This window comes from Amycolatopsis sp. NPDC051045, from assembly GCF_040682955.1.
Classification (GTDB): domain Bacteria; phylum Actinomycetota; class Actinomycetes; order Mycobacteriales; family Pseudonocardiaceae; genus Amycolatopsis.
The window spans coordinates 622,566-676,957 of the sequence record NZ_JBFBCC010000001.1 but is presented as its reverse complement, the minus strand read 5'-3'; the positions used below and the strand labels follow the sequence as shown (position 1 = coordinate 676,957).

Sequence of the window (54,392 nt, the reverse complement as noted above, 5' to 3'; positions counted from 1 at the left end):
GGCCATATGCGGGCCTCGGCGGCTGTTCGCCCCACATGCGCCCCACGCTTTCCGGAGGGGCTACTGCCCGATGAGGGCTCGCTCGACCCGGTCGCGCGCGGCCTGCTCCCCGCCGTCCAGGCACTTCGCGTACACCCGCAGAAGGACGGAGAGGCTGTGTCCTGCCCACTTCGCTACTCGCGTCGGCTCCACTCCGCCGCTGAGCCACGTGGACACAGCCGCGTGCCGCAGGTCATACGGCCGCTTCGCGAGCGGGCCAGCGGCGACCTCGGCCGTGAAGACGATGCCTCGCGCGGCCGCCCACGTCCGGCCGTAGACCGTGCTGCGAACGCGGCCACCGTTGCGGGCACCCCGGAACAGCCGTCCGTCCGGCGCGGTACCGAACTGGCTCAAGTGCGCTTGTAACAACGCGGTCAGTTCCGGTGGGCACGGCACATTCCGCCCTTCTTTCTCGGCTCGATGCTTCAATGGTCCTTCCTCGGAGGCCTCTCCGCTGTTCGTCCACTCCGCTTCGACTTCGGGTCGTGCGCGTTCCAGGCGCAGGTCACCCCATCCCGACTCGGGGATGGACAGGTTTTCCTTCTTCAGGTTCAGAGCCTCTTCCGGGCGGAGTGCGGCGTAGTACATGAGCCCGAAGAACGCCACCAATGGCGGGCCGGGTTTACCACTTTCGGCCACTGCGCTGAGCAGCTTCCGAGCTTGAATCGGGTTGATTACCGATGTCGGGTCGACCTCGTGCAGTGTGAATTTGCGCTTCTTCACCTTGACCTCGTCGAGTGGGTTGCTGTCGAGAAGTTTCTTCTCGTCCACGGCGTACTCGATGGCGTTTCCCAGTGTGGTTCGGCGGTGTCGGATCGTGTTTGTCGACGCTCGGGTTCCGTCTAATTTCATGTCGAGCGCATGGAGAAGGCTTCGGAGAACTTCCGGGCTTGTCAGGTCGCCTACAGTTTTGCTCGACTTCTTCGCGAAGTTGATGGCGTGTTGTAATTCGGACGTGAGGCCGCCTTCGCGCGTGTTCTTGTTGAGTGCGACCTTCAGTGCCTTTCTAAAGGTGGCTGACTCGCCGTCGTACTCTTCGCGCATCATCGCTGTGGTGATTGCGACCAGTGACTCAACGAGGGACTTCCGGTACTTCGGCGACGAATCCGGCCACTTCATGTCCATGTACTCGCAGGCGAATTCGAACCACGTTTTGGTCTCCGCCTGCGTGCGACGTAGGGAAGCGGGATACCCGGTCTCGGTGTCGAACTCCTCACCCTTGCGAGCGGCGGTCATCAACTTGGATCGGAAGCTGTCCGCGAGCGCGAATTCGGTGAACATCTCACCGAACTTTTCCCCGGCGACGATCCAGCGAACGCGGTGCGTCGTCTTCCGTACGCGCTTGATGGTCTCAATGGACCAGATTCGGACGTCGTGACTCGTCGTCATCAGGCGGCCTCCTCGCGGGCGTCCAACCACTTATCAAGGTCAATGCGTCGGATGCGAATCTCGCCATTCGGCAACTTGATGCATCGGGGTGCACGCTTCTTGGCGCGCCACTCGTAGAAGGTGCGGCGGGAGACGTTCAGCTCTTCGCAGACTTCGAGGATCGTGAGCTGCAGGCGGTGCGTGGCCATCGGTGGTGAGCCCTTCGGGTCGCTGTGCGGGTGGCAGCGATGGGCATGGCGGTCTCCTCGGGGGTGCGTAGCGCTCGGAAGCGCTACGGGGATGGCTGGACTGGTCCGCTACGTCCGCTACAGCCGCTACATGCCTGGTCAGGGGCGTAGCGGATACGGCGGGTGTAGCGGCTCTATCCGCTACGGGCATCGGGCGACGTGGCGGCTGTAGCGGATGCGTCCGCTACGCCCCTCGTATCCGCTACGCCTGTGACCTGCGATGTAGCGGCTGTAGCGGACGTAGCGCGTGCAGACAGGTAGCGGCTCCACGCGTCGGCGAGTCCGCCCGGCCCGGACACGGCGTAGCCCTTCGGGATGGCGCCGCCGGGCTGGCGGATGTTCTTCGACGTGACGCCGTAGGGCTTGAGTTCTTTGGCCAGCCGGCGGGAGTCGAGCGGCTTGCCGTTCAAGTCAGCCCACGGGGCTTCGTCCAGCGCGCACAGTGCGTCGATGATCTCCGCGCTCCGCAGCTCGTCGACCCCCCGGGCGGCGAACAGGTCCCGCAGGTCCGAGAGCAGCCGGATGCGCAGCCCACCGCCGTTGCGGTCGGCCGCGGCGACGGCGACGAAGTGGGTGCAGGCCGCCCGCGCCGTGTCCGGCCAGTCTCCGCCGGCGGCGTCGGCGATGGCGATCAGCGGCCGCCAGATCTCCGCCGCCCGGTCCCGGACACCCTCGGGCATGGTCGGGCGGCCCTTGGCCACCTTGTCGGTGACGGTGGCTACCCACGCGGCGAGTTGTTCGCGCAGCGGGGCGGCTTCGGCTTCTACTTCCTCTTCCCAGAATTCGGCGACTTCTTCGTCTTCGCGGCGTCGTTGCATGTGGACGGTGATGGCGCGGGTGGTGATGGTGTCGGGCATGTTCCCGGCGATGCCGGCGAGCGCGGCCGGGGCGTAGACCGGGAACCGTTGGACCTTCATGGCCTTGGCGTCGCCGACGCAGCGGGCGATGGTGGCGGAGCGCTTGTAGCCGGCGTTGAGCAGTCCGCGCAGGTCTTCGGTGTTGCCGCCGTTCTTCGGGTTGAAGATCGTGTCCACTTCGTCGAACAGGATGGTGATCGGTCCCTCGTTGACCATCCGGAACAGCGCGGCTGTGGTGGCGGAGATGGTCATCTCCGGTGCCCGGACCAGGAACTGAGCGACTTCCAGCACGCGTGTCTTCCCGCTGCCTGGTTCCACGCTGGACAGGATCAGCCGCGGGGTGACGTAGAAGTGGTCCGCGGCGTGGGTGTGGGCGTACCAGAGCGCGAGCATGGGCGCGCAGTGCTTCGACGGGAACGCGTTGAACCGCGCGACGAACGCGGTCACCCGGTCCAGCACTTCGTGTCCGGGCAGGACGGTGGTGTGCTCGGCACGCCAAATCGCCTGGCAGTTCTCGGTGCAGAAGTCATCCGACGGCGAGTCGGCGAGCGAGCGTCCGCACTGGCAGCAGGCGCCGTCGTGTGCCGGTTCGCCGATGGCGGAGTCGATCGCCGACACGGTGCTGTCCACGGTGGTCATCGGTGGATCTCCCTACGTGTGGTCGGTCAGGCCGCGTCCGCGGGTGCGGTGGTGGCGTGGGCGGCGGCAGCGTTCGTCACGCGGCGTCCCTCCGGCGGGCAACCGGGTTGCGGATGCCGGCGGACAGTCCGGCGTCGACGACGCGGGCGACTTCGCGGTCGGTGCAGGCGCATCCGGCGGTGACCATGTGCCCGGCCGCCTCGATCAGCGCGGCGCGGGCGGTGGCGTGGTCGATCAGGTTGGCTCCGATCTTGCGGCCGATGGTGTAGGCCGCGGCCGACAGGACGGCGTTGTGGGTGTCTGGTCCGGCCGCACGGACCCGTTCGCACTCCCCGGCGAGTGCCGCCGACCCGTAGTGACTCGGTGTGGCAGAACGGATCTGGACGGGCGCCGAGTTGGCCGTAGACGCACGTTCCGCGCAGGCTTGGACCAACCACCCCGGCAACTCGACCGGGTCGGTGTCGTCGAGCAGTTCGTACGCGCCGGCGTCGGTCACCGACCCCGGTCCTACCGCGTATCCGCCGCCCGCTCGAACGTCCACGTGGGCCGCGATGGCGCTCTGCGAGTTGCGCAGGCTGGTTCCGGCCGGGGCGAGGTAGTACAGGTGCCGACCGCCGGACGGGGTGGCCACGGTGTAGGTCGCGGGCAGTGGCCCGCCCCGCTGCGTGGCGAGCGCGGTGAGGTTGTCCCACCCGTCCGGCGCGTCCGGGTCCAGGACCACCAGCCCGGCCGGGCCGGTCGCTACGGCGATGTTGAATCGCCCGGCCTCCCAACAGCGGCGGATACGGGGGGTGTCGCGGTGGGCGCGGTTCTCCCAGTCCTTGACCATCGGCCGGTTCTTGGTGCCGGGGGCGAGCGGGAAGATCGGCCACCCCATCCCGACGAGGTAGAGCGCCCATTCGAGCAAGTCGTTGCGTTCCATGTGGACAGTCCTCTCAGGTCGGTGTCAGCCGGGGCAGGGAATTCGGGACGTGTCGGGCTCGTCCACGTAGCGGTCGTATTGGGCTTCGGTGATGCGCACCTCCCGCGTCGCGGCGCGGTCGAGCGGTTCCGGGACACCGGGGTGGGTGCACACCGCGGTGAAGCGGTCGCCCTGGTAGTCGGCGGTCAGGGCGTAGACCACCCACCGCCCGGCCGGACGGGCCGGGGTCGCGTGTCGCGGCGGCGCGGTCGTGGTCGGCGGGTGCGTCGGGCTGGCCGGCGCGGTGCCGGCGGTGGTGGTGGTCGTGTGGTGCGGGGCGTGGCAGGCGGCCGGGGTGGCCGCCGCGAGGGCGATGGGCGCCGCGGTGAGCAGGGCGCGGAGGGTGGTGTGCGTGGTCAAGACAAGTCCTCACGTCGGTCACGCTGTGTGACAGTTTTAGGGCGTGTTCGGCCAGGGCTAGGGCCGTGCGGTGTCGGCCGAAGCCCGGGATTTCCAGGATTCCGCAGGTCGGTGCGGGGGAGGTCTAGATACCTAGAGTGCTGTTCACGGCCATTGTGTGGGTCTAGGGGAGGGGTCTAGGTCTAGGGGCGGCGGAGTCTAGGACGGCCACCGCCCCTAGCTCACGTTTTCGGTTACGCTCTGTTGTTCTTGGCAGTGGCGAGGACGTCGCGGGTGTAGCCGTTGCGGTTGGCTCCCTTACCCGTGGCCGGGTCGGTGCCCCACACCTGCTTGGGCTTGACGCCGGTCGGCTTGAGCGCGGTGGCGAGGTTCTGCGCGGTCCAGTCCCGGTACTGGCTGGGCCGCAGCTCGGCCAGCCGGGTCACGATGACCTCGGACCACAGCTTGTCCTCGCCGCGCTCGAACACCGCGATCGTGTCGGCCAGCGGGTCCAGGCGCGCGGCTTCCACATCGACCTCGACCCCGGCGGCGTAGCCGGTCAAGTTGCCGATGGCCTCGCGGCGGGCGCGGGCGCCGGCCACGATCTTCTTCGCGTCGGTGGCGTCCTTGTACACCGACTTCACGATCTTCGCGTCGTCGCCCTCGCCGGCGAGGTAGCCGATGCCGAGGTCTGAGCGGGCGAACATCGTGGCCCGGACACCGTTCTTGTGCTGCCCGGTGCCCAACACCATGTCGTTGGCGGTGTGACCCATGACCTTGAGGCAGAACCGCAGGACGGCGTTGTCGGAGATCGGCGTGGGCAGGCTTTTGGCGTCCGGCCGCTGCGTCGCCAGGATGATGATCATCCCGAGGGCGGGGCCGCGCTTGACCAGGTCGGTGCAGATGGCTTCCAGTTCTTCGCCGTACTTGGGGTGCTCGAACCAGATCTGGCACTCGTCGACCCCGACCACGATCGCGGCCAACCCGAGGTCCTTGCGGGCAGCCAACTCGGGGGTGACCTTGTTGTCCGGGCACACCGACTCGGGCAGGCCGCGGATCACCTTGATCCGCCGGCGCATCTCCTCCCGCAGCCCGCGCATCTCGACCACCATGCGTTCGATGTCGTCCAGGTCGTCGCCGACGCCGTAGGCGTGCGAGACCGGCGCGAGGGAGGCCAGGTCACCAGTGCCCTTGAGGTCGTAGCTGTAGAGCACCGCCCGCGGGTCCAGTGCGGCCATCAGCATGAGTTCCCGCAGTGTGACGGTCTTGCCCATCCGCGGGACCGCGCCGATGATCATGGATGCGAACATCAGGGTGATGTCGACCCACCGGCCGCGCTGGTCGGTGCCGAACGGCTGCGGCTTGAACAGGTCCACGGTCGCGCCCGGCTTGGCCAGCGGCCAGGGCTTCTGCCTGGTCTTGGACATGTCCCGGTCCCCGACCCACAGCACCAACCGTCCTTCGTGGACCTTCGCATCCCCTTCCGGCCACACACAGCCGATCTGGCGGCGCAGCGCGGAGGACAGCTCTTCGCGCTTGCCGATGACGTCCCCGGCGGTCGAGCCCGGTGGGAGGTCGACGTCGGCGCGCCAGCCGTCGCCGTCGCGGGCGATCGGGTTGGGAAACTCGATGCGCTTGCCCTTGGCGATGGCCTGATTCAGCCCGCCGATGCCCAGCGAGCACAGCGCGTCTTCCAGCATCGCGGAGGTGAGCTTGGGCGTCTTGACCGCGTCCACCGCGCGGCCGGCGACCGGCTTGTCGGCCGGGGCACCCCACCAGCCCACGACGGTGAGGGTGGCCAGCAGCAGCGTCCAGTTCCACACCGGCGCCACGAACGTCCAGCACAGGTACACCGTCGCCAGTAGCACCAGGATGGCGACCAGGACCGGGGCGGAGCGGCGGCGCACGGTCTCGTTGCGGGCCTCGCGCAGCTTCATGTACACGTCCGCGTCGTTGCGGTCGCGGGCGTTCATGCGCACCGGCTTGGATTCCGCGTCGTACACCCACCGCCCGACGCGGGCGGTCAGGCGGCACAGCGCGCCCGGGGCGCGCAGCAGCGCGGTCGGGACGTACACGGGCACCCGCAGCGCATGGAACGCGAAGGTGTGGGCGGCGTAGTGGACCAGGAACCGGGCGCGGGAGCGGAACTCTTCGGCGGAGGTGAGCCACTTGGCGACCAGCGGGCGGGCGGTGGCGTCGGAGACGGTCTCCCACCACGACGGCTTGGCCTCGGCCGGGTCGACCGGTGCCGGCGGGGTGGCCTGGTCGCCGACCTCGGTGGCGGTGTCGACGTCCGCGCCATCCAGCACGGTGCCGGCGTCGGCGAACCGGTCCTGCTCCGGGATCTCCTCGGCGGTGCGGGCGGTGTCCGGGCGGATCGGGACGACGTTCCCGGCTCGGGTGGTGGCGGTGTCGGTGGCGTTCGGGTCGGTGTTCACGGGGCCGTCGCCCGTGGCGTTCACGGGAGCGTCGGCCGGGGTGTTCGTGGACGGGTCGGGGGTGCTGTTCACGGAAGGGAGCCCTTCGGGGGTGTGGTCGTTCACGGGGTCGGGGGTGTGGTCGGCGGTGGTGGACATCAGGCGGCCTCCCTCTCCTGCGCGGTGGTCGTCTGGTCGGCGGGCTCCGGCGCGACGGCCGGGCGGGTGGTGGTTTCGGCGGTCAGGTCGTCGGCGACGTTCTTGCTGGTGCCGCGGGAGATGCTCGGGCACACCGAGCGGACCCAGGCTGGGGTGATCTCGATCCCGGGAGCCCAGGCGGCGCGAACTTCGGCCAGGTAGTCCGCCCGGAGCTTGCGGGCCGGCTTCGCCGCGGGCTTGCGGGCGGCTGGGCGTCGGCGGGGGCGGGTCGGGGTCGACGTCGGCGACTCGACCACCGGGGCGGCCGGGGCCCCGCCGGGCACCTCGGGTGCCGACTCGGCAGCGGGTACGGGGGCGGAGGTGACTGCGGTGTCCCCCGCCGTATCCGCCTGTCCCGTGAACGCGGTCCCGGCCGCCTTGAACACGGCCTCGGTGAGCTTGTCTCGCAGCACCGGCGCGGTCTCCGCCGCGAGGAACACCAGCACCGGAGGCACCGAGTGCAGCACCACCCCGGCCACGTCGAAATGCGTCCAGGACTTCCAGGTGTTCATGACGTAGGTGGCCAGGAACGCGAACCACTTCGTCCGGTGCGCCCACGCCCCGATCTCGACCTGGTACCGGGCGGTCACCTGCTCCGCCCGCAACACCGCCACGAGAACGAGCGACACCATCGGGTCCAGCAGCCATCCGGCCAGCCAGCCGAGCGACCAGGTGGCCGCGCCGGCGGCGGCGAAGGACTGGACGTTGACCATCGTGAACGCCAGGCCCAGGAAGATCCCGAGCCAGATCACCGCATCGATCTGCGTGCGGACCTTCTCCACCCGCAGCGCCACCACGTCCGGGTGGTTGGACAGCCGGCGGACCTTCGCGGCGGTGGCGGCGTCCTGGGCGAGCTTGTCAGCCTGGGTCAGCGGCTGGTGCCGGGCATCCGCCGGCGCGAGTTCCGTGCTGGTCATCGGCGACCACCCCCGTGGTGGGTGACGATCTCGGTGATGGCCATCAGCCGCACGATGGTGTTGGCGGCAAGCAGGGCCGGGACGATGAGCGCGATCCACGTGGCCGTGGTGTTCTGGATCTTGACGATCACGAGCCACTGGACGAACGCGATGACCGCGGTGCACAGCACCAGCCGGAGCAGGTTGGCGGTCATGCGGGTGACCTCCCGGACACCGCGCAGAGACCTGGTGGCGGACTTGCGACCGGCGCGCCACACGGAGAACGTGCCGATCAGGGCGAGTCCACCGAGGACGTAGAGGGTCGTCGTGGGCATCAGGCCACCACCTTCGGGTAGTCGACGCACGCGCGGCGCGCGGTCGGAAGTGGGATCACCGGCGCGAGCCCGGTGGCGGGAAGGTCGGTCGGCGACTCGGTGGGTTCGCCAGTCACGTACTCGTGCAGGTGGGAATCCGGGTCGAGCCCGGCGGAATACAGGCAGGCGTCGCAGGTGCGGTGCGGCTTGGGCAGCTCGGCCCACCCGAGTTCGCCGCACTGCCGGCAGGTCCGGCGGGCGGCCATCGCCTTGTCCAGCGCGGCGGCGCGGGCCGGGGTCATCGGCCGGACCGGCTTCGCCGTGGCGACGAGGTAAAGGTTGGCGTAGACGAGCTTCCCGGCGCGCCGGCAGCGGAAGTACAGCACCGCCACCGGGTCCGCTCCGCCCGGCCGCAACCCCAGCGCCCGGAGCTGGCGACGCGTGGCGAGCAAGGCGCGCGGGGCGATGCCGTAGGACAGCAGCGGCAGCCCGTCCACCCGACCGCGGGTGAACTCCAGATCCGGCGACCACGCCACGGGCGCGAGCACCCACGGGAACTTGCGGGCCATCACCGATCACCCGCCAGCAGCGACAGTTCCCGGTCCCAGTTGATCCGGGCGGCTTCGGTGCCGGCCGGGACCATCGCGTCGGCGTTGTCCAGGAACCGTTCGAGGTCGGCACGGCGGAACCGCAGCAGCGCCGGCCCGATCCGGTTCGAGGAGTCCCGCAGCTCGACCCACGTCACGGCGTCGGTGAGCACGTCCGGGTAGACCGTCACGTCGCCGATACCGCAGCAGGCGTCCAGTCCTCCGGCCAGCAGCTCCCGCGACAGCAGCCACGTCACCGGAGTCGGGGTAGTCGGGATCTCGACAGCCACCGCGAACGGGTCGGACACCCGGTAGGTCAGTGCCACCCGGACCACGTGCCAGCCGAGGGCCGGGACGTCGGTGGCGGGAATGAGTCGCGTGGTGATGTGGCGGCGGAGTGTCGTGCGGGCGGTCATCGGACACCTGCCACGACGTCGAGCAGCACGTCACGGACCCGGCGCAGCCGGGCGGCCAGGGACAGCTCCGGCGCATTCAGAACGAGTTCCGCCGCGCGGGCCGCGTCGGTCAGGCCGCCGTCGAACAGCGCACCCGCAACGCGGAACAGGGTTCGCATCTGCGCGACCGTCGCCGCGCCAGCCGCGGCGGCCATGATGTCCAGCTCCCCTGCCGCTTGGACCAGCCAGCGGGTTCGCTGCGGCGAGGTGACGGGCAGGCCATCGTTGAGCAGATCACGCAGGCGCCGGACCGGTGTGCGTTCCGGGCGCAGCAGCGCAAGGAGTGCGGTTACCATCGGGGTCCTTCCCGTGTTGCCATGTGAGTGGTGGGGAGTCCCGGCCTGGTCGGAGCGTTCTTGGCGGTTCGAGCCGCCCAGGCTGGGGTCAGAGACAGCGGATACGGCGGGGATGCCGTGCGGTGCGGTCATGTCAGCGCCGCCAGCAGCAGCGCGGCGGCCAGCAGCGCCAGCCCGACCACCAGCAGTCCCATGGCGGCGGAGATCTGCCGGTACTTGCGGACTGCGATCCCGCCCAACAGGGCGGTGTCGACGGCGAGGGTGGTGGAGACCGGGACGCTTCCGGCTTCCAGCAGCGCGGCCGGGCCGTTGTAGGCGGCGTCCAGCCAGGTGCCCGGGGTCGGGAACTGCGTGAGCCGGGGTCGGACTGCGGAGAGCAGCACCAGCACCGAGGCGAAGATCGGGGCGGCGGCCACCCACAGCGCGACCGTTGCCGGAACCGAGGTCTGCCGGGTGGTAAACGCGACCACGCCGGAGAAGGCCAGACCGACCAGCCCGAGCAGCGTGGTCACCTTCGTATCCGCCTTGGCCAGCTCGGCGCGGGCCTGTTCGTGAGCCATGTGGACGCGGGGCATGGCTTCTGGGTAGGTCATCGTTCACTCTCCTTCGGTCATCAGCCGATGCCGTCGTGGCGTTTGCTGTTGGCGTTCCAACAGGCGTCGTTGAAGCAGTTGCCATTGGCGTTGGTCGCCTGCCCGCAGCCCGGGCAGAGCGGGTTGCTGTTGCCGCCGCACGGGCGGGGCGTGGTGACAAGGGCGAGAACGGTGGTGCGGGACATGCTTTCCTCCGAAAGTGACGTGGGATTGGTGTGGCTTACGCCGCTTCCTCGCGGGCCGACGTGGTGATGTCCAGCCGAGCCGGCAGCACCCGCAGCGCCGCCCGATCGGTGCGCCGGCGGGTGCGGTGGGCGTGCTGCGGGTCGGTGAACGCGTGCCGGGTGCGGACCTCGGCAACGGCCGTCGCGGCGGTCAGTTCCTGGTCGACCTCGGCCAGCAACGCGTCGATGGCCGACTCGTCCAGGCCGTCCGGGCTATAACCGTGACCAGCGGGAACGCCATCAACGGCGGCCCAGGCGGTGCGGTTGGTGATTCGTGCGGAGTTCATCGGAAGCCCTTCTGATGGTCTGTCGTTGGCGACCATCAGAGACTCACATAGCTCTACTAGTAGAGTCAACCTAACTCAGCTAGTAGAGCTAGAGAAGTGCAGAGATTCACCTAGTTGGGCTAGTAGGGTGGCAGCTATGCTGGGCGCATGGATGCCCTCGACCCGGACGACGCTCGTCCCCCGTTTCAGCAGGTAGCGGCGGTTCTCAAAGCCGCGATCGTCACTGGCAAGTTGCGGCCGGGCGACCGGCTGCCCTCGTACACCGACCTGGCGTCGCAGTACGGCGTGGCGCCGATGACTGCCCAGAAGGCAGTTGGCCTCCTTCGGGATGAGGGGCTGGTCATCTCGCGGCAGGGGAAGGGCTCGTTCGTACGTCAGCGCACGGAGCGGTCCGTGGGTCTCAGGCCGCACGTAGAGGCCGTCTTCGAGAGCGGGGCAGTTGCGATCGACTTCGCCGGGTTCTCGGGGGAGACCTTGCAGGGTGTCATCAGTGAGCCGCTGGACAAGGTGCGCTCCGGCCGGCTCCAGCCAGAAAGCTTGCAGGTTCGCATCCTGCTGCCCGACCTGTCGAAGCCGCTCGGGCTACCGGCGCTCGCGCCCGACGGCGTGGACTCGCCGGACGTCCGTAAGCGTGCTGAGCGCATCGTGCAGCGATCTACGCAGGGGGTCGTGGACACGGTGCAAGAGCTCGCTGCGCTGGGCTTGGTCGAGTCGGCGTCGGCGCAGGTGCGGACCTACCACTCGCCGCCACTCTTCAAGCTGTTCCTGCTGAACCAGGCTGAAGCCTTCTTCGGGTTTTACCCCGTGCTTCAGCACTCGGTGGCCATCGGGGGAGAGCCTGTCGAGATCTTCGACCCTATGGGTAAGGACGCGGTGCTGTTCCACTACGCAAAGTCCGAGGACCCTGACGCGATTGAATCGCAGTACGTCGACCAGGCGCAGAAGTGGTTCGACAGTGTGTGGAATTCGGTAGCTAAGGATGTGGAGAATTAGTGGCCGATCTTCGTGAGACGCTTGCTAGCGCCAAGCTGATCCTGTTTGACTTCGACGGTCCCGTCTGCGACGTATTCGCGGGATTGCCCGCATCGACCATTGCGCGTCGGCTTGAGCAAATTCTAGGCGAGCGCGTTGACTCGGATGACCCGTTGCGAGTTCTTCAAGAGTCGACTCGATTCGGTCAGGATGTCGTTCAGGCGATTGAGTTCGAGTTGGTGCGTGCCGAGTTGGAAGCGGTCGACATTGCGACGCCGACTCCTGGCGGTCTTGAGTCGATGCGGGCCGCGTTGAATGCAGGGAAATCGGTTGGTGTGCTGAGTAACAACTCTCCGAAGGCTATAGCCAGATTCCTGCTCGCGGCCGGATTACTGGCCGATGTGACGCCGGTCGTTGGTCGCCCTTATGGAAGGCCGGAGCTGATGAAGCCGCACCAGTACACGCTTCAGCAGGCTCTGATGGGTGCTCAAGTGCAGCCGGGCGATGTGGTGTTCATTGGCGACTCGGCAACGGACATTGAAGTGGCGTTGGCTGGGGAAGTGGCACCTGTCGCGCTTGCAAATAAGCCGGGTAAGCGGGAGTTGTTCGAATCAAGTTCTCCGCTCGTTGTTGATGACATGTTTTCGATCATGACTTGCCTTCAGGCTATGCAATAATTCGCGCTCTCGGCGGTACCGATATTTCGCGATGAATGGTCCATTGGTCGCCGTCAGGTGCGATGCAAGTCAGTCGGATATGTAGCTTGGTTCCTCGTTCCTCGTCAAAATCGACTACCCAGTAGACCGCGTCCCCCGTTGTTAGCTGGTCTCGGTCGGGAGAGCTGTCGAAGGTGGGCAAGTAGAAGGCGATCAAGGGACGACCTTGAGGAGATGTGCCGTTCATGCCAGGCCGGAAGTAGAAGCCTCTGCTGTCGACAATCTCGGCTTCGATCCTCGCGAGAGGGGGAGACTCCTGAAGGCGAAAGTGCAGAACGCGCCAGGCTCCACCGTTATGGCTCTGCAGCTCGCCCGGGCTCACCTTAGGCGTGCGCTCCTCGTGTCGCCGGTCCTTGTCGAGTCGCGCTGTCTCTGCCGCTGCCTCTGCGGAGACAGCCGCGGAGTCCGCCGCTGCCTTCGCGGCCGCGGCCTGCTGGCGTCCGTAGTACGCGCTGGCTCCGGCGGCCAGTAGGGCGAAGATCGACACGATGAGCGCTGCGAGTGCCATCACGCAAGTATCGGCGTCCGGACGGGGTGACGATGGCGACGCGCCGCGGCGGAAGGGGACCAGGCGACGTCACCGCCCCACATGTGCCCCACGGGGACGCTCGTCAGCAGTGTTTCCGCTGGTCAGACAGCATCTAGATGTCAGTCTGTAAACCAGTTGGCTTACGCCTACGGGGGTTCGAATCCCTCACCCGCCACGCTCCGCGAACGGCCCCGTGATCACCTGATCACGGGGCCGTTCGCTGTGTCGCGATCCTCGAGCAACAACCGTGACGGCAATTGACCACACGGTTCGGCGGGCTTTGTGCCGCGCAACGGGCGAAGGTTCGTTCCGCCTTTCGCCCGCATTCCGGAAAACTCGCCTGAATCGGTAACGGCCTCCGCGATCCGCCCGACCCCGCAAGGGGCAGGGAATCGATCAGGGGAGGTGCCCATGCCGGTTTTCGGGACGCTCGACCGTCCGGTGCGCGAGCAGGCGGTGCGGGACGGGGGGACGGGGGCCGCGGCGAGGCACGACCATTCCCGGCTCCACGCCGTCGACGAGGCGCTGAAGGACTGTCCCGGCGGCGTGCTCCTCGACGTCGGGTGCGGGCCGGGGATGGTGGTGCGGCACCTGCTCGACGACCGGCCGGGGGATTTCGCCGTCACCGGGTGCGACCGGTCCGCCGCGATGGTCGGCGCGGCCCGGCGGCGCGCCGGAAAAGGGGCTAGCTTCTCCGTCGGGGACATCGAAGAACTGCCGTTCGCCGACGGTGCTTTCGACGTCGCACTCGCGGTGAACGTGCTCGAACACGTCGACGCCGGACCCGCTCTGCACGAAATCGCGCGCGTGGTCCGCCCCGGCGGGCTCGCCGTCGTCACCACCCTCAATCCGCGCAGCCCCTACCGGCTCGTCGAGCGGGCGCTGGGCCGCCGCAGCGGGAGCCGGGCGCTCGCCCCGCGGCGGCTGCGCCACGAGCTGTGGCGGGCCGGGCTGCAGCCGGTGGACACGCTGTTCTACGACGTCACCGCGCTGGTGCCGCCGCTGGACCGGCTGGTGCACCGCTGGGACCGCCGGTGGCGGGCGCACCCGGAGACGACCGTCGCCCGTGGGGTCGCGGGCCGGCTCGGCACCGGGTACCTGATCGCCGCTCGGCGGCTCTGAGCGCAGGGGAACGGCCGGTTTCCCTGGGGGAAGGGGAAACCGGCCGTCCGGGGGCGGCGGCGCTCGGGGTTACGCCGCCTGGGAAACCGGCGTCGAAGCCGGGGTCAGTGCGAGGTCGAGGACCTCGCGGACGTTGGCCACCGCGTGCACGTCCAGCTGGGCCAGCACCTCGGCCGGGACGTCGTCGAGGTCCGGCTCGTTGCGCTGCGGGATGATCACCGTCTTCATCCCCGCCCGGTGCGCGGCCAGCAGCTTCTGCTTCACGCCGCCGATCGGCAGGACGCGGCCGGTCAGGGACACCTCGCCCGTCATCGCGACGTCCGCGCGGACCACGCGGCCCGAGAGCAGCGACGCCAGCGCCGTCGTCATCGTGACGCCCGCCGACGGCCCGTCCTTCGGGACCGCGCCCGCCGGGACGTGGACGTGGATGCCGCGGTTGCGCAGGTCGCCCACCGGCAGTTCCAGCTCCGCGCCGTGCGACCGCAGGTAGGACAGCGCGATCTGCACCGACTCCTTCATCACGTCGCCGAGCTGGCCGGTCAGCTGCAGCCCGGACGCGCCGGACTCCTGGTCCGCCAGCGACGCCTCGATGTAGAGGACGTCACCGCCGGCGCCGGTCACCGCCAGGCCCGTCGCCACGCCCGGGGTCGCCGTGCGCTGGGTCGACGCGGGCAGCGACGACTCCGGCAGGTGCCGCGGGCGGCCCAGGTACGTCTCCAGATCGGCGGCGTCCACGGTCAGCGGCAGCGAAACCTCGTCCATCGCGACCTTGGTCGCGATCTTGCGCAGCACCTTGGCGATCGTGCGGTTCGCGTCGCGCACGCCCGCTTCGCGGGTGTACTCGGCGGCGATCCGGCTGAACGCCGCGTCGGTCAGCGTCACGTCGGACGTGCCCAGCCCGGCTCGCTCCAGCTCCCGCGGGAGCAGGTGGTCGCGGGCGATGGTGACCTTCTCGTGCTCGGTGTAGCCGTCCAGCGTGACGAGCTCCATGCGGTCCAGCAGCGGGCCGGGGATGGTCTCCAGCGCGTTGGCCGTGGCCAGGAACACGACGTCGGACAGGTCGAGCTCGACCTCGAGGTAGTGGTCGCGGAACGTGTGGTTCTGCTCCGGGTCCAGCACTTCGAGCAGCGCCGAGGTCGGGTCGCCGCGGTAGTCGGCGCCGACCTTGTCGATCTCGTCGAGCAGCACCACCGGGTTCATCGAGCCGGCTTCCTTGATGGCGCGGACGATCCGGCCGGGCAGCGCGCCGACGTACGTGCGGCGGTGACCGCGGATCTCCGCCTCGTCGCGGATGCCGCCGAGGGCGACGCGGACGAACTTGCGGCCCATGGCCTTCGCGACGGACTCACCCAGCGACGTCTTGCCGACCCCGGGAGGGCCCGCGAGGGCGAGCACCGCGCCGGAACGGCGTCCACCGACCGGGCCGAGCCCCGATTCGGCCCGCCGCTTGCGCACGGCCAGGTACTCGATGATGCGTTCCTTGACGTCGTCGAGGCCGGCGTGGTCGGCGTCCAAGATCGCCCGGGCCGCGGCGATGTCGTAGACGTCCTCGGTGCGCTCGGTCCAGGGCAGCTCCAGGACGGTGTCCAGCCAGGTGCGGATCCAGCCGCCCTCCGGGGACTGCTCGGACGTGCGGTCCAGCTTGTCCACTTCGGCCAGTGCGGCCTTCTTCACGGGGTCGGGCAGGTCGGCGGCCTCGACGCGGGCGCGGTAGTCGTCGTCCTGCGCGGTGCCGTCGAGCTCGCCGAGTTCCTTGCGGATGGCCTCGAGCTGGCGGCGCAGCAGGAACTCCTTCTGCTGCTTCTCCATGCCCTCGGCGACGTCCTTGCGGATCGTGTCGGTCACCTCGAGCTCGGCGAGGTGCTCCTTGCTCCACTCGAGCGCCTTCTCCAGGCGTGCGGTGACGTCGAGGGCCGAGAGCAGCTCGACCTTCTGCTCGGTGGACAGGTACGGCGCGTTGCCGGAGAGGTCGGCGACCGCGGAGGCGTCCTCGACCTGCTGGACCGCGTCGATCAGCTGCCAGCCGCCGCGCTGCTGGAGGATCGAGATGACGACGGCCTTGTACTCGGCCGCGAGCTTGGCGGTCTGGTCGTCGGTGGTCTCGGGGGCGTCCTCGGCGTGCACCCAGCGGGCGGCGCCGGGGCCGTCGGCGATCCGGCCGACGGCCGCGCGGACCGTGCCGCGCAGCAGGACGGCGGCCTTGCCGCCGGGCACGCGGCCGATGCGCTCGACCGTAGCGACGGTGCCGAATTCGGCGTACTCGCCGTGAACGCGCGGGACGATGAGGACTTCGGCCTTGGTGGCTGCGGCCGACCGGATGCCGGGGAAGGACGCCTGGCTCGGCGTCTTGGCCTGGGCGGACTCCACCGCGGCGCGGGTCTCGGTGTCGGTCAGGTCGAGCGGGACGACCATGCCCGGCAGCACGACGTCGTCATCGAGCGGGAGCACGGGCAGGAGGCGGGTGTCGGACATGTGCACTCCTCGTGTAGTTGAGTCTGCCTAGCTCAACTCTCCGATGGGCATGTTTGTTTCCCGGAGTGCGTTCGCCCACAGCGATCAAGGAAAGTGCAGGTCAGCGAAGTTTCATCGGCCCATCGAGGCGCTCAGGCGCCCGGCTTCTCCGCGACGGCGCACCACGCGTACGGGCGGGCCTCCGCCTCCAGGGCGTTCAGCTTCCGGTCGGGCCGCCAGTCCGGCAGGTGCACGATGCCCGGCTCCAGGAGCCGCCAGTCGCCGAACAGCGGCGCGATTTCTTCGCGGTTGCGCAGCCACACCGGGTTGCTCGTCTTCCGGTACTGCTCGACGAACCAGCGCAGCCCTTCGAGCGTCTCGCCGGTCCCGTCGCCTTCGCTCATCTGCGAGATCGCCAGCCAGCTGCCCGGCGCGAGGGCGTCCCGGTACGCCCGCAGCAGCCCTTCCGGGTCGTCGTCCGGCCCGACGAAGTGCAGCACCGCCGCCATGATCAGGCAGACGGGCTGCGAGAAGTCGATGAGGCGCTGCGTTTCCGAGGCACGCAGCACGGCTTTCGCGTCCCGCATGTCGGCCTGGACGATGCCGGCCCAGTCCGTCGCCGCCTCCTCTTCGAGGATCAGCGTCGCGTGGGCGACGGCGACCGGCTCGTAGTCGACGTAGACGACCTTCGCGTCGTGGTCCTCGGGCAGCTCCGCCTCGACGACCTCGTGCACGTTCCCGGCCGTCGGCACCCCCGAGCCGAGGTCGATGAACTGCCGGATCCCGGCCCGCAGCGCCGCCCGCACCGCGCGGTTCATGAACTCGCGGTTCTGCTTCGACCCCGGGCGCACCAGCGGCCACTGCTGCTCCATGCGCCGGCCGAACTCGCGGTCCACGGCCCAGTTCTGCGTACCGCCCAGGTACCAGTCGTAGATCCGGGCCGCGGACGGCTTCTCGGTGTCGACACCCTCGGGCGCTCTCGGCGCGGAATCCCGCTGGTCGGTCACTTCAGGCTCCCCTCGCTGGCGGCGAGGGCCAGCCTATAAGGCCTGTGCACCGGCGGTAATCCACCAGTAGTTCACCGAACAGCCGGTCGACGCTGCCAGTACGTCCACAGCGGGCGGTACCCCTGCGCGTACCAGAACGGCGTCGAAAGCGGGTTCGCCGCAGCGTGGTGCAGCAGAACGACGTCGGCGCCCTCCTCGTCGAGAACGTGGTGGGCGTGGGTCGCCAGCGCGGTGCCGACGCCGGACGACCGCGCCGCCTCCGCCACCGCCAGTGACGACAGGTAGCCGACGCGGGAAGCGGCGACGCGGCCGCTGATCCAGCCCGTCTCCCCGGGGTGCTGAACGCTCACCATGCCGAGCGGACGGCCGTACAGCTCGGCGATCCACAGCGGCGGCTCCGGCCGCTTCAGCTGCTCGGCGAGGTCCTTGGCCAGGATTTCCTCGACGCCGGTGCGCCAGTTCACCGTGCCGTACTGGGCGTCGTAGGAGTGCAGCTCCATGCCGAGCGCCACCGCGGTTTCGAGGTCGCCGGGCTCGGCGCGGCGGATCTTCACCCCGGGCGTCCCGCGCGGGCCCGCCGGGATCATCCGCTCGGCCGGCCGGACCGCGATCACCCGCAGCGGCGCGAAGCCGTGGTGCAGCATTTCCCGGCCACCGGCGGCGTCCCGGCTCGCGCGCGGGACGATCGCCGCGGTCTCGGTGTCACCCGGTTCGGCGACGGCGCGCAGATGTTCATCCCATCGGGTGAGGAGGGCGTCCAGGACGGCCGCCGGTTGCGGGCCGGCGAGCTGGAGGTCGAGCCGGTGCTCGGTCAGCGCCCGCCACGGCGCGTTGGGGGCGTCGCGGTCGACCTGGACCCGGGAAGCCAGCCCGGACGCGGCGGAGTCGCCCGTCGCCACCTCCAGGACCACGGCGTTTTCCGCCACCTCGAAGGGGGTCGAGCCGGGGAGGAGGGGATCCACCGCCGCGAGCCGTGCCGCGTGCTCGGTGGCAATCACATCGCTGTGCATGGGGCCATTGAAGCGCTACCCGGGGCGCCGTGGGCACAGAACCGCCGGAGTAGCGCCGGAGTTCGGACAACTGGCGTTTCACCCCTTGGTCCACGCAGGTCAGCGCGTTCGAGGCATTGTTAACCCTGGGGTGATCTCTTACTGTCTCGAAAGGGACGCGGGTACGCCCTACGGGGTACGGTATGGCCCTTGTCCACACCCGAAGTCACGGATCAGCACCGGTGGACAAGCCGGGAGGGAAGGTCGGATGCCGGACACCAACGCCCACGGTGACGCCGTCGCGCAGGCGCAGCCCGGGCCGGGAGCCGCTTCCGGGACACCACAGCCCGCCGCTTCCGCCGAAGCCCGCACCGACGAACGCCGGTTCCGCGCCTACACCTTCGCCGTCCTGAGCCTCGGCCTCGTCGCCGCGTTCGCGGTCGGCTCGTGGCTGCCGTTCCACTGGGACGACCGGCTGCTGTGGATCGCGCCGGTGCTCGCGGTCGCCTTCCTGCTCGCCGAACAGCTCGGCATCAACGTCGACGTCCGCAGCGGCATCTCGTGGACCATCTCCTTCACCGAGATCCCGCTCGTCATCGGCTTCTTCATCGCGCCGTTCGAGGTCGTGCTGGCCGCGCACCTGGTCGCCGGCATCGGCACGCTGCTCGCGCGCAAGGTCGCCGGCCGCGTGCTCTACAACGCGGGCGCGTTCCTGTTGGAGATCACCGGCGCCTTCGCGGTCGCCGGGCTGGTGAAGTACGCCGTCGGCGCCGGGGCCGGGGACAAGATCCCGTGGGTCGCGGCGCTGGCCGGCACCCTGACCGCGCCGCTCGTGAGCACGCTGCTCGCACTGGCCGCGGTCCGCGTGCTGCGGCGCCGCATGCGGGTCAGCACCGCCGTCCGGCTCACCGGGCGGATCCTCGTCGTCGGCTTCGTCAACGCGTCCGTCGGCCTCTCCGGCTACCTCGTCATCTCCAGCACGCCCAAGGCGTGGCCGCTGGTGCTCGCCGTCTTCCTCGGCCTCACCGCGCTGTACTGGGCGTACTCCGACCTGCTGCGCGAGCAGCGGGACATGGAGGCGCTGTCGGACGTCAGCCTGATGGTGGCCCGCTCCGGCCAGCAGGCCGCGGCGCGCCCGGCCAGCCGCGCCGACGAGCTCGTCGGCGGCGTCGACGTCCGTGAATGGGCGACGATCGCCGAGCGCATCAAGGACCAGCTCGCCGCCGGCCGCGTCGTGCTGAGACTCAGGCTCGAACCGAAGGACACGATGCGGGTCGTGGTCGCCGGCGACGACCTGCCACCCGCCGACCCCGCCGCCGACGACCCGCTGCTGCGGCTGCCCGGCGCGCACGTCCGGCACTTCCGGATCACCGAGGCCAACCCCGACGTCCGCGCGGCGCTGCTCGACCGCGGCGCGCAGGAGGCACTCGTCGTCCCGCTGCGCAGCGCCAACCGGCTGCTCGGCGTCGTCGAGGCGCACGACCGGCTGTCCCGCTGGCGCGGGTTCGGCAAGTACGACGTCCAGCTGCTCGGCACGATGGCCAGCCACCTCGCGACGTCGCTGGACAACCGGCGCCTGCTGGCGACGCTGCGCCACGACGCCTACCACGACCCGCTCACCGGGCACCTCAACCGCCAGGGCTTCCGCCAGGTGGCGAAGGAGCCGTTGCGGGACTTCGCCAACGCCGTCGTGCTGCGGATCGACCTCGACGTCTTCTCCACGGTCAGCGACGCGCTCGGCTACGCGTGGGCCGACCGCATGGTCACCGCCGCCGGTCGCCGCATCCGCGACGCGCTCGGCCCCGACGTCCCGCTCGCCCGGCTGGAAGGCGCGTCCTTCGCGGCGCTGCTCGTCGGCTGCCCGCCCGAAGACGCCCACCACGCGGCCGAACGGCTGCGCCAGCAGCTGTCCACGCCGTACCCGGTCGACCGGCTGTCGGTCGAGGCCAACGCGATGATCGGCTACGCGACGACGTCCACGGACGAACCCGGCGACGACGTCGACATCGAAGGCCTGCTGCAGCGCGCCGACGTCGCCGTCCGCGCGACGAAGGGCGGCGAGGAGGTCCGCGGCTACGTGCCGAGCATGGGCCAGATCTTCCTGCGCCGCTTCCAGATGGTGACGCAGTTCCGGCAGTCGCTGGAGGACGGCCAGGTCAGCGTCCACTACCAGCCGAAGATCACCCTCCCGAACCGGCAGGTCCAGGGCGTCGAGGCGCTGGTCCGCTGGGTGCACCCGGAGTTCGGCAGGCTCGGCCCGGACGAGTTCGTCCCGGCGATCGAAGCGGCCGGTCTGATCGGCGTGCTGACGTCGTTCGTGCTCGGCGAAGCCCTCAAGCGCTGCCGCAAGTGGCTCGACGAGGGCCTGCGGATCTCCGTGGCGGTCAACCTGTCGGTGCGCAACCTGGCCGACGAGGACTTCCCGAACAAGGTCGCCCGGGAGCTGGAGCGCGTCGGCATCCCGCCCGAGCTGCTGACGTTCGAGCTGACCGAGTCCGGCGTGATGTCCGACCCGCAGAAGGCGCTGCCGATCCTGCGCGAGCTGCACTCGCTGGGCATCACCCTCGCCGTGGACGACTTCGGCACGGGGTACTCGTCGCTGGCCTACCTGCGGCAGCTGCCGGTCGACCAGGTCAAGATCGACAAGAGTTTCGTCCTCGGCATGGGCACGGACCTCGGCGACCTCGCGGTGGTCCGGTCGATCGTCGAGCTGGGGCACTCGCTCGGGCTGACGGTGGTGGCCGAGGGCGTCGAGGAGGACGTGGCGCGCGACCAGCTCGAGGCGATGGGGTGTGACGTCGCCCAGGGCTACCTGATCTCGCGGCCGCTGCCGGAGGACCGGCTGGAAGCGTGGCTGCAGGCCCGGACCGCGCGCTCGCCGGGGCGGCACTCGGAGACCGTGCTGACCCTGCTGACCTGAGGTTTTGTTCTTTCGGGACCCCGGTTGCACGGCCGGGTGACGGGAGTTGGTAATCTTTCCAAGTCCTCGCGAGAGGCCAGGCCCCTTTAGCTCAGTCGGCAGAGCGTCTCCATGGTAAGGAGAAGGTCTACGGTTCGATTCCGTAAAGGGGCTCCGCGAGTGGGCGAGCTATGCTTGCAGAATGCGCAAGCTTGGCTCGCTTCGCGGTGTCCTCCTGGGGGTCAAACCCCCCAGACCCCCCGCCAGGGGGCTACGCCCCCTGGAGCCCGGGTATGGTGGGCATGTAAGGGCGGTGTAGCTCAGTTGGCAGAGCAAGCGGCTCATAATCGCTGTGTCGCCGGTTCAAGTCCGGCCACCGCTACGCGGTAACGACGGGGCTGGCCCCCGGGACCTGAGAGAGAAGGAAACGCTGTGGCTGCCACCGACGTGCGACCCAAGATCACGCTGGCGTGCGAAGAGTGCAAGCACCGCAACTACATCACCAAGAAGAACCGGCGCAACAACCCGGATCGCCTGGAGATGAAGAAGTTCTGCCCGAACTGCGGTACGCACCGGACGCACAAGGAAACCCGCTGACGTAGCGCGTTCACACCAGCTCGAAGAAGCCGCCCTGGGATCCGCCGGGCGGCTTCTCGCTGTTGGTAGCCTCGTCGCCGTGCCCTTGGACCAGTCGTTCACCGGGCGGACTTATCCGCCGCAGACCAGTTACGAAGTGAGCCGGGAGAAGATCCGGGAGTTCGCCGACGCGATCGGTGACGCGAACCCGATCTACCGCGACCCGGAGGCGGCCCGCGAAGCCGGCCACCCGGACGTGATCGCCCCGCCGACCTTCCTCACGATCATCAACCTCGCCTCGATCAACGCGATCGTCGCCGACCCCGAGCTCGGCCTCGACTACTCGCGGATGGTGCACGGTGACCAGGGCTTCACCTACACGCGCCCGGTGTTCGCCGGCGACGTGCTCGAGGTGACGACCCACATCGACGCCATCATGGCCCGCGCCGGCAACGACTTCATCAACCTGCGCGCCGACATCACCGACGCCGCCGGCCAGAAGGTCTGCACCACCCGCGCGCAGCTGGTGGTCCGAGGGGAGAACGCGTGAACACCGGCGACGAACTACCTGCCCTCGAGGTGCGGATCACCCGCGAACAGCTGGTGCGCTACGCCGGGGCGGCGCTGGACTTCAACCCGATCCACTGGAACGAGACGTTCGCGAAGGACGTCGGCCTCCCCGACGTCATCGCGCACGGGATGCTGACGATGGCCGTGGCGGGCCGCGTCGTCACCGACTGGCTCGGCGACCCGGCCCGGCTGGTCGACTTCAGCGCCCGCTTCACCCGCCCGGTCGTCGTGCCGAACACGCCCGAGGGCGCCCTGGTCGAGATCACCGGCAAGGTCGCCGATGTCAAGGACGACGGCATCGCCCGGATCGACCTCGTGGTGAAGTTCGACGGCAAGACGGTGCTCGGCAAACCACAGGCCCTGGTCCGCTACTAAGGCAGCTTCAGCACCGCCACGACGGCGTCGGCCATGCCCTGCTCACCCCGCGCGTTCGGGTGCAGCGGGGCGGCCGGCGAGGCGGGCAGCAGGCCCTCCACCCAGCGCTTGTCGGACGGCGAGCAGACGTCGTGGCCCTTGCCGGGCGTGGCCGTGTCCGCGTAGCCCGCCCGGTGCGCGTCGGCCTGGTCCTCGAGCATCTTGTTCAGCTTGGCCAGCGCGCCGCGGAAGTACTCGATGTCGCCCGCGCCGAACGGCAGGGCCGGCCAGCAGCCGTCGCCGTCGGGGAGCACGGTCGGGTAGCCGACCACCACCACCTTCGCCTTCGGGGCCTTCTTGCGGATGCGGTCGAGGACCGCGCCGACCTTCGGTGCCGTCGCGTCGATCCGCTCGGCCAGCTGGTCGTGCCCGCCGGCCGTCAGGCGGTCCCTGCACGGGGACGCGTTCGCGTGCGTCGTCGCGCACGACGACGCGTAGGAGAAGAAGCCGACGTCGTTGCCGCCGATGCCGAGGGTCACCAGCGTCGTCTCCGCGGTGACGGCGTCCAGCTGCGGCGGGTTCGTGCCGTTCCCCGTCTTCTGCGCGGCGCTCAGGTGCGCTGTCGTCGCGCCGCCGCAGCTGACGTCGGCGAACTGGGCCGGCTTCAGCTTCGCCGAGACGAGGTGTGGGTAGTTGTCGTCCGAACGCTCGCAGCCGGCGGGTGTCCCGGCCTGCCGCCCGGTTCGCGGCGACGAGGTGTACGAGTCGCCGAGTGCGACGTAGCGGCCCGTGCCGCCGCCGGTGTCCACGCCCTCCGGTGGCGCCGACGACGAGCCGTGCTGCCACTTGTAGTACCCGAAGGCCAGCAGGCCGGCCACCAGCACGACCACCAGGCAGCCGCCACCGCTCTTTTTCGCCACTTCTTCGTTTCTACCGAACCCGGGGCTCCGGCGACCTAGTCAATCCGGGTGATCCGCTGCGCGAGGAGATCGTTGACCAGCCCGGCGCCCGTCTCCGGGTCGTCCACGCCGACCAGCACGGTCCGGCCGCTTTCCAGGGCGAGCACCAGCGCCGGACCGCCGCGGACCTTATACGCCGTCGTGCCGGTGACCGGGTTGAAGCGGAGGCCGAGCCCGCCGTCGCCGAACGTCGTCAGCTCCCGCGTCGTCGCTTCGCGGATGCTGTCCAGCCCGAGGTGGCGCCACGGGACGCCCAGGAGACCGAAGCGGATCGTCACGCCCTTGGCGTCCACGGTCGCCGACAGCCGGTACGTCAGCGCCGTGACCACCGCGCCGACCAGCGCGATCCAGACGGCCGTCGGCCACGGGAGCCCGGCGGGCAGGAACGCGATCGCCACCGGGATCAGCGCCAGTGCCCAGAGCATCGCCGGGTTCGCCGCCCGGCCCGACCAGAACGCGCGCTGCCCGGGCCGGAGGCCGACGCTCGGCCGGTCCCCCGGGGTCTCGCGCACCGGCGGCGCCGGCAGACCGCCGACGAGCGCCGCCACGGCGCCGAGCACCACCGCGCCCAGCAAGAAGAGCACGACGACGGCGCCGTTGCGCGCCGCGTGCCAGTCCGGGGCGTCGAGGTTCGCCACGAGCACCGAGAGCAGGACGGCGGGCGGCAGGCCGGCGAACCCGGCGCCCACCCCGACGGTCAGGCGCGGCAGCGGCCGGCCGCGGCGCAGCGCCGCGACCGCCGTCGTGGCGAGGAGCAGGACGGCGACCGCGCCGAGCGCCAGGCACACGCCGGTGAACGCCCCGAGCGGGGTGGCGCCGTTCGGCGCGCTGTTCCAGTGCGTGGCGACGGGGTCGGGCAGCCGGCCCGCCCAGCCGTTTTCGAGCACGCCCGCGGTGGCCAGCGCGGCGCCCGGCAGCACAGCCGTGGCGCTCAGGACCCGGATCAGCTTGTTCATGTGTACTTCTCCTTCAGCACCCCGGTGAGCTCGTCGAGGCCGACGCCCGTGCGCTTCGCCTCGCGGACCAGGTCCTCGGCCAGTTCGGCCAGCCGCGCCCGGGACGACGCTCCGCCGATGACGACAGCGCCCCGGCGCCGGCGCAGGTCGATGAGGCCCTCGTCGCGAAGCAGCGCGTACGCCCGCAGCACGGTGTGGACGTTGATCTCCAGCGCCTTGGCCAGTTCCCGGGCGGCCGGCAGCTGCTGCCCGGGAGCCGGGTGGCCGTCGGCGAGGGACCGGCGGAGCGACGAGGCCACCTGTTCGAAGAGCGGGACGGTGGAGCTCGGATCGATGTGAACGAGCATAGTTCTAACTATAATAGAACTATGAGGCGCTGAACGAGAGGTGCGTCACACTCTGAGGGTCAGTTCGTGTTCGAGATGAGTTCGCCGGCGAGGTCCAGCGCGTGGTCGACGTCCTTCGCGACGTAGTGCAGGTCGACGAGCACCTCGGTGATGCCCTCTTCGCGCGCGACTTCCAGGCACGGCAGAACGTCGGCGATCGTCTCGACGTCGGTGCCCCGCCGCGGGTTGATCCGCAGTACGCGGCGCAGCGCGCCGGGGTCGCGTCCGGCCTTCTCGGCCGCTTCGAGCGCGACCGACCAGAGGCCGTTCAGGTACTGCTTCGGCATCCAGCCCGCCAGCCAGCCGTCCGCGCGGCGCCCGACCCGGGCCAGCGCCGGCGGCGAAAACCCGCCGAGCAGCACCGGCGGGCGCGGCTTCTGCACCGGGCGCAAGCCCACGGTCGACGGCGCGATCCGCCACTGCGGGCCCTCGTGCTCCGCCGGGTCGCCGGTCCACAGCGCGTCGAGCGCGTCGAGCAGCGCTTCGAGCCGCTTGCCGCGGCCCTCCCACGGCACCCCGGCCGCGAAGTACTCCTCGCGCAGCCAGCCGAGCCCGAAGCCGACGTCCAGCCGTCCCGAGCTGGCGAGGTCGAGCGAGGTCAGCGCCCGGGCGAGCAGCACCGGGGTATAGACCGGGCCGGTCAGCGCGCTCATCCCCAGCCGGGCCGTGCGGGTCACCGCGGCCGCGGCCGCGAGCGTCGTGAACGGGTCGGCGAAGGTCTCGAACTCCTTCGGGTACGGGTGCTCCGGCGTCCCGCCGCCCGGGTAGAGGTCCGACGGCTCCAGTGGCGCGAGGATCCGGTCACCCACCCAGAGCGACGCGAACCCGAGGTCCTCCGCGGCCGTCGCGAAGCGCGCCACGGCGGCGGGATCGGCGAGCGCGCCGTACTGCGGGAGCGCGAGCCCGAGCTGCATCCCGCTCACCGGCACGCGGGGCGGAACGCCCGCCGACCGGGGGGTGGTCGTCATGGCGGACATCCTGGCATGATCAGGTGGCCGGCGGGGAGTTTTCCGCAGGCCGGCCGGGGTGCGGTGGTCGATCGGGGGGCGCGGTTGCGGGCTCTCGCGAGGCTTGCCGTAGACTTCGGGACTTGGAACGCACTACGGTCATCCCCGCCTGGATGGTGGGGATGATGGAATGCGTCCTCCGGGGCTCCGAGCGATCGGGCTCCACAGGGGTGTAGCTCAATTGGCAGAGCAGCGGTCTCCAAAACCGCAGGTTGCAGGTTCAAGTCCTGTCACCCCTGCGTAACGGAACTGGTGGAGCGGAGGAGTGGTCGTGAGCGACAGCGACGCCAGCGGCGGCGAGCAGGAGCAGGACGGTACCGGGCAGAAGCCCGAGAACCCGTCCCGTCCCGTCACAGCTGCCGCCCGGCGTGAGCGCCGTGCGACCGCTCGTCCGGCGGGGAAGTCCGCGGCACGTGCGGACGACAAGGCGCGTCCGGCCGGGAAGTCGGGGGAGAAGACCGCCCCTGACGCGAAGGGCGCTCCGACTCCGAAGCGGGACCAGAAGGCGAAGAAGGCCTCCGTGTTCGCGCGGCTGGTGCGTTTCATCCGCGAAGTCTGGGCGGAGCTGCGCAAGGTCATCTGGCCCAACCGCAAGCAGATGGTCACCTACACCGTGGTCGTGCTGGCCTTCGTGGTGTTCATGGTCGGCCTGGTGAGCGTGCTCGACCTGGCATTCAAGTGGGGCATCGGCAAGATCTTCGGCTGACGCGCTCCGGCGCGCGCCGAATGGGGCCCAGGTCCCGGCCTGGCCCGCAATGATCAACTGAGAGGACGGAACGTGACCTCCGACAACGGCACATCAGCCGGTCACGACCTGACCGAGCTTTCCGACGAGCAGGTGCACGCGGCACTCGGTGACGAGGAATCCGCGCACCTCGAGCCCGTCGACGTGTCGGACTCCGAGGTCGACGACGCCGCCTCCGATGACGACGACGCTTCCGATGACGCCGCCGCTTCCGTCGACGAGGACGTGGCCGACGCCGAAGGCGAGCCCGCGGCGGACGACGAGGACCCGGTCGCCAAGCTGCGCTCCGAACTCCTCGCCGCGCCCGGCGAGTGGTACGTCGTGCACTCCTACGCCGGGTACGAGAACAAGGTGAAGACCAACCTCGAGACCCGGACCCAGACCCTGGACGTCGAGGACTACATCTTCCAGATCGAGGTCCCGACCGAAGAGGTCACCGAGATCAAGAACGGCCAGCGCAAGCTGGTGCAGCGCAAGGTGCTGCCCGGCTACATCCTGGTCCGGATGGACCTGAACGACGCCTCGTGGAGCGCGGTGCGCAACACGCCGGGTGTCACCGGGTTCGTCGGCGCCACCTCGCGGCCGTCGCCGCTGACCGTGGACGAGGTGCTGAAGTTCCTCGCCCCCAAGGTCCAGAGCGAAGCCCCGGCGAAGGGCGGCAAGGGCGAGTCCACCGCGACCGCGGCCCCGCTCGGCGGCCCGGCCGTCGAGGTCGACTTCGAGATCGGCGAGTCGGTCACGGTCATGGACGGCCCGTTCGCGACGCTGCCGGCGACGATCTCCGAGGTCAACATCGACGGGCAGAAGCTGAAGGTCCTGGTGTCGATCTTCGGCCGGGAAACCCCGGTCGAGCTGTCGTTCAACCAGGTCTCCAAGATCTGACGGCCGCCCGTTCGGCCGCAGTCCCCGCGTCCACGGCAGGTACACGGGGAACGTAGTACAGGACAGGAAAAGAAATGCCACCCAAGAAGAAGAAGCTTGCGGCGATCATCAAGCTGCAGATCAAGGCGGGTGCGGCCAACCCCGCGCCGCCGGTCGGCCCCGCGTTGGGTCAGCACGGCGTCAACATCATGGAGTTCTGCAAGGCCTACAACGCCGCGACCGAGTCGCAGCGCGGGGACGTCGTCCCGGTCGAGATCTCCGTGTACGAGGACCGGTCGTTCGACTTCAAGCTGAAGACGCCGCCGGCCGCGAAGCTGCTGCTGAAGGCCGCGGGCGTGGAGAAGGGCTCCGGCGAGCCGCACAAGACCAAGGTCGCCAAGGTCACCTGGGACCAGGTCCGCGAGATCGCCAAGACCAAGGAGACCGACCTCAACGCGCACGACATCGACCAGGCCGCGAAGATCATCGCCGGCACTGCGCGGTCGATGGGCATCACGGTCGTCGACGCCTGACGTCTGCAGCAACCGCGAGATCGCGCCGGTTTCTGACCGAGCGATTTCGATCGGCCCCCAGGGCCGAGCGAAATCGGGCGGGCAGGAAGCGGCTTGAGAGCGATCTCGCCGCCTCGACGGAGTCGAGGCAGACAACACCGTGGGAGAGCCATGTGCTGGCTCTGGCACCACACTGATCCGTTTTCGAAGTTAAGGACAGAAGCATGACCAAGCACAGCAAGGCTTACCGCCAGGCTGCGGAGCTCATCGACAAGTCGCGTTTCTACGCGCCGCTCGAGGCTGCGAAGCTGGCGAAGGAGACTTCCAAGACCAAGATGGACGCGACCGTCGAGGTCGCGATGCGTCTCGGTGTGGACCCCCGCAAGGCCGACCAGATGGTCCGCGGCACCGTGAACCTGCCGCACGGCACCGGTAAGACCGCCCGCGTCATCGTCTTCGCCGTCGGCGACAAGGCCGCCGAGGCCGAAGCCGCCGGCGCGGACGCGGTCGGCACCGACGAGCTGATCGAGCGCATCCAGGGTGGCTGGCTCGACTTCGACGCCGCGATCGCGACGCCGGACCAGATGGCCAAGGTGGGCCGCATCGCCCGCATCCTCGGCCCGCGTGGCCTGATGCCGAACCCGAAGACCGGCACGGTGACCCCCGCGGTCGAGAAGGCCGTGAAGGACATCAAGGGCGGTAAGATCAACTTTCGCGTCGACAAGCAGGCCAACCTGCACCTGGTGATCGGCAAGGCTTCCTTCGACACCGAGAAGCTGGTCGAGAACTACGCGGCCGCGCTGGACGAGATCCTCCGCGCCAAGCCGTCGTCGGCGAAGGGCCGCTACCTGAAGAAGGTCACCTTCACCACCACGATGGGCCCGGGCATCCCGGTCGACCCGCTGCGGACCCGCAACCTCCTCTCGGAGGACGCGGCCGTCTGAGTCGGACGTCACCAGAAAGGGCGTCCCCGCTTGCTGCGGGGGCGCCCTTTCTTCGTGTCTTATTGACGTCATGCCGACTTTCGCGTCGTTCGACGGGCTCCGGTTGAACTACACCGTGTGGGAGGGCGACGGCGCCCACCGCCCGGTGCTGCTGCAGCACGGTTTCGCCGCGGACACGAACGCGAACTGGATTTCCACCGGCGTCGTCGCGGCGCTGCGCAAGGCCGGTCTCACGGTCATTTCGCTGGACGCGCGCGGCCACGGCCGGTCCGAGAAGCCGCACGACGAGTCCCGCTACACCGAGGACAGCATGGCGCGGGACGTCTCGGCGCTGCTGGACGAGCTGGGCCTCGACGAGGTTTCGCTGGTCGGCTACTCGATGGGCGCGATCATCGCGCTGACGGCCACGGCGGCGGACAAGCGCATCCGCTGCCTGGCCACGGGCGGAGTGGGCTCGGGCATCGTCGACTTCGGCGGCGTCGACCTGCGCGTCGTGAAGCCGGCCGACATCGCTGCGGCACTGCTGGCGGAGGACCCGTCGACGGTCCCGCCATCAGGAGTCCCGTTCCGCTTGCTGGCCGACGCGGTCGGCGGCGACCGCCAAGCGCTGGCGGCGGTGGCAATGGCTTCGCGCGAGGGCCACCTGGACCTGTCCTCGATCGGCGTCCCGACCCTGATCCTGGCGGGCGAGCAGGACCAGCTGGCGACCGAGCCGGAACGCCTGGCGGCGGCCATCGCGGGAGCCCGCCTGGTCCGCATCCCGGGCGACCACATGACGGCGGTGATGTCACCGGCGTTCTCGGAGGCCCTGGTGGCGTTCCTCTCGGCCCCGCACCCGCGCTAGCGGCTGGTCGGGGTCGGCGGCGGGCAGGGCGTGGGCTCGTTGGTGTGCGCCGTGATGAGCCACTGGTTCTTTTCGACCTTCTGCACGGTGAAGGCGCCGAGAGGGGGCCCCCCGCGGATGCCGAACTTGCACGAGCTGATCGTGAAGCTGTCGCCCGGCAGCGGCTCCGAGACGTACGACGGCATCGACTCGGCGTAGTCGTTCTTGCTCTTGACCTGCCGGTTCAGCTCGTGGACCGCGACCTGGCAGTCGGCGTACCCGAGGTCTTGGGCGAACTTCTGCTGGACGTCTTCACGCATCCGTCCGCACGCCTGCGGGACGAGGTTCTGGGCGACGGCGTCGTAGACCTCCCGGACCGCCTCGTACGGACTGGTCGAGAGGATGTGGTTCGTGTGGTAGGTCCCGCCGCCCTCCTCGGCCAGCTGGGCGGAAGTCTTGCCCGCGTCGTTGGGGAAGAAGTGGTTGTAGAGCCACGTGCCCGCGATGGCGAGGAGTATGAACGCCAGGACCCAGGCGATCACCTTCTTCCCCAGCCACGCAAGCCACCGGGGCGCGCGACGGCGCTCGGCCGGGACCAGCTGGTAGCCCGGAGGGATCATCGGCGGCTGGCCGCCCCGCTGCGGAACAGGCTGGGACCGCGGCGCCTGGACGACGCCCGCGTCCGGCGGGGGTGCGGGCTGGTTGCCCTGCTGGGACTGGGTGAAGCGCAGGTAGTCCTGGAACTGCTGGAACTGGCGGAACTGTTCCAGCTCGGCCGGGTCGACCGGCGGCTGAGCGGACGCGCCGGACGGCTGGGGGAGCGCTGGCGAGTTCTGGCTGGGTGCCGGAGCATTGCCCGGTTGCGGAAGGGCCGGCGAGTTCTGACCGGGCCCCGCAGTATTGCCCGGTTGCGGAAGGGCCGGCGAGTTCTGGCCGGGCCCCGCAGTATTGCCCGGCTGCGGAAGGGCCGGCGAACCCTGGCCGGGCCCCGGAACTCCGCCCGGCTGGGGGAGCGCCGGCGGACCCTCCCCGGGTCCCGGAGCATTGCCCGGCCGGCCGTTCGCCGCGGCGGGCGTGTTCGGGCGCGCCGGTTCGAGGTCCGCGCCCCGCTTTCCGTCATCGCGCTGCTCCGCCACGTCACCATGATGCCCTCCCGGACGCCGCGGGGAACCCCCAGGCGCCCTAAACGCAGGTCAGGGCAGGGGGGCGGAGAACCCCGCCGAGACGACCGGGTATAGTTCACGACAGTTCTACCGAAGACCGCTGGTTTTCCCCGCTCCACGCGGGGAACGAAGGTCCCGCATCGCTGGGCGGCCCGCGCAGGAGGAACGAGGCAGGGCACCCATGCGTGCCCGACTACGCCCCGCGCCTGCTTGCGCGAGGGCGTTTCGTCGTTTCGGGGCTCCTCGACGCCAGTGGAAACACTAGCCAAGAGAGGAGGCGACCATGGCGAAGCCCGACAAGGTGGCGGCCGTCGCCGAGATCGCGGAGAGCTTCCGCACCAGCTCGGCCACCGTCGTTACCCAGTACACCGGCCTCTCCGTGTCCCAGCTGTCCCAGCTGCGCCGCGCTCTCGGCACCAGTGCCAAGTACCGGGTCGCGAAGAACACCCTCGTCAAGCGGGCCGCCGAGGACGCCGGCATCCAGGGTCTCGAGGACCTGTTCGTCGGCGCGACCGCCATCGCCTTCGTCGAGGGTGAAGCTGTCGACGCCGCCAAGGCGATTCGCGACTTCGCGAAGGACAACAACGCGCTTGTGATCAAGGGCGGCTACATGGACGGCCGTGCGCTGTCCGTGGACGAGATCAACCGGATCGCCGATCTCGACAGCCGTGAGGTCCTGCTCGCCAAGGCGGCGGGCGCGTTCAAGGCGAAGCTGTCCCAGGCCGCCGCGCTGTTCCAGGCGCCGGCGTCCCAGGTCGCCCGCCTGGCTGCCGCGCTGGAGGAGAAGCAGCGCAACGCCGCCGGTACCGAAGCAGCCGAAGCACCCGCCGAGAGCTGAACCACCCCCCACCCCGAACGTCTAGTTCGTTTTTCTGAGAGGAAGCCATCATGGCGAAGCTGAGCACCGCCGAGCTGATCGACGCCTTCAAGGAGCTGACCCTCCTCGAGCTGTCCGAGTTCGTGAAGGAGTTCGAAGAGGTCTTCGACGTCACCGCTGCCGCCCCGGCCGCCGTCGTGGCCGGCCCGGCCGCCGCCGCTGCCGCCCCGGTCGAGGAGCAGGACGAGTTCGACGTCGTCCTCGAGGGCGCCGGCGACAAGAAGATCCAGGTCATCAAGGTCGTCCGCGAGGTCGTCTCGGGTCTGGGTCTGAAGGAGGCCAAGGAGCTGGTCGAGGCCGCTCCCAAGGCCCTCCTGGAGAAGGTCGACAAGGAGGCCGCCGAGGCCGCCAAGGAGAAGCTCGAGGCCGCCGGCGCCAAGATCACCATCAAGTGATCCCGGGCGCGCAAGCGCCTACGCACCACCTCGTGCAGGGGCGGGCATCCACTGGGATGCCCGCCCCTTCCGCGTCTACGACTTCCTGAGCTGCGGAACCCTCCGAACCCCTAGGAGCGGTGTCCGAATGGCCCCGGGCCCCTAAATCGGCAGTACGGGGCCACGCAGCTCTGCGCCGTTGCCCCGTTTGGGCTACCGTGCTGCCAGTTGGCGATCACGGCGGGGTGACGATGAACCCGGGGCTGGCCAGAAAAGAAAACTGGTGAGTAACCTGTTCGCACTCAGCTCGTTGCACCTGGTTGACGCGGGTTCGTGGGCGCCACGGGCCCACATCCGCCGCCGGCGTGGGTGGCAGGGTGTGGCAGCGGGCGCAATGACGCGGAACAGCTCCTGGAGGTGCGATGGGTGCCGAGGTGGTCATCGAAGGTCTGACGAAGTCCTTCGGTAAGCAGGCCATCTGGCGGGACGTCACGTTGACGCTCCCCCCGGGCGAAGTGTCGGCCATGCTCGGCCCGTCGGGGACCGGCAAGTCGGTCTTCCTCAAGTCGATGATCGGGCTGCTCAAGCCGGACCGCGGCCGCTGCGTGATCAACGGGGTGGACATCGTCACCTGCTCCGAACACAAGCTGTACGAGATCCGGAAGCTCTTCGGCGTCCTCTTCCAGGACGGCGCGCTGTTCGGCTCGATGAACCTCTACGACAACGTCGCTTTCCCGCTGCGCGAGCACACCAAGAAGTCCGAGACGGAAATCCGCCGGATCGTGCTCGAAAAGCTCGACATGACCGGTCTGAACGGCGCTGACAAGAAGCTGCCGGGCGAGATCTCCGGTGGTATGCGCAAGCGCGCCGGGCTGGCCCGCGCCCTGGTGCTGGACCCCGAGATCATCCTGGTCGACGAGCCGGACTCCGGCCTCGACCCGGTCCGCACCACCTACATCTCGCAGCTGTTCCTCGACGTCAACGCGCAGATCGACGCGACGTTCCTGATCGTCACGCACAACATCAACCTGGCCCGCACGGTGCCGGACAACCTGGGCATGCTCTTCCGCAAGGAACTGGTCATGTTCGGCCCGCGCGAGGTGCTGCTGACCAGCGAAGAGCCGGTCGTCAAGCAGTTCCTCAACGGCAAGATGCAGGGCCCGATCGGCATGTCCGAGGAGAAGGACTCCGCCCAGATGGCCGCCGAGCAGGCGATGTTCGACGCCGGGCACCACGCGGGCGGGGTCGAGGACGTCACCGGCGTGCCGCCGCAGATGCAGACGACGCCGGGCGTGCCGACCCGGATGGGGGCCGTCCGCCGCAAGGACCGCGTCATGGAGATCATGCACCGGCTGCCGCCGGCCGCGCAGGAGAGCATCATCGCGTCCCTGTCGCCGGAGGAGCAGCGCCACTACGGCGTGCACCCGCAGCGCGTCGCGCAGGCCCAGCAGCAGGTCCCGGCCGGGGCCCGCCCGCAGGGTGACGGCTTCCCGAACCAGCACCAGGGCCAGCTGCCCGCCGATCAGGTGGCTCGGATCCCCGGCGGCCAGCCGCCGAGACCCGGCACGCACCGGCTGCCACCACCGCCGAACAACGGGCCAGGTGGCAGGTGAGCTCTCCCGCTTCACAGGCGAAGATCCCCGGGATCGGCATGCTCCGCGAAACCGGGAACCTGTTCGCCCTCGGCCTCGACATCGTTCGTGGCATCTTCCAGCGCCCGTTCCAGCTGCGGGAGTTCATCCAGCAGTCGTGGTTCATCGCGAGCGTGACCATCCTGCCGACGGCCCTGGTGGCCATCCCGTTCGGCGCGGTCATCTCGCTGCAGTTCGGATCGCTCGCCCGCCAGCTGGGCGCGCAGTCCTACACCGGCGCGGGCTCCGTGCTCGCCACCGTGCAGCAGGCCAGTCCGCTGGTCACCGCGCTGCTGGTGGCGGGCGCAGGAGGAAGCGCCGTCTGTGCTGATATCGGGGCGCGGACCATCCGCGAGGAGATCGCCGCGATGGAGGTGCTGGGCGTCTCCGCGGTCCAGCGGCTGATCGTGCCGCGCACCCTCGCGATGATGCTGGTCGCGCTCCTGCTCAACGGCATGGTCAGCGTCATCGGCGTGCTGGGCGGTTACTTCTTCAACGTCGTGCTGCAGGGCGGGACGCCGGGTGCGTACCTGGCGAGCTTCTCCGCCCTCGCGCAGCTGCCCGACCTGTGGGTCGGCGAGTTCAAGGCGCTGATCTTCGGGTTCATCGCCGCCGTCGTCGCGTCCTACCGGGGGCTCAACCCCTCCGGCGGCCCGAAGGGTGTCGGGGACGCGGTGAACCAGTCGGTGGTCATCACTTTCCTCATGCTGTTCGTCGTGAACTTCGTGATCACCCTGATCTACCTGCAGATCGTGCCCGGAAAGCTGGACTAGCGCATGACGTTCCTCCAGGGCGCCAAGCGCGTCGCCAATCGACCCCTGCAGACGCTGGACACGCTGGGCGACCAGATGTCGTTCTACGGCCGGGCGCTGCTGTGGACACCGCGGACACTGCGCCGCTACACCAAGGAAGTCCTCCGGCTGCTGGCCGAGGTGAGCTTCGGCTCCGGCTCGCTCGCGGTCATCGGCGGCACGGTCGGCGTGATGGTCGGCCTGACGCTGTTCACCGGTGTCCTCGTCGGCCTGCAGGGCTACTCGGCGCTGAACTCGATCGGGACGTCGGCGTTCACCGGCTTCCTGACCGCGTTCTTCAACACCCGCGAGATCGCGCCGCTGGTCGCCGGGCTCGCCCTGAGCGCCACGGTCGGCGCCGGGTTCACCGCGCAGCTGGGTGCGATGCGGATCTCCGAGGAGATCGACGCGCTGGAAGTCATGGGTGTGCCGAGCCTGCCGTACCTGGTGACGACCCGGATCATCGCCGGGTTCGTCGCGGTCATCCCGCTCTACATCATCGGTCTGCTCAGCTCCTACCTCGCGTCGAGACTGGTCGTCATCTACATCTACGGCCAGTCGGCCGGCACCTACGACCACTACTTCGACCTGTTCCTGCCACCGCAGGACGTGCTCTATTCGTTCATCAAGGTGCTGCTGTTCAGCGTCCTGATCATCCTGTCGCACTGCTACTTCGGGTACCGGGCGACCGGTGGCCCGGCCGGTGTCGGCGTCGCGGTCGGCAAGGCCGTGCGGCTGTCCATCGTCACGGTGTCGATCATGAACTTCTTCATCGGGTTCGCCATCTGGGGAACCGACGTCACGGTAAGGATCGCGGGATGAGGACGCTCCGTCGCAGGCTGCTCGGCCTGCTGCTCATCGCCGTGATGGTCGGCGGGGTGGCGCTGTCCATCGCGCTCTACGACAAGGCGTTCACGCCCGTCGTCACGGTCAAGCTGCAGGCCGACAAGATCGGCAACCAGCTGATCAAGCAGTCCGACGTCAAGGTGCGCGGGCTGATCGTCGGGTCCGTCGAGGACATCGTCGCCACCGACCACGGCGCGGAGCTCACGCTCGCGCTGCAGCCGGAGTCCGCGAAGCTGATCCCGGAGAACGTCTCGGCGCGGTTCCTGCCGAAGACGCTCTTCGGCGAGCGGTTCGTTTCGCTGGAGATCCCGGAGAAGCCGTCGGCGAAGACGCTGGCCAACGGCGACGTGATCCCGCAGGACCGGACGTCGAGCGCGGTCGAGCTGGAACAGGCGTTCTCGCACCTGATGCCGGTGCTGCAGGCGGTGCAGCCGCAGAAGCTGTCGGCGACGCTCACCGCGATCTCGACGGCGCTGCAGGGCCGCGGCGACCAGCTCGGCGACACGCTGTCGCAGCTGGGCACCTACATCGGCGAGCTGAACCCGCACGAGCCGGAACTGCAGCACAACCTGAAGGCGCTCGCGGAGTTCTCCGACCACCTGAAGGACGCGGCGCCGGATCTGGTGCAGAGCCTGGACAACCTGAGCACGACGACCCGGACCGTGGTCGACGAGCGGCAGAACCTGGCCAACCTCTACGGCAGCCTGACCCAGGCCTCGGTGGACCTGCAGACGTTCCTGCAGAACAACAAGGACAACATCATCTCCCTCGTCGACACCGCCCGGCCGACGGCCGAGCTGCTGGCGAAGTACGCGCCGGAGTACCCCTGCGTGATCTCCCAGATGGCGAAGAACGTGCCGCTGATCGACCAGGCGCTGGGCAAGGGCACCAACCAGCCCGGCCTGCACGCGACGATCGAAATCATCGTGCCGCGCGCGCCGTACCAGGCGGGCAAGGAAGAGCCGCGGTTCGACGACAAGCGCGGCCCGCGCTGCTACGACATCAAGGACATCCCGAAGCCGTTCCCGTCCGAGCCGCCGGACGGCGCGTTCAAGGACGGCACGCTGCACCAGGCCGCGCCGAAGAGCGCCGGCGAGGGGCTGAACCCGGCCAAGTTCAAGGCCGACGCGGCCGGCAACGGCGCGGGCGGCGGTGACCTGGCGTACTCGACGGCGGAGCAGGGCTTCCTGGCCGATCTGCTCGGCCCGCAGCTGGGCATGAACGCCGCCGACGTCCCGGGCTGGAGCTCCCTGCTCGTCGGCCCGCTGTACCGGGGTGCGGAGGTGACGGTCAAGTGAGGGGCCTGCTCGCGCCGCTGATCAAGCTCGGCATCTTCGTGGTCGTCACCGTGCTGTTCACGACGATCCTCGGGATCAGCATCGCCAACATCAACACCACCAGCACCAACGCCTACAAGGCGCGCTTCACCGACGCGACGCTGCTGCTGCCCAACGACGACGTCCGCATCGCCGGCGTCCGGGTCGGGCAGGTCAAGGACGTGCACATCGTCGACAAGCGGCAGGCCGAGGTCGAGTTCGAGGTCGACTCCGGCCGGACGCTGCCGGCCGGGGTGACCGCGCAGATCAAGTTCCGCAACCTGGTCGGCCAGCGGTACGTCTCGCTCGGCGAGGGCGACGACAGTTCCGGCAAGACGCTGCAGCCCGGCGGCACCATCCCGCTGGAGCGGACCACGCCCGCGCTGGACCTGACCGAGCTGTTCAACGGCTTCAAGCCGCTGTTCACCGCGCTCAACCCGGATGACGTCAACAAGCTGTCCTACGAGGTCATCCAGGTCCTGCAGGGCGAGGGCGGCACCGTGGAGAGCCTGCTGTCGCACACGGCGTCGCTGGCCACCACGATCGCCGACAAGGACCAGGTGATCGGCGAGGTCATCGACAACCTCAACTCGGTGCTGGACACGGTCAACGCGCACACCCCGCAGCTCAACGACGTGATCGTGAAGCTGCAGCAGCTGGTGTCCGGGCTGGCCGCCGACCGCAAGCCGATCGGCGACGCGATCGAAAGCCTCGGCACCCTGGCCGAGACGACGTCCGGGCTGCTCGGCGAGGTCCGCGAGCCGCTGAAGAACGACATCGACGCGCTCGGGAACCTCACCAGCGCGCTGAACAAGAACGAGCCGGAGCTGGAGCACTTCATCCAGTTCCTGCCGACCAAGGTGAGCACGCTGACCCGCACCGCGGACTACGGCTCCTGGTTCAACTTCTACGCCTGCGAGTTCTCCGGGACGGTCAGCTTGCCACCACTGATCAACGACGTGCCGATCCCGCTGATCCCGGCCAACCGGGCGAGGTGTTCGGGATGAAGTCCTTCCAGAAGCGCAACCCCGTGCCGATCGCGCTGGTCGGGATCGTCGTGCTGGCGCTCGCCTTCATCGCCGCGCTGAACTCCGACGACCTGCCGGTGATCGGCGGCGGCACCACCTACACCGCCGAGTTCAGCGAGGCTTCCGGGCTGCAGAAGGACAACGACGTCCGGATCGCCGGCGTCAAGGTCGGCAAGGTCAGCGACATCGAACTCGACGGTGCGTCGGTCAAGGTGTCGTTCAAGGTCAAGGACGCCTGGCTGGGCGACCGGACCAGCGCCGCGATCAAGATCAAGACGTTGCTCGGCCAGAAGTACCTGTCGCTGGACCCGCAGGGCGAAGGCGCGCTGAACCCGGGCACCGGGATCCCGCGCGATCGCACGATGGCCCCCTACGACGTGCTCGACGCGTTCCGCGGGCTGTCGCAGACCGTCGACAACATCGACACCAAGCAGCTGGCGCAGAGCTTCGACACCATCTCGCAGACGTTCGCCAACACGCCCGAGGACGTGAAGGGCGCGTTGTCCGGGCTGTCGAAGCTGTCGGACACGATCGCCTCGCGCGACCAGCAGCTGTCCAACCTGCTGGCCAACACCCGCGAGGTGTCGCAGACGCTGGTCGACCGCGACGCCGAGGTGCAGAAACTGCTCGACGACGGCAACGACCTGCTCGCCGAGCTGGCCAAGCGCGAGGACGCGATCACGGCCCTGCTGAACGGCTCGCGTGAGCTGGCGACGCAGCTGCAGGGCCTGATCGACGACAACTCGAAGCAGCTCGACCCGGTGCTGACCCAGCTCGACCAGCTGACGTCGATGCTGCAGCGCAACCAGGACTCGCTGGCCGAAGGCCTCAAGAAGTTCGCGCCCTTCATCCGCGTCTTCACCAACACCATCGGCAACGGCCGCTGGTTCGACAACTACATCTGCGGTCTGCTGCTGCCGTCGTTCGGCCCGATCAACGAAGAGGGGTGCTACACGAAATGAGTGACACCCGCTTCGGCCAGGCCCTGACCAGGGGCTTCTCCATCGCGATCGTGCTCGCGCTCGTCGTCGCCGGCGGGATCTGGTGGACCCTCAAGGACGCCGGCCGCAATCACCTGACCGCGTATTTCGCCGGCGCCGTCGGGCTGTACGAGGGCAACAGCGTGCGGATGCTCGGCGTCGACATGGGCACGGTCACCAAGATCCAGCCCATGGGCAACCAGGTGAAGGTCGAGCTCGAGTACGACCGCTCGGTCGCGGTCCCGGCGGACGCGAAGGCGCTCATCGTGGCGCCGTCGCTGGTGTCGGACCGCTACGTCCAGCTCGCCCCGGCCTACACCGGCGGCCCGCGGATCTCCGACGGCGCGGTCATCGGCCTCGACCGCACCGAAGTGCCCCTCGAAGTCGACCAGCTGGCGGCCAGCCTGGCCCGGGTCAGCGAGACCCTCGGCCCGAACGGCGCCAACAAGAACGGGTCGCTGTCGAACCTGCTGAACACCGCGGCGGCCAACGTCGACGGCAACGGCCAGGCCCTGCACGACACGATCACGAAGCTCGGCCAGGCCGCCGGGACGCTGTCGGGCAACAAGGACGACCTGTTCTCCACGGTGGAGAACCTCGGCAAGTTCTCGCAGACGCTGGCCGACTCCGACAAGCAGGTCCGCACCTTCGAGAGCCGGCTCGCCGACGTCAGCGGCTACCTGGCGTCCGAAAAGGACAACCTGGCCGCGACCGTCCGGCAGCTGGGCGCGACGCTCACCGCGGTGCAGGCGTTCATCGATCAGAACCACGACCGGCTCAAGTCCAATGTGGACAAGCTGGCCGGTATCACCAAGGTGCTCGTCGACCAGCGCAGCTCGCTCGCCGAGATCCTCGACGTCGCGCCGGTCGGCCTGAGCAACCTGGTCAACACCTACAACGGCTCGGCGGGCACGCTCGACGCCCGCCCGAACCTCAACGAGCTGACCCAGCCGCCGCTGGTGATGATCTGCCGGCTGCTCAAGCAGGTCGGCACCAACAGCATCCCGGACGTGCTCGGCAACGCCTGCGAGAGCATCGCCGGCGTGGTCGACAAGGTGATCCCGCTGCCGTCCGTGGCGCAGACCGTGCAGGCCCTGCAGTCCGGCCAGCTGCCGCCGCTGCCACTGCCCATCGCCGGGCAGCTCTACGGAGGTGGCCAGTGAAGAAGCTACTGACCGTCGGGGTGCTGGCCACAGCATCCGCGCTGACGCTGTCCGGTTGTGCCTTCAAGGGCATCTACGACCTGCCGCTGCCCGGTGGCGCCGACCTCGGCGACCACCCGTACACGGTGAACGTCGAGTTCCGGGACGTCCTCGACCTGACCCCGCAGGCCGGGGTGAAGGTCGACGAGGTGCCGGTGGGCCGGGTCGAGAACGTCGGGCTCACCAAGGACGGCTGGCACGCGCTGGTCACGCTGAAGGTCAACGGCGGCATCAAGCTGCCGGCCAACGCGATCGCCAACGTCAAGCAGTCCAGCCTGCTCGGCGAGAAGTACGTCGAGCTGGCTTCGCCCGGCGACGACCAGGCCCGCGGCAAGCTCGTCGACAACGCGACCATCCCGCTGGCCCGCACGAACCGCAGCGTCGAGGTCGAAGAGCTGCTCGGCGCGCTCTCGCTGCTGCTCAACGGGGGTGGCGTCGACCAGCTCAACACCATCACCAAGGAGCTCAACAAGGCCACGTCCGGCCGCGAGCCGGACATCAAGGCGCTGCTGGACAACGCGAACCAGCTGGTCACGAACCTGGACCGGCAGTCGCAGAACATCACCCGGGCCATCGACGGGCTGAACCGGCTGTCCTCGACCCTGAACGGCCAGAAGGACAAGCTGGTCGGCGCGGTCGACAACCTCGGGCCGGGGCTCGGCGTGCTGGAGCAGCAGCGCGGGCAGCTGGTCACGATGCTGCAGGCGCTGGACCACCTCTCCGGCGTGGCCACCGACACGGTCAACAAGTCGCAGAAGGACCTCGTCGCCGACCTCAAGGCGCTGACCCCGACGCTGCAGAAGCTCGGCGAGGCGGGCAACGACCTGCCGAAGGCGCTGGAGATCCTGCTGACGTTCCCGTTCAGCGACCAGGCCGTCAACGGCGTCAAGGGCGACTACTTCAACCTGTTCGCGAAGGTGGACCTGAACCTGAAGACGATCGTCGACAACCTGGGCAACAGCCGGCAGAACGCCCTGTCCGGGCAGCTGCCGCTGGCCGGCCTGACCGGCGGGGTCCAGGGCACGCCCGCCAACCAGCCGCCACCGCTGCCGATCCCCGGCGCCGGGCAGCAGTCCTCGCAGTCGAAGCCGGGCCTGGGCAACCTCTTCGGGCTCCTCCCGGGAGGTGCGGGCTGATGCTGGTGCGCCGGACGAAGATCCAGCTGATCGCCTTCGTGGTGATCTCGGTCGTCGCGATCGTGTACGCGCTGATCCGGTTCGCCGGGCTCGGCAGCGTGTTCGGCAACGACGGCTACACGGTGAAGCTGCAGCTCAACGAATCGGGCGGCATCTTCACCAACGCCGAGGTGACCTACCGCGGCTACAACATCGGCCGGGTCGGCGAAATGCGGCTCACCCCGGCCGGGCTCGAGGCCGACCTGAACATCGACCCGTCGGCGCCACAGGTGCCCGCGGACCTCGACGCCGTCGTCGCCAACCGCTCGGCGGTCGGCGAGCAGTACGTCGACCTGCGCCCCAAGGCCGACCAGGGCCCGTACCTCGCCGCCGGCTCGGTGATCCCGGCGAACAAGACGACCACCCCGGTCAGCACCGACCGGCTGATCGGCGACCTCGACTCGCTCGCCGCTTCGGTCCCGGTCGACTCACTGCGCACGGTCGTCGACGAGTCCTACGACGCCTTCCGCGGCACCGGTGGTGACCTGCAGACGCTGCTGGACACCGCGCGAAGCTTCACCACGACGGCGCAGGAGTACCTGCCGCAGACGATCCAGCTCCTGGACGCCGGCGGCCAGGTGCTGGACACGCAGAACGCCGAGGCGGAGAACTTCGCCTCGTTCAGCAAGAGCCTCAACGAGCTGACCGGCACGCTCAAGAACTCCGACGGCGACCTGCGGAAGCTCATCGGCATCACGCCGCAGGTGGCGTCGCAGATCAGCCAGGTGCTCGCCGAGTCCGGCCCGGGGCTGGGCGCGCTGACGGCGAACCTGCTCACCACCGCCAACCTGACCGTGACCCGGCTCGACGGGATCGAGCAGGGCCTGGTCACCTACCCGGCGCTGGCCGGCGCGGCGAGCAGCGTCGCGCCCGGCGACGGCACCGCGCACCTCGGTCTGGTGCTCAACCTGTTCAACCCGCCGTCCTGCACGAAGGGCTACATCCCGTACTCGCAGTTCCGCACCGGGAACGACCTTTCCGCGAGGCCGGCGAAGGAAGACGCGTACTGTGCCGAACCGAAGGGCAGCCCGATCAACGTCCGCGGTGCGCAAAACGCGCCGTACGGCGGGGTGCCGGTCGCGCCGTCGGACAGCGACGTCTCGGCCAACGCGAACCGGCCGGCCGAGGAGCTGGCCGAGGAGCGGAACACCCGGGGCGTGCCGGGCATCGTCGGCAGCCCCGGCGTCAGCCTGAACAGCCTGGGCTCGCTGCTCGGCCTGTCCTGACGTGGATTTGATGACCGTTACCTACCCTGGAGTGTCATGAGCACGGACGAGCCGGCCGCGGAGTCCTCCCCGGCACCGCCGAAGGACCCCTCGCGGACCCTGGTGCTCGGCGCCGGGGCGCTGGCGCTGGCCGCGTTGATCGCCGCCGCGTTCTTCGGGATCCAGTGGTGGGCGGCCGCGGCCGACGACAACGCCGGCCTGGCGGCCTCGCGCGAGGCCGTGGTCAAGGCGGGCACCAACGCGCTGAAGGCCTACACGGAGGTCGACTACACCGACCTCGACGGCTTCTTCGCCCGGCAGAAGTCCGTGTCGGACGACAAGATGTCGCAGCAGATCGACCAGTCGGCGCCGACGTTCCGCAAGGCGCTCTCCGACGCCAAGACGAAGGTCACCACGGACGTCCAGGACATCGCCGTCGAGGAGCTGGACGACCACGAAGGCAAGGCCAGCTTCCTCGCCGCCATCGCCACGACCGTCACCCAGGGCGACAAGAGCAGCGCGAAGCCGTTGCGCCTCGAAGTGTCGATGACCCGGGTGGGCGAGGAGTGGAAGCTGTCCGGAATCGACAGTGTCCCGCTCGTCGCGGCCGGCCAGTAGCGTCACCCAGAAGGAGCCCGTAGTGCCCCCCTCCCGCCGCCAGCCGCCTCGCAGCAGCAGCACCCCGCCGTCGCGCCGGCCGCGCGTGGCCGGTCTGCGCAAGCCTCCGGCGGACGAGTCCGCCGCCGAGCTGCCCGCCAAGCCGCGTCCGCGGCCGGTGCCCCGGCCGGTCGCCCAGCCCGCCGAGCCGGCGGAGTCCACCAGCGGTTCACCGGCCGAGGACACGCAGGTGTTCGCGGCGGTCGAGACCGAACCGCAGGCGGATGCGCTCACGGGTGAGCCGTCGGCCGACGAGGAGGCTCCTGCGCGGCCGGCACCGCGGCGGAAGCAGCGCGACACCGGGATCGCGAAGCCGACGGAGGAATCCGAGGTTCCGGTCACCGGGGACGAGCCGTCCTCGCCGGCGGGTTCGGCGGTTTCCCGGACCTACGTCGTCGCGGGCGCGCTGGTGCTGGTGGCGCTGATCCTGGGCGGCCTGGCGTACTGGTTCAAGTCCGAGGAGGTCAAGGTCTCCTCGGCGACCAGCAACACGGCGCTCCTGGACGTCGCGAAGACGGCCCAGGTCAAGGACGCGGTGTCGAAGGCGGCCGAGTCGCTGTTTTCCTACGACTTCAACAACATCAAGAAAACCGAGGACGCGGCGAACGACCTGCTCGCCAACGACGACGTCCGGAACAAGTACAACTCCCTGATGGGCGAGGTCAAGCGGCTGGCGCCGCAGCAGAAGATGATCGTGACGTGCAAGGTGACGCGCTCCGCGGTGATCATGCTGAACGGCGACCTGGCGAAGGTGATGGTCTTCGTCGACCAGACATCGACCCGCACGGACACGAAGAAGACCACGGCGGGCACCGCCCAGCTCCACTTGAACGCCCAGCTGCAGGGGGACAAGTGGAAGATCACCGATATGGATACCTACAACGCGCCGAAGGTTCCGGCTGCGCAGGCTCCTGCTTCTCCGTCGCCTTCTCCGTCGAAGTAGGGCGCTTCCTCCTCGGCACCCCCTCCATCCGGGTGACATGGTCAACTCGGTGGAACGACTGACTGACTCCCCGTCGTCTGATAGCTTGATTTGTTGACCGAGTGTGTTCGGGCGCTCACGGGAGCTTCGGGGAGGAAGTTCTGCATGCCTGATTTCGCGCGAAGCGTGACGGGTGCGGCGGGGTACCGCGTTCCGGCCGACGACCCGTCGTTCAAGGGCGTCCACGCGACGGAGATGATCGTGCTTCAGGAGCGCCTGAACCAGGCCGCCGCCCGCGGTTCGGGTGGGTTCCGGCTGGATGTGGAACAGATGCAGGCGTTGCTGCCGCAGTGGATGGAGCTACGGGACACTCTCGACTGGCTCCGCCAGCGTGCAACCGACCTGGGTTATGTCGTCCCTCCTGCTGCCGACGAGTCAAGCGTTACGCAGAATCGAGCGGCGTTGACACACGCCGAGCTCTACGCGCGCAGCGTCGAGGATCAGTACAACTATGCGGCAGCTTACGTGGATTCGCTGACGAAGATGATCGCGAAGTACCAGCACAGGGAAAGCTCGACGAGCGACGTATTTACCATCATGGGGACGGATCTCTGATGCGCGCGAAGACAATGGCGGTTGTCGGTCTGGCGTTCTTGCTGGCGGGATGCTCGACCGGCGTTGCCGGCAAGCCGTCACCGGTGGCCAGTGCATCGCCGTCCGACGTCGGCGGCGCGGGCGTACCAAAGGTTTCGCGGCCGTTGGATGTCTCGCGGTTCGAGAAGGAACCGTGCGTTGTGCTGACACCAGAACAGCTCGCCGAATTCGGGATCACGAGACAGCCGAAGTCAATGCCCGAAGACGCGCTTGGCCCGAGCTGCACTTGGAATGGTCTTGACGAGGGCGGTGTGACCGTGGGCACGCGATTCCTGAGCAGTGGCAGCCTGGCCGGCCTCTACAAAAAGCACGAGCAGGGTGGCCTGCCGTACTTCCAGCCGGTTGCCGATATCGCCGGCTATCCGGGTGTACTGACTGACCTGCTTGATGTTCAGCCACAAGGCAAGTGTTCTGCCGAGGTGGCGGTGAGTGATGATCGGCTCTACAGCGTGCAGGTGACGATTTCGTCCGATGCAAAGGATTATGCGAACCCGTGTCCGGTGGCGCAGAAAGCTGCCGAGCTGGCGGTGTCCACCATGAAGGCGGGTGCTTGATGACCGAGTACACCGCTCAGCAGATCGTCGACTTCCTCAAGTCCGGCGATGGCCCCAACAGTCTTTTCGCTTCCAGCGAGCTGGCCCAGCAAATGGCGACCAAACACATCGAGGCGCGGGACATGATGACCCGCCTCCAGTCGGCCATGAGCGAAGCCTGGTCCGGCAACGCCGCGGCCCAAGCGCAGGCCGGGGCCGGGCCGCTGCTCGCCGCCTCGGAGGTCAGTGCCGTTCACCTTGCCGCCGCGCAAAGCTCCTTGATGACTCAGGGCTCCGACTACGCCGACCTGCGGAACAAGGTGGGCGACGGGCCCGGACCCCAGCCCCAGGAAGACTTTCTCAGCCGGCATCTGCCGATGCTCACCCACAAGGACGAAGAGGTCGCCGGGTGGAACGCCAAGGCTCGAGAGGTCGTCCAGCACTACGGCACCTACAACAGCCAGAGCAATGACAACACCGCCGCCCTGCCGCGCGACTACGGCGAACTCACGCTTCCCGCGGGTGGTGCCGATATCGAGCACGCCGAGAAGCCGCCGGCCGTCACTCCGCCCGGCGGCCGCGACGACCACCGGGCGGGCACCGATCGCACCACGCCGGTCGAGCACCGCGGCACCGACGTGTCCGGGCAGGACACCTCCTGGCAGCAGCAGCGTCCGAGCGCGGACACCCACACCACGACCGGCCAGGACACTGCCGGTCAGCCCACCGTGCCCGGCCAGGACGACGCGACCCACACCACCGGCCTGTCACCGGTCGCGCACGTCGGTCCCGGCGACGGCACCAACCGGCCCGGGCCGATCGGCCCGAGCTTGCCCGGTGGTGGCTTCGGGCGGGACGGCGGATCCGGGGACATCAACGCCCGCCTCGGCCCGGGTGTGCCGGCGATCGGCGGCCCGGGCGGGACGGGCCGGATCGGTACGCCCGGAACCGTAAACGAGACCGGTGGTGCGCGCGGTGGACGCGTTACCGGAAGCGAGCCCGGTGGGCGGAGCGGTGCCGGGCGGTTCGGCGAACCCGGGGTGGCGCGAACCGGTCCGACCGGCGCCTCCGGGAAGCCGGGTGCCGGCGCCATGGGCGGACCCATGGGGCGTGGCCGCGAGAAAGACGAGGACAAGGAGCACAAGCGGCTCGACATCCTCCAGGAGCCCGATCCCGACGAGCTGTTCGGTGGCTTTCCGGACGGGATGAAGCCGGTTCCGCCGACCATCGGTGCCTGATGGTCGTTCGGCACGAAGCCGTCATGACCGCGGCGAGCGTGCACTGGGCGGCCGAACGGCTCGGGCTCACGCTCCCCGCCGTGCTCGCTCCCGAGCCGGTGTGGCGCAGCCCGGACGCGGAAGCCGCCCGGGCCGAAGCCGCCCGCGAAGAGCTCGCCGCCGAGGGGTTTCTCGACCGGGACGAGCCCGGTGACGACCTCGAAGACAGCCTGCGGCTCCTCTGCCGCGCTCCGGCCGCGGTGTCGGCCTACGTGCAGACCGAAGAACTGACCTACCGGCTGCACGCCGCCGCCGGGCGGCGGTGCGGGGCCTTCGCGTGCTACCTGCCCCGGGACGGCCGGATCCTGCTTCGGCCCGCGCGGATCGAGGCCCTGGCCAGGACCGTTGTCCGCGAGCTGCCCGAGCACCCGCCCGCCCGGTCCGTCTCGTACTCGGTGCCCGTCGCGGATCTGGCCGTCGAAGAACCCCACGGCCAGGCCGCCCGGGTTGCGGCGATCTTCGCGCAACCGCGGTCGGCGGGTGGCCAGGTCTTCGTCGGCGTCCGGGACCACCGGGGCCTTCGGCGGAGCGAACCCGTCACCTTCGTCGACACCGAACAGGGGCGCTGGCTCAGCCACACCGATGGCCGGTTCGTCGTCACCGCCGGGGGTTCCGACCAGGCGCTGGTCGCCAAGATCGACGAGCTGTGGCACGAGCTGGAACCGAACTACCCACGTTGGTAATGGCTCCTGCCCGCGGTCTGGGCGAGTCTGATCGAGCCCGGTACGCGAAGACGTCGGTGAGGAATTCCATGCGGCAGCTCGAGGTGGCCCTGATCGGTGCCGGGCTGATTGCCCGGTTGCACCTGGAAGCGTGGCTCGGGACCGGGGCCGCCGTGCGGGTCTACTCCGAAGACGGCCGGGGGGTCGAGCTGGCGACGGAGTTCGGGGCCGCGGCCGCCGGGTCGCTGGCCGAGGCGCTCGATGGGGCCGATGCCGTCGACATCTGCACGCCGACCGGGAGTCACCACGAGATCGCCATGGCCGCCATTGCCGCCGGGGTGGGCATCGTGTGCGAGAAACCGCTGGCCGCCAGTGCCGAAGAGGCCGAAGAGATCGTTGCCGCGGCGGAACGGGCCGGGGTTCGGCTCTACGCCGCCCATGATGTGCGGTTCGCCGCGCCGTACGCGCGGCTCCACGAGCTCGTGGCGAGCGGGCGGCTGGGGGAGGGTGCGGTCGGCCGGTTCTCCTTTTCCGCCTACCACCCGCGGCCCTGGACCGGGCACGCCTCCGCGCGGTCGGGCGGCATCCTGACCGACCAGCTGCTGCACGGCGCCGACCTCGCCCACTGGGTCTTCGGGGACGTCGTCCGGGTGTACGCCTGCTACCAGGGCGAGATCGCCACTCCGGCACCCGAGGGGGCCGTCGCGACCGGGACTGCCGTGCTCACCCACGCCAGTGGCGCCATCAGCCAGGTCGTGAGCCGGTGGACGGCCACGCCGCGGCCGCCCGTGCGGGTCGCCTTCCACGTCTCGGGCACCGGTGGCACGGTCAGCTACGACTCCGAGTGGCCCCAGGAGGTCCGGGTGGTCGACGGCGTGGCCGAAAACTTCGGCTGGGGCGGGCCGTCGGTGTTCGCCACCGAAATGCGCGAGTTCGCCACGGCTTTCGCCGGCGGCCCCGAGCCGCGCATCGGGGCGCAGGACGCGCTGGCCGCCGTCCGGATCATCCACGCCGCGGCCGAGTCCGCGTGGACCGGGCGCGCCGTCGAACTGCCGATGAGGGGAGCAGCGTGAAGGTCGCCGTCCTGTCGTCCGCGCCCGAGCGCGCCGAAATCTACGCCGAACCGCTGCGCGACCTGCCGGACGTCGACCTGCTCGCCGCGGACAGCTGGGACGCGCTGTTCGCCGCGCGCCCCGCGGCTGTCGTCGTCACCGGGGAAGTCGACCGCCGTCTCGAACTCGTCCAGCGGGCGGCCGAGGCCGGGGCGCACGTGCTGTGCGAATACCCGCCCGCAGCCAAGGAAGCCGACCTGAGGGCCATGGTGGACGCCTGCGACGGCGTCCGGCTCACCTTCGCTTCTCCGGCCTGCTACGGCGAGGCGTTCGCCGTGGTGCGCAAGGGAATCGCCGATGGGATCGTCGGCGAGCTGACGACGGTTCTCGGCTCGCTCGAAACGAGTGCGGACGGCGGGACGCTGGGTGCCACCGCGCCGTACCTGCTCGACCTGGTGGACGCGGTGCTCGACGGCGAGCCCGCGCAGCAGGTGTACGCCCAGACGAACAACGTCCTCAATGGACAGGAAGCCGAAAGCGCGGCCGTGCTGACCGTGCGGTATCGGAGCGGGAAAGTCGCCTCGTTCGACTGCAGCCGCAGCGTCTCGGCGACCGGGTGGCCGGCGGTCACCTTCATCGGGGACAAGGCCAGCGTGGCGTACGACGCCGGTCCGCGGCTGCTCGGCGGGTTCGACGCCGCCCTCGGCGGTGAACGACGGGAGCCGGGCGGCGAAGACCTGTATGCGTTGCTGCTCAAGGACTTCCTGGGCGACGGCGGTGGGCTCGGGCCGGACGGACAGGCCGCCCTGCGGACGGCCAGGATCGTCCAGGCGGCCTACGAATCGGCGCACACCGGGCAGCCCGTCGACCTGCCGCCCGGAAGCTGACGCGGCTTCGTCTCGAAGGGGCTTTCTCCTGTGCCACAGGAGGAAGCCCCTTTTCGTGGTGCCTCCAGTGACCGCGCAAAAGGGCTCTACCAGAGTGAGGGATGTCGCCTGGTGGTGGCTCGCCTAGCCTGAATCGAGAATGAAAACACTGGTCTGTGCTGGGAGATCCCCGAAACAGTTCGACTGAGATCGTCGAGAGGTGGAGACCGCGATGAGTGCTACGCAGGTGAAAATCGCGCTGAGCGGCGGGCCGGCCGAACTGGCGGTGACGCACCGCAGCGTTGATGCGTCCGCGTTGGAGCACACGCTCAAGATCCGCCACGGGGCCGGTTACGAGCACTTCGTGCACGGCGGGGAATTCCAGGCCGTCGACGGCTGCGAAATCGCGGTCTTCCGGTGGTCGCACCGGACGAAGATCGCCGAATAAAACGCACCGGATCTCCCACGGGAAAGGTTTCCATGACCGACGCAATATCCTTCGAGGTGCCGTGGGCGCGGACCGACAAGTTCGATCCGCCCGCGGTATTCGACTCTCTGCGCGAAGAACGTCCGCTCGCGAAGATGGTTTACCCGGATGGGCACGTCGGCTGGATCGTTTCCAGCTACGAGCTGGTGCGCGAGGTCCTCAGCGACCTGCGGTTCAGCCACAGCTGCGAGGTCGGCCACTTCCCGGTGACGCACCAGGGCCAGGTGATCCCGACCCACCCGTTGATCCCCGGGATGTTCATCCACATGGACCCGCCCGAGCACACGCGGTACCGCAAGCTGCTGACGGGCGAGTTCACCGTCCGCCGCACCAGCCGGCTCATCCCGCGCGTCGAAGCCGTGGCCGCCGAGCAGATCGAGGTCATGCGGGCCAAGGGCGCCCCCGCGGACGTGGTGGCGGACTTCGCCAAGCCGCTCGTCCTGCGGATGCTGGGCGAGCTGGTCGGCCTGCCCTACGAGGAACGCGACCGGTACGTGCCCGCGGTGACCCTCCTGCACGACGCGGAAGCGGACCCGGCCGAGGCCGCGGCCGCCTACGAGGTGGCCGGCGCGTTCTTCGACGAGGTCATCGAGCGGCGACGTCAGCAGCCCCAGGACGACCTGATCAGCTCGCTCGTCAACGAGGACCTGACCCAGGAGGAGCTGCGCAACATCGTCACCCTGCTGTTGTTCGCGGGGTACGAGACCACGGAGGGCGCGCTGTCCGTCGGCGCCTTCGCGCTGCTGCACCACTCCGACCAGCTGGCGGCGCTGCGCGCGGCGCCGGCGAAGCTCGACGCCGCGATCGAAGAGCTCCTGCGCTACTTGACCGTCAACCAGTACCACACCTACCGCACCGCGCTGGAAGACGTGAAGCTGGAGGGCGAGCTGATCCGGAAGGGCGACACAGTGACGGTGTCGCTGCCCGCGGCCAACCGCGACCCGGCCAAGTTCGCCTGTCCCGCGGAGCTGGACATCGAGCGGGACACCTCCGGCCACGTCGCGTTCGGCTTCGGCATCCACCAGTGCCTGGGCCAAAACCTGGCGCGCATCGAGCTCCGGGCGGGCTTCACGGCGCTCCTGCGGGCGTTCCCCGACCTCCGGCTGGCCGTCCCGGCCGACGAGGTGCCGTTGCGGCTGAAGGGTTCCGTCTTCTCGGTGAAGGAGCTTCCCGTCTCCTGGTGAGCGTCTCTTCCCCCGAACCGCCGAAAGGATCTGCGGCACAGTGCGCACCGATCTCATCAAGCCACTTCACGTCGCACTCCTGGAGAACGCGACCCGTTTCGCCGGCAAGCCGGCCTTCGCCGACGACCACCGGTCGGTCACCTACGGCGACCTGGAGGCGCGGACGCGCCGGCTGGCCGGGCACCTGGCCGGTCTCGGTGTCCGGCACGGGGACCGGGTGGCGATCTGCCTCGGCAACCGCGTGTCCACTGTGGAGAGCTACTTCGCGGTCCTGCGCGCCGGCGGCGTGGGCGTGCCGCTCAACCCCGGCTCGGCGACGGCCGAGCTGGAGTACCCGCTGACCGACAGCGGCGCCACGGTGGTCATCACCGATGCCGCGCAGGCGGCCCGGCTCCGGCTCGCGCCGCACGTCAAGCTGCTGGTGACCGGCGACGACGTCCCGGCAGGCGCCCAGTCGTTCGACGAGCTCGCCGTCAGTGAACCGGCCGAGCCCGCCCCGGACGACCTCGAGCTCGACGAACCGGCCTGGATGTTCTACACGTCGGGGACGACGGGCCGGCCCAAGGGCGTCGTGTCGACGCAGCGCAACTGCCTCTGGTCCGTCGCCTCCTGCTACGTGCCGATCCCGGGGCTGACGGACCAGGACCGGGTGCTTTGGCCGCTCCCGCTGTTCCACAGCCTTTCGCACATCGCCTGCGTCCTGTCCGCCACCGTGGTCGGCGCCACCGTCCGGATCATGGACGGCAGTTCCGCCGACGACGTGATGCGGCTGATCCGCGCGGAGGACTCGACGTTCCTGGCCGGCGTGCCCACCACCTACCACCACCTGGTGCGGGCCGCCCGGCAGCGCGGGTTCTCGGCCCCGAACCTGCGCATCGGCCTGGCCGGGGGAGCGGTCCTCGGCGCCGGGCTGCGGAGCGAGTTCGAGGAGACCTTCGGGGTCCCGCTGATCGACGCCTACGGCAGCACCGAGACCTGCGGGGCCATCACCATGAACCCGCCGGACGGCGCCCAGGTCGACGGCTCCTGCGGCTTGCCCGTGCCGGGGGTCGGGGTGCGCGTCGTCGACCCCGACACCGGGCTCGACGTCCCCGCCGGCCAGGAAGGCGAGGTCTGGGTCAGCGGGCCGAACGTCATGATCGGCTACCACAACAGCCCGGAGGCGACCGCCGCGGCGATGCGGGACGGCTGGTTCCGGACCGGTGACCTGGCCCGGCGGGACGACGCCGGCTACTTCACCATCTGCGGCCGGATCAAGGAACTCATCATCCGGGGCGGGGCGAACATCCACCCCGGCGAGGTCGAGGCGGTCCTGCGCACCGTCGACGGCGTCGCCGACGCGGCGGTCGGCGGCGCACCGCACGACACGCTCGGCGAGGTGCCGGTCGCGTACGTGATCCCCGGCCCGTCCGGGTTCGACCCCGCGGCGCTGCTCGACCGGTGCCGCGCGCAGCTTTCCGCCTACAAGGTGCCGGAGCGGATCCACGAAGTCGCCCACATCCCCCGGACCGCCTCGGGCAAGGTCCAGCGGCGCCTGCTGGCCGACGAGCCCGGCCGCCTGCGGTACGCGGCGGCGGAACACCAGGAGCCGTCCCGGCAGAGCGAGCCCGACGAGGCCGTCGCGGCGGCCCTGGGTGCCCGGCTGTCCGGTTTGGACGAACGCGCGCAGGGCGAACTGCTGGCGGATCTCGTCCGCACCCAGGCCGCCGACGTACTGGGGCAGCCGGTCCCGGCCGACCGCGCGTTCCGCGATCTGGGCTTCACCTCGCTGGCCATCGTCGAGCTGCGCAACCGGCTGACCGAGCACACCGGCCGGTGGCTGCCCACCAGTGCCGTCTTCGACCACCCGACGCCGGTGGCGCTGGCCGCCCGCCTCCGGGCCGAGCTCCTCGGGATCACCCGGCCGGTCACCGAGCCGGTCGTGGTGGCCGACCCCGGTGAACCGATCGCGATCGTGGGGATGGCGTGCCGGTTGCCGGGCGGGGTGGCTTCCCCGGACGACCTGTGGCGGCTGGTGGCCGAGCGCGTCGACGCCGTCTCCGAGTTCCCCGACGACCGCGGCTGGGACCTGGAGAGCCTGTTCGACCCCGAGCGGGAACGCGCCGGCACTTCGTACGTCAGCAAGGGCGGCTTCCTCCACGACGCGGGGAACTTCGACGCCGGGTTCTTCGGGATTTCGCCGCGTGAGGCCGTCGCCATGGACCCGCAGCAGCGGCTGCTGCTGGAAACGTCGTGGGAGGCGCTGGAAAGCGCCGGAGTCGACCCGGTCGGGTTGAAGGGCGCCGACGTCGGCGTGTTCTCCGGCCTGATGGGCCAGGGCTACGCCGCCGGGGGTGCGGTGGCGCCCGAACTCGAGGGGTTCGTCACCACGGGGGTCGCGTCGAGCGTGGCGTCGGGCCGGGTGTCGTACGTGCTCGGCCTGGAGGGGCCGGCGGTCACGGTGGACACGGCCTGTTCGTCGTCGCTGGTCGCGATGCACCTGGCCGCGCAGGCGCTGCGGCAGGGCGAGTGCTCGATGGCGCTCGCCGGTGGGGTCACGGTGATGGCGACGCCGGGCTCGTTCGTGGAATTCTCGCGCCAGCGGGCGCTGGCTCCCGACGGGCGCTGCAAGGCGTTCGCGTCGGCGGCCGACGGGACCGGCTGGTCCGAGGGCGTGGGCGTGGTCGTGCTGGAGCGGCTTTCGGTGGCGCGGGAGCGCGGGCACCGGGTCCTGGCGGTCCTGCGCGGCAGCGCGGTGAACCAGGACGGCGCCTCCAACGGGCTGACCGCGCCGAACGGCCTCTCGCAGCAGCGGGTGATCCGCCGGGCACTGGCCGGGGCCGGGCTGGCTCCGTCCGATGTGGACGTCGTCGAAGCGCACGGGACCGGGACGACCCTCGGTGACCCGATCGAGGCGCAGGCCCTGCTGGCCACCTACGGGCAGGAACGGGAGCCCGGGAAGCCGTTGTGGCTGGGTTCGCTGAAGTCCAACATCGGGCACGCGCAGGCGGCCGCGGGTGTGGCGGGCGTGATCAAGATGGTGCAGGCGTTGCGGCACGAGGTGCTGCCTCCGACGCTGCACGTCGACCAGCCGACGACCGAGGTGGACTGGTCCGCCGGTGCGGTCGAGCTGCTCACCGAGGCGCGTGCGTGGCCGCGCGACGGCCGTCCGCGCCGGGCCGGGGTTTCTTCGTTCGGCGTCAGCGGGACGAACGCGCACCTGATCCTGGAGGAGGCGCCGGCCGAGGAACCGGTGCCCGCCGAGAAGCCGGTGGTGCCGGCGGCCCCGGTGGTGCCTTTCGTGGTGTCGGCACGCGGAGCGCTTTCCGGGCAGGCCGCGCGCTTGGCCACCTTCCTCGAAAACCACCCTGGGATCTCGCCGGCGGCGGTGGCGGGGGCGCTGGTGTCGCGTCGCGCGGTGCTGGACGACCGCGC

The 54,392-nt window shown here is 69.7% G+C and carries 57 protein-coding genes and 3 tRNA genes (1 of these 60 only partly in view); 37 read left to right on the top strand and 23 right to left on the bottom strand.

The features are described 5' to 3' along the window. Positions 1-60: 60 nt before the first annotated feature. The 14 genes from AB0M80_RS03160 to AB0M80_RS03095 all read right to left on the bottom strand — a co-directional run bounded on the left by AB0M80_RS03160 (position 61) and on the right by AB0M80_RS03095 (position 10,718). Positions 61-1,428: an integrase gene (locus AB0M80_RS03160; protein WP_364558012.1), complete on the bottom strand. Its 1,368-nt coding sequence runs from the start codon at positions 1,426-1,428 to the stop codon at positions 61-63. Further along, positions 1,428-1,616: a helix-turn-helix domain-containing protein gene (locus tag AB0M80_RS03155; RefSeq protein ID WP_364558009.1), complete on the bottom strand. Its 189-nt coding sequence runs from the start codon at positions 1,614-1,616 to the stop codon at positions 1,428-1,430. Before AB0M80_RS03155 ends, AB0M80_RS03160 begins: the two co-directional genes overlap by 1 nt. Positions 1,617-1,789: 173 nt before the next feature. Further along, complete coding sequence (locus AB0M80_RS03150) at positions 1,790-3,151, bottom strand: DUF3631 domain-containing protein (RefSeq protein ID WP_364558006.1); 1,362 nt, start codon at positions 3,149-3,151, stop codon at positions 1,790-1,792. A gap of 76 nt (positions 3,152-3,227) precedes the next feature. Then, positions 3,228-4,073: a bifunctional DNA primase/polymerase gene (locus tag AB0M80_RS03145; protein WP_364558003.1), complete on the bottom strand. Its 846-nt coding sequence runs from the start codon at positions 4,071-4,073 to the stop codon at positions 3,228-3,230. A 24-nt stretch (positions 4,074-4,097) separates the two neighbouring features. Further along, positions 4,098-4,472: a hypothetical protein gene (locus tag AB0M80_RS03140; protein ID WP_364558001.1), complete on the bottom strand. Its 375-nt coding sequence runs from the start codon at positions 4,470-4,472 to the stop codon at positions 4,098-4,100. 233 nt (positions 4,473-4,705) lie between these two features. After that, positions 4,706-7,027, bottom strand: coding sequence for a cell division protein FtsK (locus AB0M80_RS03135; RefSeq protein WP_364557998.1), 2,322 nt, complete (start codon positions 7,025-7,027; stop codon positions 4,706-4,708). Beyond that, complete coding sequence (locus AB0M80_RS03130) at positions 7,027-7,983, bottom strand: hypothetical protein (RefSeq protein ID WP_364557996.1); 957 nt, start codon at positions 7,981-7,983, stop codon at positions 7,027-7,029. The genes AB0M80_RS03135 and AB0M80_RS03130 overlap by 1 nt, the downstream gene beginning before the upstream one ends. Continuing rightward, on the bottom strand, positions 7,980-8,297 hold the full coding sequence (locus tag AB0M80_RS03125; RefSeq protein ID WP_364557993.1) for a hypothetical protein: 318 nt from the start codon (positions 8,295-8,297) through the stop codon (positions 7,980-7,982). Before AB0M80_RS03125 ends, AB0M80_RS03130 begins: the two co-directional genes overlap by 4 nt. Further along, positions 8,297-8,845 (bottom strand): RRQRL motif-containing zinc-binding protein, encoded by a 549-nt coding sequence (locus AB0M80_RS03120; protein WP_364557991.1) that lies wholly within the window; start codon positions 8,843-8,845, stop codon positions 8,297-8,299. The genes AB0M80_RS03125 and AB0M80_RS03120 overlap by 1 nt, the downstream gene beginning before the upstream one ends. Next, positions 8,845-9,279, bottom strand: a complete 435-nt coding sequence (locus AB0M80_RS03115; protein WP_364557988.1) for an SsgA family sporulation/cell division regulator — start codon at positions 9,277-9,279, stop codon at positions 8,845-8,847. Before AB0M80_RS03115 ends, AB0M80_RS03120 begins: the two co-directional genes overlap by 1 nt. Next, positions 9,276-9,614 (bottom strand): hypothetical protein, encoded by a 339-nt coding sequence (locus AB0M80_RS03110; protein WP_364557986.1) that lies wholly within the window; start codon positions 9,612-9,614, stop codon positions 9,276-9,278. The genes AB0M80_RS03115 and AB0M80_RS03110 overlap by 4 nt, the downstream gene beginning before the upstream one ends. Positions 9,615-9,742: 128 nt before the next feature. Further along, positions 9,743-10,207, bottom strand: coding sequence for a Pycsar system effector family protein (locus AB0M80_RS03105; RefSeq protein WP_364557984.1), 465 nt, complete (start codon positions 10,205-10,207; stop codon positions 9,743-9,745). A gap of 20 nt (positions 10,208-10,227) precedes the next feature. Beyond that, positions 10,228-10,392 carry a hypothetical protein gene (locus AB0M80_RS03100; RefSeq protein WP_364557982.1) on the bottom strand — a complete coding sequence of 55 codons (165 nt, stop codon included), beginning with the start codon at positions 10,390-10,392 and terminating at the stop codon, positions 10,228-10,230. 35 nt (positions 10,393-10,427) lie between these two features. Next, on the bottom strand, positions 10,428-10,718 hold the full coding sequence (locus tag AB0M80_RS03095; protein ID WP_364557979.1) for a hypothetical protein: 291 nt from the start codon (positions 10,716-10,718) through the stop codon (positions 10,428-10,430). Between the two features lie 147 nt (positions 10,719-10,865). Between AB0M80_RS03095 and AB0M80_RS03090 the strand changes: the two genes are divergently transcribed. Beyond that, positions 10,866-11,711 carry a GntR family transcriptional regulator gene (locus tag AB0M80_RS03090; RefSeq protein WP_360268151.1) on the top strand — a complete coding sequence of 282 codons (846 nt, stop codon included), beginning with the start codon at positions 10,866-10,868 and terminating at the stop codon, positions 11,709-11,711. After that, positions 11,711-12,367, top strand: a complete 657-nt coding sequence (locus AB0M80_RS03085) for an HAD family hydrolase (RefSeq protein ID WP_364557976.1) — start codon at positions 11,711-11,713, stop codon at positions 12,365-12,367. Before AB0M80_RS03090 ends, AB0M80_RS03085 begins: the two co-directional genes overlap by 1 nt. Here the strand turns inward: AB0M80_RS03085 and AB0M80_RS03080 are convergent. Continuing rightward, a complete protein-coding gene (locus AB0M80_RS03080; RefSeq protein WP_364557973.1) occupies positions 12,357-12,914 on the bottom strand; it encodes a hypothetical protein in 558 nt (185 codons plus the stop codon). The two genes, AB0M80_RS03085 and AB0M80_RS03080, sit on opposite strands and share 11 nt — an antisense overlap. Before the next feature lie 432 nt (positions 12,915-13,346). On the opposite strand from AB0M80_RS03080, the gene AB0M80_RS03075 reads away from it, so the two are divergent. Further along, on the top strand, positions 13,347-14,057 hold the full coding sequence (locus AB0M80_RS03075; RefSeq protein ID WP_364557971.1) for a class I SAM-dependent methyltransferase: 711 nt from the start codon (positions 13,347-13,349) through the stop codon (positions 14,055-14,057). 69 nt (positions 14,058-14,126) lie between these two features. On the opposite strand, the gene lon is transcribed toward AB0M80_RS03075, so the two are convergent. The 3 genes from lon to AB0M80_RS03060 all read right to left on the bottom strand — a co-directional run bounded on the left by lon (position 14,127) and on the right by AB0M80_RS03060 (position 18,525). Continuing rightward, positions 14,127-16,529, bottom strand: a complete 2,403-nt coding sequence (gene lon / locus AB0M80_RS03070; RefSeq protein ID WP_364557968.1) for an endopeptidase La — start codon at positions 16,527-16,529, stop codon at positions 14,127-14,129. Between the two features lie 131 nt (positions 16,530-16,660). Then, positions 16,661-17,515, bottom strand: a complete 855-nt coding sequence (locus tag AB0M80_RS03065) for an SAM-dependent methyltransferase (protein WP_364557965.1) — start codon at positions 17,513-17,515, stop codon at positions 16,661-16,663. Between the two features lie 71 nt (positions 17,516-17,586). Beyond that, entirely contained in the window at positions 17,587-18,525 is a 939-nt protein-coding gene (locus AB0M80_RS03060) for a GNAT family N-acetyltransferase (protein WP_364557963.1), read from the bottom strand. A gap of 247 nt (positions 18,526-18,772) precedes the next feature. Here AB0M80_RS03060 and AB0M80_RS03055 point away from each other — a divergent pair, with 247 nt between their 5' ends. From AB0M80_RS03055 to AB0M80_RS03030, 6 genes are all read left to right on the top strand, one after another. Next, positions 18,773-21,424 (top strand): EAL domain-containing protein, encoded by a 2,652-nt coding sequence (locus AB0M80_RS03055; protein ID WP_364557961.1) that lies wholly within the window; start codon positions 18,773-18,775, stop codon positions 21,422-21,424. Between the two features lie 80 nt (positions 21,425-21,504). Then, positions 21,505-21,577: transfer RNA gene (locus AB0M80_RS03050), tRNA-Thr, on the top strand. A 135-nt stretch (positions 21,578-21,712) separates the two neighbouring features. Beyond that, positions 21,713-21,785 (top strand) — tRNA-Met (locus AB0M80_RS03045). 50 nt (positions 21,786-21,835) lie between these two features. Next, positions 21,836-22,000 (top strand): 50S ribosomal protein L33, encoded by a 165-nt coding sequence (gene rpmG, locus AB0M80_RS03040; RefSeq protein ID WP_005152047.1) that lies wholly within the window; start codon positions 21,836-21,838, stop codon positions 21,998-22,000. Between the two features lie 79 nt (positions 22,001-22,079). Beyond that, the gene (locus AB0M80_RS03035; protein WP_364557958.1) at positions 22,080-22,529 is read left to right on the top strand and encodes a MaoC family dehydratase N-terminal domain-containing protein; all 450 of its coding nucleotides are present in this window, start codon (positions 22,080-22,082) and stop codon (positions 22,527-22,529) included. Further along, positions 22,526-22,924, top strand: a complete 399-nt coding sequence (locus AB0M80_RS03030) for a MaoC family dehydratase (protein WP_364557955.1) — start codon at positions 22,526-22,528, stop codon at positions 22,922-22,924. Before AB0M80_RS03035 ends, AB0M80_RS03030 begins: the two co-directional genes overlap by 4 nt. Here AB0M80_RS03030 and AB0M80_RS03025 read toward each other — a convergent pair. The 4 genes from AB0M80_RS03025 to AB0M80_RS03010 are packed head-to-tail and all read right to left on the bottom strand — an operon-like array spanning position 22,921 to position 26,172. Continuing rightward, complete coding sequence (locus tag AB0M80_RS03025) at positions 22,921-23,823, bottom strand: SGNH/GDSL hydrolase family protein (RefSeq protein ID WP_364557952.1); 903 nt, start codon at positions 23,821-23,823, stop codon at positions 22,921-22,923. The genes AB0M80_RS03030 and AB0M80_RS03025 overlap by 4 nt on opposite strands. A gap of 35 nt (positions 23,824-23,858) precedes the next feature. Then, complete coding sequence (locus AB0M80_RS03020; RefSeq protein WP_364557949.1) at positions 23,859-24,818, bottom strand: hypothetical protein; 960 nt, start codon at positions 24,816-24,818, stop codon at positions 23,859-23,861. Then, positions 24,815-25,165, bottom strand: a complete 351-nt coding sequence (locus AB0M80_RS03015; RefSeq protein ID WP_364557946.1) for a GntR family transcriptional regulator — start codon at positions 25,163-25,165, stop codon at positions 24,815-24,817. Before AB0M80_RS03015 ends, AB0M80_RS03020 begins: the two co-directional genes overlap by 4 nt. Positions 25,166-25,224: 59 nt before the next feature. After that, the gene (locus AB0M80_RS03010; protein WP_364557943.1) at positions 25,225-26,172 is read right to left on the bottom strand and encodes a TIGR03619 family F420-dependent LLM class oxidoreductase; all 948 of its coding nucleotides are present in this window, start codon (positions 26,170-26,172) and stop codon (positions 25,225-25,227) included. A gap of 205 nt (positions 26,173-26,377) precedes the next feature. Between AB0M80_RS03010 and AB0M80_RS03005 the strand changes: the two genes are divergently transcribed. From AB0M80_RS03005 to AB0M80_RS02980, 6 genes are all read left to right on the top strand, one after another. Further along, positions 26,378-26,450, top strand: a tRNA-Trp gene (locus tag AB0M80_RS03005). Positions 26,451-26,476: 26 nt separating this feature from the next. Then, positions 26,477-26,917, top strand: coding sequence for a preprotein translocase subunit SecE (gene secE / locus AB0M80_RS03000; protein ID WP_364557940.1), 441 nt, complete (start codon positions 26,477-26,479; stop codon positions 26,915-26,917). A 72-nt stretch (positions 26,918-26,989) separates the two neighbouring features. Further along, positions 26,990-27,838 carry a transcription termination/antitermination protein NusG gene (nusG, locus tag AB0M80_RS02995; protein WP_364557937.1) on the top strand — a complete coding sequence of 283 codons (849 nt, stop codon included), beginning with the start codon at positions 26,990-26,992 and terminating at the stop codon, positions 27,836-27,838. Between the two features lie 74 nt (positions 27,839-27,912). Further along, a complete protein-coding gene (gene rplK, locus AB0M80_RS02990) occupies positions 27,913-28,350 on the top strand; it encodes a 50S ribosomal protein L11 (RefSeq protein ID WP_043781763.1) in 438 nt (145 codons plus the stop codon). 203 nt (positions 28,351-28,553) lie between these two features. After that, a complete protein-coding gene (gene rplA / locus AB0M80_RS02985; protein WP_360263698.1) occupies positions 28,554-29,273 on the top strand; it encodes a 50S ribosomal protein L1 in 720 nt (239 codons plus the stop codon). 70 nt (positions 29,274-29,343) lie between these two features. Next, the gene (locus AB0M80_RS02980) at positions 29,344-30,117 is read left to right on the top strand and encodes an alpha/beta fold hydrolase (protein ID WP_364557933.1); all 774 of its coding nucleotides are present in this window, start codon (positions 29,344-29,346) and stop codon (positions 30,115-30,117) included. Here the strand turns inward: AB0M80_RS02980 and AB0M80_RS02975 are convergent. Continuing rightward, a complete protein-coding gene (locus AB0M80_RS02975; RefSeq protein WP_364557930.1) occupies positions 30,114-31,232 on the bottom strand; it encodes a hypothetical protein in 1,119 nt (372 codons plus the stop codon). The two genes, AB0M80_RS02980 and AB0M80_RS02975, sit on opposite strands and share 4 nt — an antisense overlap. A 310-nt stretch (positions 31,233-31,542) precedes the next feature. On the opposite strand from AB0M80_RS02975, the gene rplJ reads away from it, so the two are divergent. The 22 genes from rplJ to AB0M80_RS02865 form a co-directional block, all read left to right on the top strand. Further along, a complete protein-coding gene (gene rplJ / locus AB0M80_RS02970; protein WP_013222529.1) occupies positions 31,543-32,097 on the top strand; it encodes a 50S ribosomal protein L10 in 555 nt (184 codons plus the stop codon). 50 nt (positions 32,098-32,147) lie between these two features. After that, on the top strand, positions 32,148-32,531 hold the full coding sequence (rplL, locus tag AB0M80_RS02965) for a 50S ribosomal protein L7/L12 (protein ID WP_091303983.1): 384 nt from the start codon (positions 32,148-32,150) through the stop codon (positions 32,529-32,531). A gap of 401 nt (positions 32,532-32,932) precedes the next feature. Next, the gene (locus AB0M80_RS02960) at positions 32,933-34,123 is read left to right on the top strand and encodes an ABC transporter ATP-binding protein (protein WP_364557926.1); all 1,191 of its coding nucleotides are present in this window, start codon (positions 32,933-32,935) and stop codon (positions 34,121-34,123) included. A 38-nt stretch (positions 34,124-34,161) separates the two neighbouring features. Beyond that, the gene (locus AB0M80_RS02955) at positions 34,162-34,914 is read left to right on the top strand and encodes an ABC transporter permease (RefSeq protein WP_364558573.1); all 753 of its coding nucleotides are present in this window, start codon (positions 34,162-34,164) and stop codon (positions 34,912-34,914) included. A gap of 3 nt (positions 34,915-34,917) precedes the next feature. Then, positions 34,918-35,754, top strand: a complete 837-nt coding sequence (locus tag AB0M80_RS02950) for an ABC transporter permease (RefSeq protein ID WP_103351766.1) — start codon at positions 34,918-34,920, stop codon at positions 35,752-35,754. Then, on the top strand, positions 35,751-37,076 hold the full coding sequence (locus AB0M80_RS02945) for an MCE family protein (RefSeq protein WP_364557923.1): 1,326 nt from the start codon (positions 35,751-35,753) through the stop codon (positions 37,074-37,076). Before AB0M80_RS02950 ends, AB0M80_RS02945 begins: the two co-directional genes overlap by 4 nt. Further along, positions 37,073-38,101: an MCE family protein gene (locus AB0M80_RS02940; RefSeq protein WP_364557920.1), complete on the top strand. Its 1,029-nt coding sequence runs from the start codon at positions 37,073-37,075 to the stop codon at positions 38,099-38,101. Before AB0M80_RS02945 ends, AB0M80_RS02940 begins: the two co-directional genes overlap by 4 nt. Further along, positions 38,098-39,084, top strand: a complete 987-nt coding sequence (locus AB0M80_RS02935; RefSeq protein ID WP_364557917.1) for an MCE family protein — start codon at positions 38,098-38,100, stop codon at positions 39,082-39,084. The genes AB0M80_RS02940 and AB0M80_RS02935 overlap by 4 nt, the downstream gene beginning before the upstream one ends. Further along, the gene (locus AB0M80_RS02930; RefSeq protein WP_364557915.1) at positions 39,081-40,265 is read left to right on the top strand and encodes an MCE family protein; all 1,185 of its coding nucleotides are present in this window, start codon (positions 39,081-39,083) and stop codon (positions 40,263-40,265) included. Before AB0M80_RS02935 ends, AB0M80_RS02930 begins: the two co-directional genes overlap by 4 nt. Next, on the top strand, positions 40,262-41,440 hold the full coding sequence (locus AB0M80_RS02925; protein ID WP_364557913.1) for an MCE family protein: 1,179 nt from the start codon (positions 40,262-40,264) through the stop codon (positions 41,438-41,440). Before AB0M80_RS02930 ends, AB0M80_RS02925 begins: the two co-directional genes overlap by 4 nt. Then, the gene (locus AB0M80_RS02920) at positions 41,440-42,705 is read left to right on the top strand and encodes an MlaD family protein (protein WP_364557910.1); all 1,266 of its coding nucleotides are present in this window, start codon (positions 41,440-41,442) and stop codon (positions 42,703-42,705) included. Before AB0M80_RS02925 ends, AB0M80_RS02920 begins: the two co-directional genes overlap by 1 nt. Positions 42,706-42,741: 36 nt before the next feature. Then, positions 42,742-43,302, top strand: coding sequence for a hypothetical protein (locus AB0M80_RS02915; RefSeq protein WP_364557907.1), 561 nt, complete (start codon positions 42,742-42,744; stop codon positions 43,300-43,302). An 85-nt stretch (positions 43,303-43,387) separates the two neighbouring features. Then, positions 43,388-44,284 (top strand): hypothetical protein, encoded by an 897-nt coding sequence (locus AB0M80_RS02910; protein WP_364558570.1) that lies wholly within the window; start codon positions 43,388-43,390, stop codon positions 44,282-44,284. Positions 44,285-44,428: 144 nt separating this feature from the next. Next, positions 44,429-44,878 carry a hypothetical protein gene (locus tag AB0M80_RS02905; RefSeq protein WP_364557905.1) on the top strand — a complete coding sequence of 150 codons (450 nt, stop codon included), beginning with the start codon at positions 44,429-44,431 and terminating at the stop codon, positions 44,876-44,878. Further along, positions 44,878-45,471: a DUF3558 domain-containing protein gene (locus AB0M80_RS02900; RefSeq protein WP_364557902.1), complete on the top strand. Its 594-nt coding sequence runs from the start codon at positions 44,878-44,880 to the stop codon at positions 45,469-45,471. Before AB0M80_RS02905 ends, AB0M80_RS02900 begins: the two co-directional genes overlap by 1 nt. Next, on the top strand, positions 45,471-46,688 hold the full coding sequence (locus AB0M80_RS02895; protein WP_364557899.1) for a hypothetical protein: 1,218 nt from the start codon (positions 45,471-45,473) through the stop codon (positions 46,686-46,688). Before AB0M80_RS02900 ends, AB0M80_RS02895 begins: the two co-directional genes overlap by 1 nt. A 23-nt stretch (positions 46,689-46,711) precedes the next feature. Continuing rightward, positions 46,712-47,410 (top strand): ESX secretion-associated protein EspG, encoded by a 699-nt coding sequence (locus AB0M80_RS02890; RefSeq protein WP_364557896.1) that lies wholly within the window; start codon positions 46,712-46,714, stop codon positions 47,408-47,410. 68 nt (positions 47,411-47,478) lie between these two features. After that, positions 47,479-48,462 carry a Gfo/Idh/MocA family oxidoreductase gene (locus tag AB0M80_RS02885; RefSeq protein WP_364557893.1) on the top strand — a complete coding sequence of 328 codons (984 nt, stop codon included), beginning with the start codon at positions 47,479-47,481 and terminating at the stop codon, positions 48,460-48,462. Then, positions 48,459-49,328, top strand: coding sequence for a Gfo/Idh/MocA family oxidoreductase (locus AB0M80_RS02880; RefSeq protein ID WP_364557890.1), 870 nt, complete (start codon positions 48,459-48,461; stop codon positions 49,326-49,328). The genes AB0M80_RS02885 and AB0M80_RS02880 overlap by 4 nt, the downstream gene beginning before the upstream one ends. Before the next feature lie 211 nt (positions 49,329-49,539). Continuing rightward, a complete protein-coding gene (locus tag AB0M80_RS02875) occupies positions 49,540-49,755 on the top strand; it encodes a DUF5988 family protein (RefSeq protein WP_364557887.1) in 216 nt (71 codons plus the stop codon). Between the two features lie 32 nt (positions 49,756-49,787). Next, positions 49,788-50,978 (top strand): cytochrome P450, encoded by a 1,191-nt coding sequence (locus tag AB0M80_RS02870; RefSeq protein ID WP_364557884.1) that lies wholly within the window; start codon positions 49,788-49,790, stop codon positions 50,976-50,978. 40 nt (positions 50,979-51,018) lie between these two features. Then, a protein-coding gene (locus AB0M80_RS02865) for a type I polyketide synthase (protein ID WP_364557881.1) crosses the window boundary here: on the top strand, positions 51,019-54,392 show its beginning. 10,957 nt of this gene lie beyond the right edge of the window; only the first 3,374 of its 14,331 coding nucleotides appear in the window; it begins with the start codon at positions 51,019-51,021; its stop codon lies off the right edge, out of view.

What these genes read in the sequence shown, in the direction of transcription:
- AB0M80_RS03160 (WP_364558012.1), bottom strand. Translation starts at nt 1,428, where the DNA reads ATGACGACGAGTCACGACGTCCGAATCTGGTCCATTGAGACCATCAAG.
- AB0M80_RS03155 (WP_364558009.1), bottom strand. Translation starts at nt 1,616, where the DNA reads ATGGCCACGCACCGCCTGCAGCTCACGATCCTCGAAGTCTGCGAAGAG.
- AB0M80_RS03150 (WP_364558006.1), bottom strand. Translation starts at nt 3,151, where the DNA reads ATGACCACCGTGGACAGCACCGTGTCGGCGATCGACTCCGCCATCGGC.
- AB0M80_RS03145 (WP_364558003.1), bottom strand. Translation starts at nt 4,073, where the DNA reads ATGGAACGCAACGACTTGCTCGAATGGGCGCTCTACCTCGTCGGGATG.
- AB0M80_RS03135 (WP_364557998.1), bottom strand. Translation starts at nt 7,027, where the DNA reads ATGTCCACCACCGCCGACCACACCCCCGACCCCGTGAACGACCACACC.
- AB0M80_RS03130 (WP_364557996.1), bottom strand. Translation starts at nt 7,983, where the DNA reads ATGACCAGCACGGAACTCGCGCCGGCGGATGCCCGGCACCAGCCGCTG.
- AB0M80_RS03125 (WP_364557993.1), bottom strand. Translation starts at nt 8,297, where the DNA reads ATGCCCACGACGACCCTCTACGTCCTCGGTGGACTCGCCCTGATCGGC.
- AB0M80_RS03120 (WP_364557991.1), bottom strand. Translation starts at nt 8,845, where the DNA reads ATGGCCCGCAAGTTCCCGTGGGTGCTCGCGCCCGTGGCGTGGTCGCCG.
- AB0M80_RS03115 (WP_364557988.1), bottom strand. Translation starts at nt 9,279, where the DNA reads ATGACCGCCCGCACGACACTCCGCCGCCACATCACCACGCGACTCATT.
- AB0M80_RS03110 (WP_364557986.1), bottom strand. Translation starts at nt 9,614, where the DNA reads ATGGTAACCGCACTCCTTGCGCTGCTGCGCCCGGAACGCACACCGGTC.
- AB0M80_RS03105 (WP_364557984.1), bottom strand. Translation starts at nt 10,207, where the DNA reads ATGACCTACCCAGAAGCCATGCCCCGCGTCCACATGGCTCACGAACAG.
- AB0M80_RS03100 (WP_364557982.1), bottom strand. Translation starts at nt 10,392, where the DNA reads ATGTCCCGCACCACCGTTCTCGCCCTTGTCACCACGCCCCGCCCGTGC.
- AB0M80_RS03095 (WP_364557979.1), bottom strand. Translation starts at nt 10,718, where the DNA reads ATGAACTCCGCACGAATCACCAACCGCACCGCCTGGGCCGCCGTTGAT.
- AB0M80_RS03090 (WP_360268151.1), top strand. Translation starts at nt 10,866, where the DNA reads ATGGATGCCCTCGACCCGGACGACGCTCGTCCCCCGTTTCAGCAGGTA.
- AB0M80_RS03080 (WP_364557973.1), bottom strand. Translation starts at nt 12,914, where the DNA reads ATGGCACTCGCAGCGCTCATCGTGTCGATCTTCGCCCTACTGGCCGCC.
- AB0M80_RS03075 (WP_364557971.1), top strand. Translation starts at nt 13,347, where the DNA reads ATGCCGGTTTTCGGGACGCTCGACCGTCCGGTGCGCGAGCAGGCGGTG.
- lon (WP_364557968.1), bottom strand. Translation starts at nt 16,529, where the DNA reads ATGTCCGACACCCGCCTCCTGCCCGTGCTCCCGCTCGATGACGACGTC.
- AB0M80_RS03060 (WP_364557963.1), bottom strand. Translation starts at nt 18,525, where the DNA reads ATGCACAGCGATGTGATTGCCACCGAGCACGCGGCACGGCTCGCGGCG.
- AB0M80_RS03055 (WP_364557961.1), top strand. Translation starts at nt 18,773, where the DNA reads ATGCCGGACACCAACGCCCACGGTGACGCCGTCGCGCAGGCGCAGCCC.
- AB0M80_RS03020 (WP_364557949.1), bottom strand. Translation starts at nt 24,818, where the DNA reads ATGAACAAGCTGATCCGGGTCCTGAGCGCCACGGCTGTGCTGCCGGGC.
- AB0M80_RS03015 (WP_364557946.1), bottom strand. Translation starts at nt 25,165, where the DNA reads ATGCTCGTTCACATCGATCCGAGCTCCACCGTCCCGCTCTTCGAACAG.
- AB0M80_RS03010 (WP_364557943.1), bottom strand. Translation starts at nt 26,172, where the DNA reads ATGACGACCACCCCCCGGTCGGCGGGCGTTCCGCCCCGCGTGCCGGTG.
- rplK (WP_043781763.1), top strand. Translation starts at nt 27,913, where the DNA reads ATGCCACCCAAGAAGAAGAAGCTTGCGGCGATCATCAAGCTGCAGATC.
- rplA (WP_360263698.1), top strand. Translation starts at nt 28,554, where the DNA reads ATGACCAAGCACAGCAAGGCTTACCGCCAGGCTGCGGAGCTCATCGAC.
- AB0M80_RS02980 (WP_364557933.1), top strand. Translation starts at nt 29,344, where the DNA reads ATGCCGACTTTCGCGTCGTTCGACGGGCTCCGGTTGAACTACACCGTG.
- rplJ (WP_013222529.1), top strand. Translation starts at nt 31,543, where the DNA reads ATGGCGAAGCCCGACAAGGTGGCGGCCGTCGCCGAGATCGCGGAGAGC.
- rplL (WP_091303983.1), top strand. Translation starts at nt 32,148, where the DNA reads ATGGCGAAGCTGAGCACCGCCGAGCTGATCGACGCCTTCAAGGAGCTG.
- AB0M80_RS02960 (WP_364557926.1), top strand. Translation starts at nt 32,933, where the DNA reads ATGGGTGCCGAGGTGGTCATCGAAGGTCTGACGAAGTCCTTCGGTAAG.
- AB0M80_RS02955 (WP_364558573.1), top strand. Translation starts at nt 34,162, where the DNA reads ATGCTCCGCGAAACCGGGAACCTGTTCGCCCTCGGCCTCGACATCGTT.
- AB0M80_RS02950 (WP_103351766.1), top strand. Translation starts at nt 34,918, where the DNA reads ATGACGTTCCTCCAGGGCGCCAAGCGCGTCGCCAATCGACCCCTGCAG.
- AB0M80_RS02945 (WP_364557923.1), top strand. Translation starts at nt 35,751, where the DNA reads ATGAGGACGCTCCGTCGCAGGCTGCTCGGCCTGCTGCTCATCGCCGTG.
- AB0M80_RS02935 (WP_364557917.1), top strand. Translation starts at nt 38,098, where the DNA reads ATGAAGTCCTTCCAGAAGCGCAACCCCGTGCCGATCGCGCTGGTCGGG.
- AB0M80_RS02930 (WP_364557915.1), top strand. Translation starts at nt 39,081, where the DNA reads ATGAGTGACACCCGCTTCGGCCAGGCCCTGACCAGGGGCTTCTCCATC.
- AB0M80_RS02920 (WP_364557910.1), top strand. Translation starts at nt 41,440, where the DNA reads ATGCTGGTGCGCCGGACGAAGATCCAGCTGATCGCCTTCGTGGTGATC.
- AB0M80_RS02915 (WP_364557907.1), top strand. Translation starts at nt 42,742, where the DNA reads ATGAGCACGGACGAGCCGGCCGCGGAGTCCTCCCCGGCACCGCCGAAG.
- AB0M80_RS02905 (WP_364557905.1), top strand. Translation starts at nt 44,429, where the DNA reads ATGCCTGATTTCGCGCGAAGCGTGACGGGTGCGGCGGGGTACCGCGTT.
- AB0M80_RS02900 (WP_364557902.1), top strand. Translation starts at nt 44,878, where the DNA reads ATGCGCGCGAAGACAATGGCGGTTGTCGGTCTGGCGTTCTTGCTGGCG.
- AB0M80_RS02895 (WP_364557899.1), top strand. Translation starts at nt 45,471, where the DNA reads ATGACCGAGTACACCGCTCAGCAGATCGTCGACTTCCTCAAGTCCGGC.
- AB0M80_RS02890 (WP_364557896.1), top strand. Translation starts at nt 46,712, where the DNA reads ATGACCGCGGCGAGCGTGCACTGGGCGGCCGAACGGCTCGGGCTCACG.
- AB0M80_RS02885 (WP_364557893.1), top strand. Translation starts at nt 47,479, where the DNA reads ATGCGGCAGCTCGAGGTGGCCCTGATCGGTGCCGGGCTGATTGCCCGG.
- AB0M80_RS02875 (WP_364557887.1), top strand. Translation starts at nt 49,540, where the DNA reads ATGAGTGCTACGCAGGTGAAAATCGCGCTGAGCGGCGGGCCGGCCGAA.
- AB0M80_RS02870 (WP_364557884.1), top strand. Translation starts at nt 49,788, where the DNA reads ATGACCGACGCAATATCCTTCGAGGTGCCGTGGGCGCGGACCGACAAG.